Origin of the sequence: Virgibacillus salexigens (assembly GCF_014905415.1) — a bacterium.
Lineage (GTDB): Bacteria > Bacillota > Bacilli > Bacillales > Amphibacillaceae > Virgibacillus > Virgibacillus salexigens.
The window spans coordinates 922,740-980,410 of sequence record NZ_BNEO01000001.1 but is presented as its reverse complement, the minus strand read 5'-3'; the positions used below and the strand labels follow the sequence as shown (position 1 = coordinate 980,410).

At 36.1% G+C, this 57,671-nt stretch carries 44 protein-coding genes and 2 pseudogenes (2 of these 46 cut by a window edge); 32 read left to right on the top strand and 14 right to left on the bottom strand.

The window, feature by feature from the left end:
- The 6 genes and pseudogenes from JKP73_RS04390 to JKP73_RS23715 all read left to right on the top strand — a co-directional run.
- Nucleotides 1–249, top strand: partial view of a bifunctional glycosyltransferase/CDP-glycerol:glycerophosphate glycerophosphotransferase gene (locus JKP73_RS04390; RefSeq protein WP_160806808.1) — the 3' portion only. Its footprint begins 1,881 nt before the window's first position; only the last 249 of its 2,130 coding nucleotides appear in the window; the start codon falls outside the window, past its left edge; its stop codon occupies nucleotides 247–249.
- 174 nt (nucleotides 250–423) lie between these two features.
- Nucleotides 424–1,932: a glycosyltransferase gene (locus tag JKP73_RS04385; RefSeq protein WP_021289744.1), complete on the top strand. Its 1,509-nt coding sequence runs from the start codon at nucleotides 424–426 to the stop codon at nucleotides 1,930–1,932.
- A gap of 202 nt (nucleotides 1,933–2,134) precedes the next feature.
- Nucleotides 2,135–4,243, top strand: coding sequence for a CDP-glycerol glycerophosphotransferase family protein (locus JKP73_RS23480; RefSeq protein ID WP_308436479.1), 2,109 nt, complete (start codon nucleotides 2,135–2,137; stop codon nucleotides 4,241–4,243).
- Between the two features lie 119 nt (nucleotides 4,244–4,362).
- On the top strand, nucleotides 4,363–5,190 hold the full coding sequence (locus JKP73_RS04375) for an ABC transporter permease (protein ID WP_021289742.1): 828 nt from the start codon (nucleotides 4,363–4,365) through the stop codon (nucleotides 5,188–5,190).
- Between the two features lie 16 nt (nucleotides 5,191–5,206).
- A pseudogene (gene tagH, locus JKP73_RS23720) lies at nucleotides 5,207–5,965 on the top strand (teichoic acids export ABC transporter ATP-binding subunit TagH); the annotation flags it as partial.
- Between the two features lie 9 nt (nucleotides 5,966–5,974).
- A complete protein-coding gene (locus tag JKP73_RS23715) occupies nucleotides 5,975–6,535 on the top strand; it encodes a GW dipeptide domain-containing protein (protein ID WP_234447072.1) in 561 nt (186 codons plus the stop codon).
- A 91-nt stretch (nucleotides 6,536–6,626) separates the two neighbouring features.
- Here the strand turns inward: JKP73_RS23715 and JKP73_RS04365 are convergent, their stop codons facing one another.
- The 5 genes from JKP73_RS04365 to JKP73_RS04345 are packed head-to-tail and all read right to left on the bottom strand — an operon-like array spanning nucleotide 6,627 to nucleotide 12,284.
- On the bottom strand, nucleotides 6,627–7,352 hold the full coding sequence (locus JKP73_RS04365; RefSeq protein WP_021289740.1) for a glycerophosphodiester phosphodiesterase: 726 nt from the start codon (nucleotides 7,350–7,352) through the stop codon (nucleotides 6,627–6,629).
- A gap of 44 nt (nucleotides 7,353–7,396) precedes the next feature.
- On the bottom strand, nucleotides 7,397–8,812 hold the full coding sequence (locus JKP73_RS04360; RefSeq protein ID WP_160806805.1) for a lipopolysaccharide biosynthesis protein: 1,416 nt from the start codon (nucleotides 8,810–8,812) through the stop codon (nucleotides 7,397–7,399).
- Between the two features lie 13 nt (nucleotides 8,813–8,825).
- Nucleotides 8,826–9,920 (bottom strand): polysaccharide pyruvyl transferase family protein, encoded by a 1,095-nt coding sequence (locus JKP73_RS04355; RefSeq protein WP_021289738.1) that lies wholly within the window; start codon nucleotides 9,918–9,920, stop codon nucleotides 8,826–8,828.
- A 53-nt stretch (nucleotides 9,921–9,973) separates the two neighbouring features.
- On the bottom strand, nucleotides 9,974–11,035 hold the full coding sequence (locus JKP73_RS04350) for a glycosyltransferase family 2 protein (protein WP_051739005.1): 1,062 nt from the start codon (nucleotides 11,033–11,035) through the stop codon (nucleotides 9,974–9,976).
- Nucleotides 10,992–12,284: an O-antigen ligase family protein gene (locus JKP73_RS04345; RefSeq protein ID WP_160806804.1), complete on the bottom strand. Its 1,293-nt coding sequence runs from the start codon at nucleotides 12,282–12,284 to the stop codon at nucleotides 10,992–10,994. The genes JKP73_RS04350 and JKP73_RS04345 overlap by 44 nt, the downstream gene beginning before the upstream one ends.
- A 133-nt stretch (nucleotides 12,285–12,417) precedes the next feature.
- Between JKP73_RS04345 and JKP73_RS04340 the strand changes: the two genes are divergently transcribed.
- Nucleotides 12,418–13,527, top strand: a complete 1,110-nt coding sequence (locus tag JKP73_RS04340; RefSeq protein WP_021289735.1) for a glycosyltransferase family 4 protein — start codon at nucleotides 12,418–12,420, stop codon at nucleotides 13,525–13,527.
- A 41-nt stretch (nucleotides 13,528–13,568) separates the two neighbouring features.
- Nucleotides 13,569–14,624, top strand: coding sequence for a glycosyltransferase family 4 protein (locus JKP73_RS04335; protein ID WP_038242314.1), 1,056 nt, complete (start codon nucleotides 13,569–13,571; stop codon nucleotides 14,622–14,624).
- A 41-nt stretch (nucleotides 14,625–14,665) separates the two neighbouring features.
- Here JKP73_RS04335 and JKP73_RS04330 read toward each other — a convergent pair whose 3' ends face one another.
- On the bottom strand, nucleotides 14,666–15,736 hold the full coding sequence (locus JKP73_RS04330; protein WP_038242316.1) for an LCP family protein: 1,071 nt from the start codon (nucleotides 15,734–15,736) through the stop codon (nucleotides 14,666–14,668).
- Between the two features lie 204 nt (nucleotides 15,737–15,940).
- Between JKP73_RS04330 and JKP73_RS04325 the strand changes: the two genes are divergently transcribed.
- Nucleotides 15,941–16,675, top strand: coding sequence for a WecB/TagA/CpsF family glycosyltransferase (locus JKP73_RS04325; RefSeq protein ID WP_200410950.1), 735 nt, complete (start codon nucleotides 15,941–15,943; stop codon nucleotides 16,673–16,675).
- A 36-nt stretch (nucleotides 16,676–16,711) separates the two neighbouring features.
- Here the strand turns inward: JKP73_RS04325 and JKP73_RS04320 are convergent, their stop codons facing one another.
- Entirely contained in the window at nucleotides 16,712–17,773 is a 1,062-nt protein-coding gene (locus tag JKP73_RS04320) for an LCP family protein (protein ID WP_021289731.1), read from the bottom strand.
- A 135-nt stretch (nucleotides 17,774–17,908) separates the two neighbouring features.
- Here JKP73_RS04320 and JKP73_RS04315 point away from each other — a divergent pair, with 135 nt between their 5' ends.
- The 16 genes and pseudogenes from JKP73_RS04315 (at nucleotide 17,909) to JKP73_RS04240 (ending at nucleotide 39,407) form a co-directional block, all read left to right on the top strand.
- On the top strand, nucleotides 17,909–18,133 hold the full coding sequence (locus tag JKP73_RS04315) for a DUF1659 domain-containing protein (RefSeq protein WP_038242320.1): 225 nt from the start codon (nucleotides 17,909–17,911) through the stop codon (nucleotides 18,131–18,133).
- A gap of 32 nt (nucleotides 18,134–18,165) precedes the next feature.
- Nucleotides 18,166–18,384 carry a DUF2922 domain-containing protein gene (locus JKP73_RS04310; RefSeq protein WP_021289729.1) on the top strand — a complete coding sequence of 73 codons (219 nt, stop codon included), beginning with the start codon at nucleotides 18,166–18,168 and terminating at the stop codon, nucleotides 18,382–18,384.
- Nucleotides 18,385–18,455: 71 nt separating this feature from the next.
- Entirely contained in the window at nucleotides 18,456–18,590 is a 135-nt protein-coding gene (locus tag JKP73_RS04305; RefSeq protein WP_021289728.1) for a YvrJ family protein, read from the top strand.
- Between the two features lie 246 nt (nucleotides 18,591–18,836).
- Nucleotides 18,837–21,917, top strand: a complete 3,081-nt coding sequence (locus tag JKP73_RS04300; RefSeq protein WP_038242325.1) for a beta-galactosidase — start codon at nucleotides 18,837–18,839, stop codon at nucleotides 21,915–21,917.
- Nucleotides 21,918–22,089: 172 nt separating this feature from the next.
- Nucleotides 22,090–22,710 carry a YesL family protein gene (locus JKP73_RS04295; RefSeq protein WP_160806801.1) on the top strand — a complete coding sequence of 207 codons (621 nt, stop codon included), beginning with the start codon at nucleotides 22,090–22,092 and terminating at the stop codon, nucleotides 22,708–22,710.
- A 15-nt stretch (nucleotides 22,711–22,725) separates the two neighbouring features.
- On the top strand, nucleotides 22,726–24,984 hold the full coding sequence (locus tag JKP73_RS04290; RefSeq protein ID WP_200410949.1) for a helix-turn-helix domain-containing protein: 2,259 nt from the start codon (nucleotides 22,726–22,728) through the stop codon (nucleotides 24,982–24,984).
- A gap of 372 nt (nucleotides 24,985–25,356) precedes the next feature.
- A pseudogene (locus tag JKP73_RS04285) lies at nucleotides 25,357–26,725 on the top strand (alpha-L-fucosidase).
- 348 nt (nucleotides 26,726–27,073) lie between these two features.
- Nucleotides 27,074–28,078: an ABC transporter permease gene (locus JKP73_RS04280; RefSeq protein ID WP_160806799.1), complete on the top strand. Its 1,005-nt coding sequence runs from the start codon at nucleotides 27,074–27,076 to the stop codon at nucleotides 28,076–28,078.
- Nucleotides 28,079–28,092: 14 nt separating this feature from the next.
- Entirely contained in the window at nucleotides 28,093–28,998 is a 906-nt protein-coding gene (locus JKP73_RS04275) for a carbohydrate ABC transporter permease (RefSeq protein ID WP_160806798.1), read from the top strand.
- Nucleotides 28,999–29,076: 78 nt separating this feature from the next.
- Nucleotides 29,077–30,678, top strand: coding sequence for a type 2 periplasmic-binding domain-containing protein (locus JKP73_RS04270; RefSeq protein WP_200410948.1), 1,602 nt, complete (start codon nucleotides 29,077–29,079; stop codon nucleotides 30,676–30,678).
- Nucleotides 30,679–30,843: 165 nt separating this feature from the next.
- Nucleotides 30,844–33,585 carry an alpha-mannosidase gene (locus JKP73_RS04265; protein WP_160806796.1) on the top strand — a complete coding sequence of 914 codons (2,742 nt, stop codon included), beginning with the start codon at nucleotides 30,844–30,846 and terminating at the stop codon, nucleotides 33,583–33,585.
- Between the two features lie 38 nt (nucleotides 33,586–33,623).
- On the top strand, nucleotides 33,624–34,925 hold the full coding sequence (locus JKP73_RS04260; protein WP_160806795.1) for a glycoside hydrolase family 125 protein: 1,302 nt from the start codon (nucleotides 33,624–33,626) through the stop codon (nucleotides 34,923–34,925).
- Nucleotides 34,926–35,177: 252 nt separating this feature from the next.
- Complete coding sequence (locus JKP73_RS04255) at nucleotides 35,178–36,239, top strand: Gfo/Idh/MocA family protein (RefSeq protein ID WP_021289717.1); 1,062 nt, start codon at nucleotides 35,178–35,180, stop codon at nucleotides 36,237–36,239.
- 30 nt (nucleotides 36,240–36,269) lie between these two features.
- Entirely contained in the window at nucleotides 36,270–37,580 is a 1,311-nt protein-coding gene (locus tag JKP73_RS04250) for an alpha-L-fucosidase (RefSeq protein ID WP_021289716.1), read from the top strand.
- A 25-nt stretch (nucleotides 37,581–37,605) separates the two neighbouring features.
- Nucleotides 37,606–38,478, top strand: coding sequence for a sugar phosphate isomerase/epimerase family protein (locus JKP73_RS04245; protein WP_200410947.1), 873 nt, complete (start codon nucleotides 37,606–37,608; stop codon nucleotides 38,476–38,478).
- Nucleotides 38,479–38,783: 305 nt separating this feature from the next.
- Complete coding sequence (locus JKP73_RS04240; RefSeq protein WP_038242334.1) at nucleotides 38,784–39,407, top strand: NUDIX hydrolase; 624 nt, start codon at nucleotides 38,784–38,786, stop codon at nucleotides 39,405–39,407.
- A gap of 47 nt (nucleotides 39,408–39,454) precedes the next feature.
- Here JKP73_RS04240 and JKP73_RS04235 read toward each other — a convergent pair whose 3' ends face one another.
- From JKP73_RS04235 to JKP73_RS04205, 7 genes are all read right to left on the bottom strand, one after another.
- On the bottom strand, nucleotides 39,455–40,426 hold the full coding sequence (locus tag JKP73_RS04235; protein WP_021289713.1) for a formylglycine-generating enzyme family protein: 972 nt from the start codon (nucleotides 40,424–40,426) through the stop codon (nucleotides 39,455–39,457).
- 20 nt (nucleotides 40,427–40,446) lie between these two features.
- Nucleotides 40,447–41,838: a sulfatase family protein gene (locus JKP73_RS04230; RefSeq protein ID WP_160806793.1), complete on the bottom strand. Its 1,392-nt coding sequence runs from the start codon at nucleotides 41,836–41,838 to the stop codon at nucleotides 40,447–40,449.
- Nucleotides 41,839–41,884: 46 nt separating this feature from the next.
- A complete protein-coding gene (locus JKP73_RS04225) occupies nucleotides 41,885–42,880 on the bottom strand; it encodes a LacI family DNA-binding transcriptional regulator (RefSeq protein ID WP_021289711.1) in 996 nt (331 codons plus the stop codon).
- A gap of 79 nt (nucleotides 42,881–42,959) precedes the next feature.
- On the bottom strand, nucleotides 42,960–43,739 hold the full coding sequence (locus tag JKP73_RS04220; RefSeq protein ID WP_021289710.1) for an alpha/beta hydrolase: 780 nt from the start codon (nucleotides 43,737–43,739) through the stop codon (nucleotides 42,960–42,962).
- 17 nt (nucleotides 43,740–43,756) lie between these two features.
- Nucleotides 43,757–44,578, bottom strand: coding sequence for a carbohydrate ABC transporter permease (locus JKP73_RS04215; protein ID WP_021289709.1), 822 nt, complete (start codon nucleotides 44,576–44,578; stop codon nucleotides 43,757–43,759).
- A gap of 12 nt (nucleotides 44,579–44,590) precedes the next feature.
- Complete coding sequence (locus JKP73_RS04210; protein ID WP_160806792.1) at nucleotides 44,591–45,475, bottom strand: carbohydrate ABC transporter permease; 885 nt, start codon at nucleotides 45,473–45,475, stop codon at nucleotides 44,591–44,593.
- Nucleotides 45,476–45,565: 90 nt separating this feature from the next.
- Complete coding sequence (locus JKP73_RS04205; protein ID WP_200410946.1) at nucleotides 45,566–46,801, bottom strand: extracellular solute-binding protein; 1,236 nt, start codon at nucleotides 46,799–46,801, stop codon at nucleotides 45,566–45,568.
- Nucleotides 46,802–47,110: 309 nt separating this feature from the next.
- On the opposite strand from JKP73_RS04205, the gene bglX reads away from it, so the two are divergent.
- From bglX to arfA, 7 genes are all read left to right on the top strand, one after another.
- Nucleotides 47,111–49,276: a beta-glucosidase BglX gene (gene bglX, locus JKP73_RS04200; protein ID WP_234447053.1), complete on the top strand. Its 2,166-nt coding sequence runs from the start codon at nucleotides 47,111–47,113 to the stop codon at nucleotides 49,274–49,276.
- 273 nt (nucleotides 49,277–49,549) lie between these two features.
- Nucleotides 49,550–51,592 (top strand): beta-galactosidase, encoded by a 2,043-nt coding sequence (locus tag JKP73_RS04195; protein WP_021289705.1) that lies wholly within the window; start codon nucleotides 49,550–49,552, stop codon nucleotides 51,590–51,592.
- A 110-nt stretch (nucleotides 51,593–51,702) separates the two neighbouring features.
- Nucleotides 51,703–52,344: an SGNH/GDSL hydrolase family protein gene (locus JKP73_RS04190; RefSeq protein WP_021289704.1), complete on the top strand. Its 642-nt coding sequence runs from the start codon at nucleotides 51,703–51,705 to the stop codon at nucleotides 52,342–52,344.
- Between the two features lie 339 nt (nucleotides 52,345–52,683).
- Nucleotides 52,684–53,811: a GntR family transcriptional regulator gene (locus JKP73_RS04185; RefSeq protein WP_200410945.1), complete on the top strand. Its 1,128-nt coding sequence runs from the start codon at nucleotides 52,684–52,686 to the stop codon at nucleotides 53,809–53,811.
- Between the two features lie 82 nt (nucleotides 53,812–53,893).
- Complete coding sequence (locus JKP73_RS04180; protein WP_200410944.1) at nucleotides 53,894–55,051, top strand: family 43 glycosylhydrolase; 1,158 nt, start codon at nucleotides 53,894–53,896, stop codon at nucleotides 55,049–55,051.
- A gap of 338 nt (nucleotides 55,052–55,389) precedes the next feature.
- Nucleotides 55,390–56,721, top strand: a complete 1,332-nt coding sequence (locus JKP73_RS04175) for an ABC transporter substrate-binding protein (protein WP_021289701.1) — start codon at nucleotides 55,390–55,392, stop codon at nucleotides 56,719–56,721.
- 198 nt (nucleotides 56,722–56,919) lie between these two features.
- Nucleotides 56,920–57,671, top strand: partial view of an arabinosylfuranosidase ArfA gene (gene arfA, locus JKP73_RS04170; RefSeq protein ID WP_021289700.1) — the beginning only. 766 nt of this gene lie beyond the right edge of the window; 752 of the gene's 1,518 nt are visible here — the first part of the coding sequence; it begins with the start codon at nucleotides 56,920–56,922; its stop codon lies beyond the right edge, outside the window.

Here is a 57,671-nt window from a genome sequence, read left to right as displayed (position 1 = left end):
TTGTTTTACACCTATGATATTGAAAAGTATCGTGATCAGCTAAGAGGTTTTTATTTTGACATGGAAGAAGAAGTTCCAGGTCCGCTGCTATTAACTACCGATGAAGTGATAAATGCAATTAATCAGATTAAACAGGTCCATGCGAATTATCAAGATAAATATGAAGCATTTTATAATAAGTATTGTGTTTGGGATAATGGGAGCGCGGCAGAAAATACAGTTAAAACGATTTTTGTGGACAATGAATAAATAGTTAATAATTTCCTAGTTTTGTTTTATTTATATTATGGGTAATAGTTTATTAAAAATAATATATATAGTAAAATGAATATTTCACAAGTGAATAACTAGCTAGAGTAAAAAAGCAGTATAAATTCCTTCGTTTAAAGCTTTGTTATTTAAATGGGAAAAGGGGAACTTAAATTGAAAAAAATTACACCAGTTATTATTGTTAGTTCTTTAGATGTTCAACGAGGTGGCGTAACGAAAGCTTCCATAAAACGTGCTAATCTTCTTGCTGAACATCACAAAGAAGTTATTATAATAACTTTTCTTTATCAACAAAATCATAACCAAATTATTCAGCAGCTCTATAAACAAAAGATTTTAAATAAAAAAGTTACGGTATATAACTTCTTTGAAGACTTAAAACCTAATAAAAGTACTAGAAAAAAGAAAAGGCAAGATCAAAAAGTAGAAGAAAAGGGGTTTTTACATTTTCCGGTTGAGGATAAAAAGACAGAGCCATCATACCGGTATTATAAAGATGGTTTATATGTTAAATATAAAAGGTTTAATCCAAATGGTTCCTTGAAGTTTATTGATTATATGGATGAAAGCGGGAAAAGAAAACGGCGGGAAGAATTCAATGGAGATGGTCTCTTAGTAAGAACGAGATATATGGATAATGTTAACAATAAACCTCGATATGACCAGTACTTTGATAATAAAGAGGAATGCTTTTTAAGTGTACATGTAAATCCGAAAACTCAAAAAGAGGGAAGGGTAGTAACTTTTTTTGATAATCCAAGAGAATATTCTTCCATCTACGATTGTCATTTAGGATGGTTGAATACTATCTTAAATAATTATGAATATCCTGTAGTATCTAGTGAACTGAGAAGGTTTACGAAATTATTAGTGAATGTTGAACATGAGAATATAAAGAAAATAGAAGTATTGCACACAAGTCATTTGAGTAAGCCTTACAGTAATATAAATAACATCAAACCAGGCAGTCATTTTCTTTTTGAAAATGCCAAATATCTTGATAAAGTAGTATTTTTAACAAATGAGCAAAAACAAGACGTAGAATCTGTATATGGTAAACAGGAAAACTTTACAGTTATTCCTCATTCAACATATATAAAAGATGAAAATATATTAAAAAGTACAGTTCCACAAGACGCAAAGCTTGCAGTAACCTTAGCCAGATATCATGAGGATAAACGCCTTGATGAAGCTATCCATGCTTTTAAGTATGTGATAGAAAAGGTACCTGAAGCCAAATACTATATCTATGGATATGGTGAAATGAAAGATCAATTACAAACGTTAATTAACAAGCTTGGATTACAGAATAATGTCTATTTAAAACCTTTTACAAGCAGCCCACAACAAGCATACAAAGAAGCAGCCTGTTCCATTTTAACTTCAAGGCAAGAAGGATTTGCGATGGTGATAACAGAAAGTATGGCAGTTGGAACTCCGGTAATTGCATATAAGATTAAATATGGACCAAGCGATATAATTACAAACGGGACGAACGGGTCTCTAGTTGAAGAAGGTAATAGAGAAGAACTTGCACAAAAAATAATTAAAGTAATGCAAGATGAGGATTTTCGTAGTGAATTGTCTTCAAATGCATTGGATGTAAATGAAAGATTTAGTGAGGAAAAATATAGAAGGAATTGGCTTGAATTATATCAATAATTAAATTAAGAACCTACTAATTTATTGTAATCCAGTTACGTTGCAGCTAAGTAGTCCGCATCCTTATGTGGGCTACTTAGCTTTGTAGTATACATTGTACATACTAGAACAAAAAGATATTTGCTAATAAAAAATTTTCCCCATATAATATTGTTAGTCAGCCACAGAGAGGAGCCTTACTTGTAACATGGTTTTGGATAATATGAAAAATAACCAAATTATTAACTTTACGCTTCATGATAATATCTATAATTTCACAATAGCGATTAAAGATCGTCTGCTACAAGAGGTAGAAGAATATTACTTTATACTAGAAGAACGTTATAATAATAAACAATTACGATTGAATTTTTCTAAATTGGAAGCGGTGCAAGAATTTGTCATATTTGAATGTACCATCCCTTTTAATGACTATCGACAAACCTTTTTTGAGAATAGTATTTGGGATCTATACTTTGTTCGCAAAAACGATGAAGAAGATATCAAGCAAACTAGAGTAAAGAGTAATTATGAAAATATTCGTTTTTTAACTACAGTACTAGAAGAAGAAAAGAAAATGTTCTATCCTTACACTACTCGAAATGGGAAAATATCATTTAGGATAAATGATTTTATTTTATATTCAAAGTTTGAAACAGTTAATTTAGTCAATGATACATTTTCTTTTTCAGGATACTTTAATTTTCCGCCGTATTATAAAACAAATGAAGTTCAAATTACGAACCTTAAGTTAGTAATGACAAGTAATCTGGATGAAGAAGACATCGAATTACCTATAGAGCGGTTTAAAAGAGAAGATTTAGTCGAAAAATACGAAGGCAATTCAAATATATCGAATACTGGTATCAAAGGCCAATGTAATTTAAAGGATTTTATAAATGAAATAGACAATAAACTATATTTAAAATTTTATTTGGTAATGGACTATAAATATAAAGGTCAGAATTATGAAGTGAAAAGTACTAGAATACGGGTTAATCATCTTGAAAATAGAGCTACGAGGCAAATTATTAATTTGCAAAACCAAAAAGTCAAAATTGTTGTAAAGCCTACAAAGAAGTCAAAATATTTATCAGTTCAGGTATCAAAGTATAATTTGAAGAATGAAGTGATTCGAAATATGAAAAAGAAATGGGTCAAAATAAGAAGAAGTAGAAAACTACGGGTAATATATAAAAAGGCTTTTTCATTGATCTCAAAATTGCCAAGAAAGAAAAACACAATTATCTTTGAAAGCTTCCATGGCAAACAATTTAGTGATAGCCCAAGAGCAATATATGAATATATGGCAGCAAATAATATGAATTATGATATGTACTGGAGCATGGATAGGCGACATGAACAGGTCTTTAATGACAGGGATGTACAAGCAGTCAGAAGATTTTCGATAAAGTGGCTATTATTAATGGCAAGAGCGGAATATTGGGTTTCTAATAGTCGTTTGCCTTTATGGATTCCAAAACCAAAACATACGAAATATTTACAAACGTGGCATGGAACCCCTTTAAAACGGTTAGCTGCGGATATGGATGAAGTTCATATGCCTGGTACGAACACAACAAAATATAAGGAAAATTTCATCAAAGAAGCAAGCAAATGGGATTTTTTAGTTTCTCCAAATGCTTACTCAACGGTAATTTTTAAACGAGCATTTCAGTTTGAAAAAAATGTTATTGAATCGGGATACCCGAGAAACGATTTTTTAATCAATTCGAATAACCAAGAGAGTGTAAATAACATAAAAAAAGTAGCAAACTTACCTTTAGATAAAAAAATAATATTGTACGCCCCTACATGGAGAGATAACCAGTTCTACTCAAAAGGGAAGTATAAGTTTGATTTACAAATGGACTTAGACCGAATGAATGAACAACTTGGTGATGAATATATTATTGTATTAAGGCTTCATTATTTGGTAGCTGAAAATTTAGATTTGACAGGGTATGAAGGTTTTGTCTATGATTTTTCCCATCATGAAGATATTAGAGAACTTTATTTAATTGCTGATTTATTAATTACAGACTATTCTTCTGTGTTTTTTGACTATGCTAATTTGAAGAGGCCAATGCTTTTTTATGTGTACGATATAGAAGATTATCGGGATAATTTAAGAGGTTTTTACTTTGATTTCGAACAAAAAGCACCGGGACCTTTAGTGAAAACTACAGAAGAAATTATTAACGAAGTATTAGCAATAAAGGAAAATGGTTTTATCCCTTCAACAATCACAGAGGAATTTTATAACAGGTTCTGTTATCTAGAGGATGGCCAAGCGAGTAAAAGAGTGGTAGAAGATGTCTTTCAACAATAGCTCAAAAATCAGGCCTTTATTGCAGGCCTGATTTTTCATTGTGTTTTATAATTATTACTTGTATAATTTAATAACGTAAAAAGTAGACAGTATATTTTATACTCTGAAAGGATATACGTATGAAATCTGCATTGAAGGTTATGAAGGAGCAAATAGAAAACTTCTATCTGATTAGAAGGCTTTCTATATATGAATTAAAAAATAAAAACAAAAATAATTATTTAGGCATACTATGGGAAATATTTAACCCAGCAATACAAATCGCTATTTACTGGTTTGTATTTACAACACTTAGAAGTAGAGAAGGCATCGTATTGGCTGATGGCCGGGAAATTGATTTCTTCCCTTGGCTGTTAGCGGGTTTCTTTCTTTGGATATTCTTCTACCAAGGAACCATCCAAGGATCGAAATCCATTTACTCGCGTCTCAAGATGCTGTCCAAAATGAATTTCCCGATGAGTATTATTCCAGGGTATGTTATTTTTTCCCAATTTTATGTCCATCTTATCATGTTAGGGATTTCAATTATCCTGTTAAATAGTATGGGAGAATATGTTTCCATCTACTATCTACAATTGATTTATTATATCTTTGCAGCAATCGCTTTAATCTTTGCTTTATCTTTAATAACTTCAACATTATCGACGATTGTTAGGGATGTTCATATGTTACTTAATTCTGTACTTCGAATGTTCCTTTATGTATCAGGTGTCTTGTGGCCATTAAGTATAGTTGGCGATGAGTTTCCAGAGATATTAACGATTTTAAAATTAAATCCACTCTATTATCTAATTGAGGGGTACCGAGCTGCTTTATTTGGTACGGAATGGCATTTTATTACTAATTGGGAATACAGTTTAATTTTCTGGGTATTCGTAATTGTACTATTCATGTTTGGCTCTATGTTACATGTTAAATTTCGTAAACATTTTATTGATTATTTATAAAGGCTTGTGATCTCGTATGGAAAAGGCAATAGTTGCAAAAGGCATTAAAAAAAAATACAAGTTATATAATGGTTCTCGAGAACGGTTGTTGGATCTGTTAACTCCTAAAAGCTATGGGGAAGATTTTTATGCGCTTAATGGAGTAGATTTTGAAGCTGAAAAAGGAGACATTATTGGCTTTGTCGGTGTAAACGGATCTGGTAAGTCAACATTATCCAATATTTTAGCGGGTATCGTTCCAGAAACTGATGGTAACGTCGATATTTCAGGAGAAGTTGCGTTAATAGCTGTTTCTGCTGGTTTGAAAAATGATCTTACGGGCAGGGATAATATTGAGCTAAAGTTATTAATGCTTGGGTTCAGTAAAAATGATATTAAAAAGCTTGAACCAGAAATTATTGAATTTGCAGAATTAGAAAATTTTATTGATCAGCCTGTGAAATCCTATTCAAGCGGAATGAAATCAAGACTAGGTTTTGCAATTTCTGTTACCGTTGATCCTGATATTCTAATTATTGATGAAGCCTTATCCGTTGGTGATAAAGCTTTCGCAGAGAAAAGTTTAAATAAAATGAAAGAATTTAAAAAACAAGGAAAAACCATGATTTTTGTAAGTCATTCTATTGGTCAGATGAAGCAGTTTTGTGAAAAAATACTTTGGCTAGAATATGGAAAAGTGAAAGATTTTGGTCCAGTAAAAGAAGTAATACCAAAGTATGAAGCGTTCCTAAATAAATGGAAAAAAATGTCCAAAAAGGAAAAAGAAGAATATAAACTTTATCGAATAGACCCCTTAGCGGAAGATACTAACGATTCTGATGAAAATCAAGCAATTATTGACGAACATCATCCTTTTGAGAATAGAGGAAAATTTATTATCCAACCTATATCAAAGATAGGGCATATAAATGCTAATCGTTCATTTATTTATTCTCATCTGTCTACGAATAAACAAGATAGAGTTCCCTCTGAGGACTATAAGAATTGCGTATACTATATAAAAAGAGAAGCGAAATTTAGCAATAGCGTTTTTTATTTACTAAGTAACGAGCCGAGTGGTGAAAAAGGAATAGTAGGTTGGATGAAAGCAAATGATGTCAATAGTAAAGATGAAGTATTAATAGATTCTGATAAAAAGCGGTACTCTATAATGGGGGCTGGCCAGGCTTTTGAACGCCCATGGGGTGGTAAAAGGAACTTAGTCTATGATGATCTTGGAGCGTTTAGAGGAAAAGAATTTGTTGTAAATCGAACGATTAAAATAGGGAAAAACCTTTGGTATAATGGTATCCTAGAAGGAAATAGCGTCTGGATACATCAGCGTTTTTTAGAAGATATAAAATAAGGGATAATCTATGAGAGCGTTGTTCTCTTTGATTTGCCCGCTATAAAACCCAAGCAGCTAACTTTATCCAAAGTCAGCTGCTTGGGTTTTGTTATGCTTTCGTTTGTGAGAATATTTCCGGGTTATTAGAAAACACACCATCTACACCATAAGAGACTAATTCATGATACCTTTCTTTTTTGTTCACAGTAAATGGATATACCTGATAACCATTGGCATGGCATTGTTCGATAAAGTGCTGATCCGTATAGACATGATTTGGGTGAATACTTGTAATGTTTAATCCACTTTGCTTCGCATATTCCCAAGGGTTGAGGATTCGATAGTAAAACAACATTCCTAAAGGTACACTTGGAACGACTGTTTGTATGTTTTTTAAAGCGACATGATCAAACGAGGAGATCACTATATTATTAAAACGATTATGTTCCGATAAGCAATGGATGAGTCGTTCTTCAATCTTGTTGTAAATAACAGGAATGTTCTTGATTTCAATATTTAAGAAGATATCATTTGGGCAATCCTCTAATACTTCATCAAGAGTTGGTATGGTAACCGCGCTGAAATTGTCCCCGAACGAAGCACTAACATCTATTTGCTTTAATTCTTCTAACGTGACATCAATGATTCGCTGATTGGCTGATGGGTTGAACCGTGATAATTTATGGTCATGGCAAACAACAAGATAGTTATCCTTCGTAAGTTGAACATCTAGTTCAATCGCCTTTGCGCCATGTACTAATGCCTGTTGAAAAGCAGGTAATGTATTTTCAGGTGCCTCTGTTAACGAACCTCTATGTGCAAAATTTAATGTCATTTGTCCATCTCCCTAACTTTTTCGTAGTGAAAGTATAACATAGATCATGTGTCTCTCGAATCTTTAAACCGATGAACAAGCAGCTTTGTTACTCCGATGATAATAGGCTTATTATAAGCCAAAAACAGGATGATGGACAATCCAGTAAGCAAGCCTAACTCTCCTGTTCCTACAAAGTAAGGTGCTAGGATTGCGACGAACAACAGTGGGAATAGAATCAGCATATCTTTTCGATTTAAGCGAATTGTAAAATACGGCCGACAAGTATGTACACGAATAATCCAGGTGATAAAAAATGCAATTACCGTGGACCAAGCAGCTGCGTATAAACCGATAAAATGAATAAATAAAATATGGATGAGAATATTTACGATTGCACCGATGATGGAAGTAATAAATATAACGTTGGTCTTTTTGGCACCATGAAAGCCAGCGCTCCAAAACAACGAGAAAGCGCTAAACATCGTTCCTACTAATAACAAGCCTGTGTATTGCCATGATTCAATGAACTTTTCTGAGATAAAGATCGAAAAGATTGGCTTGGTGAGAAGGGTTATACAAATAACCGATGTAGCAAGTAAGCGGAAGAAATGCTGAAATACATTCGTATAATAATTATCTTTATCGGATTCATTAAAATAAACAATGGCACTGTCCTTCCAAGCTAAGTTAAATACCGTACTGATCATAATAAGAATTGCAGGGATTTGGTTTGCGACCGCATATAGACCATTGAAATCAATGCCTAAGAAACGTACAATAATAAACCGATCAGAGGCATTCATCACCCACCAACTTATTGCTCCAGGAATAATTGGAATAGCGTAGGCTAAAAAGGATTTAATTAACGATTTCGAGTAGGTTTGAAGAGATAAAAACCGATGAAAACGCATCAATATCCAGGCGAGAAGGATTGCTGCCATATTAGCAAGAATATAAGCATAGAAGAACGCTTCGATACGCATCTGAAATCCAAATAAGAATAGGAGAATAAGCAGGATATGTATCGTTGTTTGTAACAATCCAAGTGAAGCAAATAAGATATTGAAACCTAGTCCTCTAGCACATTGCTGCATATAGCTATTGATAATAACAACATTAATTAATAGTAAGGTTAGCATTCCATAGGGAATGGAAATAAATGCAAGGCATATGAAAGCTAGGATTGTGAAGCAAAGCAGGTTTCGTACTAAAGCAATGGTACCACTCGTAATAATCTTTATTTGTTGTTGTTTATCTCTTTCAACAATTAACCAACGATAGACAGCTGAAACCAATTCAAAGCTAATAAATGGAGCTAGCAAACTGGAAGTAGTAAGGACTATGTCCCATGTTCCGTATTCTTCCGTGGTGAAATAATGTGTATAAACTGGCAGCATGAAAAAAACAAGTACTTTCGAACCAAACGTAGCAATACCATATAACATTGTATCTTTTGCTAGTTTTTCTCCTTTGGCCATGATAACCAGTCCTTTACGTCTTGGTTTTTAAATACGAATCTAGTTGGAAAAATTGTTTACCTGCCTTAGAAATTTGATTCGAGATATCAACTGTATTCGTGTTTACACTCTCATAAACATTCTCCGCTTTTAAATTCTTTAAGCCATCGAAGGTAGTATAGCTCCCTTGAAAATTTATGTCGTTTAAAATATTCGTCATTTTACTGCTATAAACGATTGGAAATACAGGTTTTTGAAATAACCAGCCTAATATCATGGAGTGAAACCTTGTAGCCACAATAAAAGCCGATGATGAAAGGAGCGTTAAAGCTTCTTCCAATTTATATTGATAATAGAAGGTGCGAATCTGATTTTTCTCATCATCTGATAACAAATGGATAATGCTGTTGATTGCTTCATGGTCTCGTTCATAACCACAGAAGGACATCAACGTTACAGTATATCCTTGAATCATAAAATAACGCGCAATTTCACTTACCTTGTTATAGTAAATAGCATCGTATCCACGCAATGATGATCTAATCGATGGCTTTATTACGGAAATAATAACCGACATCATTGACGCTGTTTTTGTATCCGTTGTTTCTAACTGAAAAGCCATATCTGTAGCAACTCTAACATTAGGTAGATCATTAAATAATGTATACGAATACTGATCGCGAAAGCAGATATCGGTGAATTGTTGAAATAATTGATGATACTCCATTAGGAAAGCCTGATCTGAATGCGGACCAAAGTTCGCCCCTAATAAAAAGAAAGGCTTCTCCTTTATATACATTGCTTTTACTTGTTTCATTTGCCTTTTCCAGTCAGCATGTTGAATAAACAATGAACCACCTGCATAAACGACTGCATCACATTCCCTTGATAGGAAAGCAGAGAGTAGTTGTTGCTGATTCATCTTTGTTGCTAGCCAATTTCCCCCACGAAAAAAAAGCGAATCACGTGGGATAATGTTCAAATTCTTTAATTTTAAAAATGTCTTGTCATAGTCACGAGGGGCAAGTAAATGGAAGGTTGTATTTGGGTAGCGATCACAAAGGATTTTGATGAATAAATCATCTCCTAAATTATGTTGGGTGTAAGCATAAAGCATGATATTGTTCATAAACAACCTCCTCAGTAACTGGTGTTTCCTAAATTATTTGCTGGACATGGTAGTTACTCATGTTTTACCTTCTTTACAATAGTAGATAGTACCCGTTGCTGATGTTGGAGAAATGGCTTAACTCGAAAAAAAGCATAGAGCCCATAGGTAGCTCGAAGGCGAATTAACATACTTACTAACCGTTTTTGAGATGTTCCTCGAAAATACTTCATGTCGACATTTCGTTTGGCGGTAAGAAGTATGTCATCCATTTGTTCTTTTTTTCTATTGCGAGGCATCGAGTTATCTGGATGAAACAGATTGGTCAACGCATTAATAATACTATTCGCATAAATTTCGCCTATGACTTGCTGATTTTTTGTCGTTAACGCCCTTTTCTCTCTTAGAAACCGAGTGACTTCTTCTAGTAGGCGCTGTTGTTCTTGAAGATAGTCTTTACGGTATCTTCGAGATAGGGAATAGGAATCTTTCATTAGATATTTATAAAGCGTATCACCAATGATATGAATATGCTTGCAATGACGCAAGTAGTCTAAGTTAAATAGCAAATCTTCTCCATTTGATAGTTTATCCGTAAAAGATAGCTGATGTTCGCGTATGATATCGGTACGGTATAATTTGTTGCAGGGAGATGGTAGGATAATTTGTTTATATAACTCACCAATATGAGTAAGATACCTATTATTTTTTAACATGCCTTCGATACATGGTGTATATTTTTTTCGGCTTGTTTTTGTTGTGATTGCTTCATAACCACAAATGACAAGTTCGCATTTCTTGTTTGACTTCATCGCTTGCACGAGTTTTTTAGTCATCATGGAATCGATATAATCATCTGCATCAACAAATTGTATATACTCTCCATTAGCTTCTCGGATACCTCTATTTCTCGCTTGAGATACACCTGTATTTTCTTGATGAATGACATGAATGGATGCATACACTTCCGCCAATTTATTACATAAATCTTTACTGTGATCTGTTGAGCCATCATTAATTAGAATGATTTCAATAGGATGATACATTTGTCCTAAGATACTCTGGACACAAGGGAACAAGGAATGTTCTGCATTATAAACAGGAATTATGAAGCTTACTAGTTTCGGTGTAATCATATTCATCGACTCCTAAAAGCAAAAGTGGAATAGCAAGATAAGATATCACAGATGGTGCAAAAAGGACGTGACCTGCTAAAAAAGCTATTCCAAGACTTAGACCAATGATGACGAATAGAAAGAGATGTTCTACGGTTAGAGCGAAGGAAAGGAGTAATTGTTTCCCTAAGATGATGATAGGCAAGAGAATAAAACTACTTGCTACCACTCCAAAACTAAAGAATAGATCAAAGAAGTCCATCTCAACTAATTTTGGCTCCTTCTGATAATCACCCGCGTATCCAAGCCCAAATAGTTTTCGGAAGGTATTTGCTTCCATATAATCCGCTTTTATTTCTACAAAAAAGATATCCCTGGAACTGAGCACTTTATGAAAAAAAAGTGCCGTTTTGGAAGAAGTTGCCTTTTCTTCAGTGGTATCTATTTCTAGTTGATCTTCTGGAAGTCCGTATCCAGGCTGCGTATTTGTCCCCATTGGGGTATACGGAATGAGACAAAAAAATAGGATGAGAATAACGAATAAGGCAGAAGCATGTATATCTTTCCAGATTTGTAATTTTAATCTCCATAGATGATAGATAATGAGCATACTAATTAGGATCAAACCACCTAAGAAGGCAGTTTTTGTGCCAATCATTGGTATCATGCTTAATAGAAGTAGATAAGCAATCCATGAAGATAATTGTTTATTGTACATGAGGTTGATACTCAATATTCCGAATAAAATAAGGATAATGACACTTAGTTCATTTGCTGAAAAAAACCATCCAGAATGACCAGAAGTATAATATCGATAGCTGTCCATACTTGTATCGGTTATAATGGCCAACCAATAGGAAAGTCCAACAATAAAGCTAGCAATGGTTGTAGCTTTGTATAAGTCATGTTTATATAGCGACTTTTTTTGATTGACATAGATGATGGCAAAAACAATTACGATGAAGTAACTTGCCTTTAAGTAGAAATTAAATTCGGAGAACCATATAAAATTTGGTTTCGTAAAAGCATTTAGAAAAAAACTAATTCCTATTCCTAAGAAAGCAGCAGATAAAAAGAAAAGTAATTTTTTATCTGTGCGATAAAAAATAACGAACAATGAAATGAATAATACCATCATAGTGAATGCTCGAAAGAAAGCACCGATGGATATTGGGAATTGTGATGTGAATGATGTTAACAAATCGATAATCGGTTGTATGATAATTAGCACAAAAATGAGTTTATTTCGCGTATAAGCATCTATTTTCATATGATTTCCCCTGAATTTTAATTCCTTCGTATACAATTATTGACACGATTTCTGTTTATATTCACTTCTGATTATAATTTCCACCACACTTGGTTATATTGAGTTACTAGTAAACATCGAGGGTGGATAATTCATGAAAATATTACATTTAAACGCTGGAAATGAGACAGGCGGTGGAATGTACCATATCTTAAATTTAATGAAGGAATTTAATAACGAGCAGTTTGTACTTGGGGTAATGGAAGACGGAGAATTATTAAAGCGTGCCAATGAATCAGGTATTCAAACTGTTCATTTTTCTTGCAATTCCCGATTCAGCATTCCATTAATACACAAAATGAAATCGTATATCCAACAAGAACACATTCATTGTATACACACACATGGCCCAAGAGCCAACGTTTACGCAAATATATTAAGGAAGATTGTACCATTTCAATGGGTGGTTACCATACATAGTAATCCATTTTTGGATTTTATGGGAAAGGGAATGTATGGAAAGTTACTTAGCAAATTAAATGTTAATGCGATGAGACAAGCTGATAAATTAGTTGCTATTTCTCATCCTTTTAAAGATTTCTTAATTGATGCTGGCATTGATGAAGCAAAAATTGTTATTGCACTAAATGGAATTGATTTTACGCATCATGTCGAATGCAATTATCGCAAACAAGATTTTGGGATAGCAGAGGATGATTTTGTCTTCTTAATGGTAGCAAGACTAGAGGAAGTAAAAGGGCATCATTTTGCCTTGGAAGCATTTTCCGAAGTGTTGAAGTCAGCTGGTAACTGTCATCTCATGCTAGCTGGAGAGGGTGCTCTGCAACAGCAGCTAGAAAAGATGGTTACTGAACTTGGGATCACAGATCACGTTCATTTTTTAGGTTATCGTAATGATATTGAACATCTTTATCAGTTGGCAGATGTAACGTTGCTTACTTCTTTAAGTGAAAGTTTTCCACTTGTATTATTAGAATCAGCAAAAGTAAAAACACCAGTTATTTCGACAGATGTTGGAGGTGTTAGTGAGTTAGTTGTAGATAAGTCTGTTGGCTGGAGAATTAAGCCTGGGAATACAAGGGAGTTAATTGCGGCAATGAATGATGCATTATTTTTTTATAAACGGGGTATGTTACGATTAATGGGAGAAAAGTTATACAATCATGCTTCCGCCAAATTTACATTGGAGATTTTTGCCGAAAACATTTATAATGTATATCGAAGCATGAAAAAAAGTAACTAATTATCGTGACGTATAAATTTGTTTTAAATGAGGTGGGCTACATGCTTGAAATAGCATTGCTAGCCTGTCTGACCCTGTTATTTTCACTCATAATAACTCCAATTATTATTAAATTCTCAAAGAAATTAAATGCAACCGATAAGCCAAATGTTCGAAAAGTTCATAAAGCACCTATCCCGACATTGGGTGGTTTAGCAATTTTTCTTAGTTTTTTACTGGGGTTACTTATATTACAGCCAACAAGCACTTATCATTTCGCTATTATTATTGGGGCTTTTCTTATTATTGTATTAGGATTTTTTGACGATATTACTGATTTATCGGCAAAATTCAAATTTATTATACAAATTGGGATCGCCTGTATTGTCGTTTTTGGTGGGGGGTTACATATTGAGTTTGTAAATCTCCCGTTTGGAGGCCAAATTGAATTTGGTTTTATGAGTTCATTGATAACAGTATTTTGGATTGTTGGGGTGACTAACGCTATCAATCTGATCGATGGTCTAGATGGGCTGGCAGCTGGTGTATCAGCAATTGCATTATTTACTATTGCAGGAATGGCAGTATCCATGGGTGATGTGTACGTAGCAACGATGGCGCTGATATTGTTTTTTAGTATCGTTGGATTTCTTCGTTACAATTTTTATCCCGCAAAGATTTTTATGGGGGATACAGGTGCCTTATTTTTAGGCTATATGATAGCTGTACTCGCGCTGTTAGGGTTTAAAAATGTGACGATAATTTCATTTATTATACCAATATTTATCCTAGCAGTTCCGATTTCGGATACGCTTATTGCGATTATTAGAAGATATGTAAACAAACAGCCGTTATCTAGTCCAGATAGTTCGCATTTACATCATCGATTATTACACATGGGGTTCTCGCATAAACATACAGTACTGTTTATTTATGCTTTAAGTACGATGTTTAGTTTAGCGGCAATACTATTTTCCATGACTACGGTATGGGGGTCAGTAGCTATTTTTGCAGTTGCTATGCTGGCACTACAAGCATTGATTGAGAATTTAGAGTTGATTAATAGCAAATATAAACCATTAACGAATTTTTTCAAAGCGCTTAAACATAAACCATAAAATTAACCCTTCTGGTAAATTACCAGAAGGGTTTTTGATATTTATTGTGTTCCATCATTGGAAACAGAAGATTCTGTTTCTGAACTTTGTTCATTCGATTGATTATTTGAATCCGTTAAGGAACTGTTTGTTGAGATATCCAAATGCCGCTTCAGTGTTTCTTGAGTTTCTTCTAAGGCTATGTCATCTAATTGCCAGTAATAGGTACCGTTTGGTTGGTAATCATGCCCTTCTAAGGTCATGGTTTCAAAATCAAGATTCTTCCCTTTGGTACCATAGGAGATAAAGCTTTTCATCTCACTAAACGTCATATTCGTAGTCATATTGCTGCCAACTGCTTCCAGTACATCATCATATTTCATTACAGAATCAAGCGATATTGCCTTATTTATTACTGCTTTAATAATTTCTTGCTGTCTTTTTCCGCGTTCGATATCGCTATCTAATTTCCTTGTACGCGCTAATGCAAGGGCTTCTTCCCCATTAAGCTGTTGTTCTCCTGGTTGTAAATGGATAGCTCCAGCTTCGTCCTTTGAATTCTGTTCGTGTAATTCATATGGAACATCGACAGTAACCCCTTCAACAGCATTAACCACATCAATGAATGCTTCAAAATTAACCTTGACATAATAATCAATTGGAATATCTAATAATTCTTCCACTGTTTTTGTTGTTGCTTGGGTTCCACCGTATGCATGAGCATGATTAATCTTTGTTTTATAACCAACTTCTGGAATATATACATAGGAGTCACGTGGAATACTTAGTAATTTAACACTTTTGTCATCTTTATTTAATGTAGCTACCATTAATGTGTCTGACCGAGCATTATCTGCATTATTACGCAGATCACTTGCATCCACCCCCATTATTAGTACAGAGACATTGTCTACATTGGGGTCGACTTTGCTTTCTCTTAGATCGGATTTTTCTCTACCATCATCTTCATAGGAGTCAGATAGAACGCTATCCGCTTTTATATATAAATAAGATGCATAACTAGCTACTCCTAGAAAGACGAGGATAAGCGGCAATAGTATAAAGTATGCTCTTTTTCTTAATTTTCTTTTCTTTCTTCTAACAACTCTTGTGCGCGTTGTTTTATTAGACATTTTCATATTCACCCTTAAATAATTAATAGAAAATCGAAATATATAATGGTAATATTAAACAATAATAAATGATAATTTTCTTGCTTTTTTTTAAAACTAAGTTTAATTTTACTACGAATATGTGTATTCGTAAATAACATGTATATTACAATTCTGTAAGCTCTATTGAATAGACGTTTATCGCACATGAAAGGTTGCATAGGAATGAAGCATTTTGAGAGTACCGTTACAATTATGGATATTCCCTTTATTAGTACAACGAGGGATGAATTTGTAACCCATCACTTAATCCCTCATTTAAATCGCCAACAGAAGTGTTTTGTAGTAACTGCAAATCCAGAAATTGTTATGAAGGCAAGAGAAAACGATTCGTATCGACAAATTATACAGGCTGCCAATTATATCGTTCCGGATGGTGTAGGCATATTAAAGGCAGCTCAATATCAGCGGCAGCCGTTGCAAGAACGGGTTACTGGATATGAATTAACGCTTGACTTATTAAATTATGCGAATGAACAAGGGCTAAGCTGCTATTTTTTAGGAGCGAAGGAAGAAATTAATTATAAGGCTGTATCTGAAGTAAAAAAAACTTACCCCAATATTACAATTGCAGGACACCATCATGGCTATATCGATATTGAGGATGAAACATTTGCTCAATCTATTAAGGAAAGTCAACCTGATATGATCTTTGTAGCATTAGGTTCACCAAAACAAGAGCAATGGATCGTAAAACATAAAGATAAATTTGATAAAGGATTATTTATGGGAATTGGTGGTGTCTTTGACGTATTAGCGGGAGAGGTGAAGCGTGCTCCTCAAATGTGGGTCGATCTTAACTTGGAATGGTTGTATCGATTGTTAAAGCAACCATTTCGCTTTAAACGAATTCTAACAGTACTGGAATTTATGTTGCGAATTTACTCGAGAAGGTATTAACTAAGCGTGGCTTTTCACTAGCCACGCTTATTTTTATTAATTGTTCGTAGTTGAATTAGACATTGCCTCATCCGTTGTACTATTGTATTCTGATTGTTCAGCATTTGAAGTGGACAGGTCTAAATGTGTCCGTAATTCATTCTCGATCGCTGTTCTACTCGTTTGATCTACTTGATAATACCAGAGACCATCGTCTAATTTTCCACCGGTTCCTTCAAAGTTAACAGTATTCATTACTAGATCCGTATTCATCCCGTAACTCATAAAACTTTTCATTTCATCAAAGGAGAGATTGGTCTTTAAATTACTTCCAACTGCTTGAATAAGATCGTCTAGTTTAAAAATAGAAGATGCAGAAGCGGCTTCTTTTACAATGGTTTTAATAATTTCTTGTTGTCTTTTACCACGTTCAACATCACTATCATATTTACGGCTTCTTGCAAGTGCTAGTGTTTCTTCCCCATTTAATTGTTGGAGGCCAGGGCTTAACTGAATGGCATTTTGATTATCATTCGAATCCATTTCCCTCATTTGAAAGGGCACATCATATTCAATTCCACCTAAGGAATCGACTACTTCTATAAACGCTTCAAAATTTACTCGAAGATAATAATCAACAGGTATATTCATGAATTTTTCCACAGTCTCCATCGTTTTCTTCGGGCCACCAATAAAATGGGCATGATTAATCTTGGTATAACCGTATTCTGGAACATTAACATAGGAGTCTCGGGGGATACTAAGTAATTTCACGCTGTTTTCTTCTTTATTAAATGTTGCTAATAATAATGCATCCGATCTGCTTTTTTCATTGTATCCTCTGTTTTCACTGTCATCTACCCCGATAATAAGCACGGATACATTATCTTCAATTGGATTTACAGCTGTATGACGCAATTGGGATTGTTCATTTTCTCGACCGACTTTTTGATAGGAGTCATCTGCAGTATCTTGTGCAGTAGAATAAATATGATATCCATAGGAAAGAACAGCTATTATAATTAGTGTGAGGGGGATTCCCGCATATATGAGCAGTTTTCTTCGTTTGCGTCTCTTCTCCTGTTTTCGCTTCCCCATTCGTTGATTTTCGACAAACACTATGTTTACACCTCATCTATTATACTAATCATTATTTTACTATTAAAAATTCTATTCGTAAATGCAAAAGTATTTTGAGAATTTGCCACTTTACGTTAACTTCTTTCGATTGTAAGGCTAGAGGGAGGTGATTACATGGCGAGTTCTCAATTAACCAATTCTTCATTGTGGTTGGTCTTTGACAATGGTATCAATGAAAGCACAGGAAAAATGGTTACCAAAACAAAGAGCTTTAATAATGTCAAAACTGCTGCAACTGCGGAACAACTTTATATCATCGCTGAGGCTTTTACTAACCTGCAACAGTTACCACTTGAGGTGGTTGAACGTAAAGACACATCGGAAATTTTGGCAGAATAACGGAAAAAACCAAAAGGGAAGGGGGAGTCAAGTTGAAAAAGCTCGAATTGAAGTTTGAAAATGTGGAAGGTAAAACAGTCACGTATAGCATTGATCATCCAGTTGAGCCAGCTAATTCCGTTGATGTGAATACAGCAATGGAACAGGTCATTGCTCAAAATGCGTTCACTTCAAGTGGGGGAGATCTTGTTGCAAAGAAGAGTGCAAGAATTGTTGAGCGTGTTGTAGAAGAAATTGATCTTGACGTATAAATGAATGCATAACAGGTAGACCGGTGGCTTGGCTTCCGGTCTATTTTATTAAAAAGGAGGAGAATAAGGGCATGGAGACATGGGTCCCATTTATGACGGAAGTGGGTTTTCCAATTGCGGTAACTTTCTATCTGTTGCATCGTATTGAGGGGAAATTAAATGTTCTAATTGAATCCATTCATGCATTGCCAGATCGTTTGAAATAATAAAAGGAAAGCATTCTCACTAATGTACCCTCTATTTTCTTCAAATGGGGGTACATAGTGTTATTATTGGGGTTTTAAAAGATAAACAAACGTTTGAACAACTATTATTTGTACTAGTAAAATAACATGTTAATTATCATTTAGGTGTATAGGTAAAGAATGACATAGAGATAAAAAATGACATATTTACGGCTTTATTTAAACAAAGTAAGCTAGCTACATAATACATTAAGGTAGGGGGATATTATGTCGGAAACGCTAATTTTTTATGATCCTTTTTTTCCTTTTGATGGGGAACGGCCAAGCTCATATTTCTTATATCAACTAAAGAAAACGAGTACAGTCGTAAACGCATGTTGTTTAAAGGAAGCTTTTGATAATAATAAAGTTACTTGTTTTATTAACTTACATGGTTCCTATTTTCCAAAACAAGCTTGGAAATCAATTTATACCTATTTTAAGTCTGGAAATGGATTCATTCACTTGGGAGGGATCCCCTTTCGAATTCCTTGTATTATCAAAAATGGAGAGTGGCAGAAGGAAGCAGAGCAGACTGCTTATCATCAGCAACTGAATATTCATGAAGCCTTAAGCGTTCGTTCGGAAAATGTGAAAAAATTAGCATATAACCAAAATATTCCGATATTTAAGGGTAAAGATACATTATTTTCAATTCAGGATACATACAATTTTATCTTACATGTTACCAAGACAAGCTCCATTTCTGCAGAAATGGGTTCAGCCGGACCAATGGATGCAGGTATTTACCCATTGGTTCAAGGAGTTACGAGCAATGGTAGAAATGTTACTGCTCCTAGTGTATTAATTGAAAACACAAATGGAAGTTTTGCAGGCGGTCGATGGATATTTATCAATCAAAAAATACAAAAACAATTTTGGACTGAATTAGGCTTCGAATTATTGGAAGATTTAATTTCCTATTCGAATAGGAAGGTAACCGAATTTCATTTAAAAACGAACTACGCTTCTTATGAGAATGGGGAGCGTCCGATTGTTTATTTACAATCGCAATCATTTATCGAGGGTGCGATAGCATGGACCACGTCATTTAAGATCTATAAAAATAATGAACTTCTATATTCTAAGTTTATGAGAATTAATGTTACGGAGCTGCAAAGAAATCATTCATTTATACTCCCCATCGATATAGAACCTGGTTTGTATGAGCTAACCTGTATTACTGAGTCAGAAAAAGGGGAGACAAGAGTTCTTCAACAAGGTTTTTGGGGAATGGACAAGCGACTCTTAGCAGAAGGGGAACCATTAACTTGTGAGCGTGACTATTTTATAAAAGATGGACGACCAATGCCAATTGTAGGAATGACATATATGACATCTGATGTTGCTCGTTATTACTTATTTTTACCGAACCCACATATGTGGGATCAGGATATGGCCCATATGAAGCGTGCTGGTATCAACTATATTCGGACAGGATTATGGACGGGATGGCGCCATATGATGTTTATCGATGGGCACATGGATGAAGGAATTTTACGTGCTATAGATGCATTCATCTTATGCGCAAAGAAACATGAATTAGAAGTAACATTCACGTTCTTCACTTTCACTCCAGAAGCATGGGAGGGTGATAATCCATATTTAGACCCTAGAAGCATTCATGCGCAAAAGCGATTTATTACCTCTATTGTATCCAGACATATTGAAACGACGAATATTAATTGGGATTTGATTAATGAACCGTCTTTGTTTGATCCGAAAAGGCCATTTGCAGGACCTAAGTCGCTGCATGATTCATTTGATCGGAAGAATTATCAAGCATGGCTAAAAAATCGTCATCGGTCCATTAGTAAGCTTCGGGAAAGGTGGAATGTAACCGAAGAAGATTTGCCTTCTTTTCAAGCAATCGATCCTCCCGAATCGTCAGAAATCAATTTCAGTATTCGAGATATGATAACTGGAAAAAGGGGGATGAAGTGGTTAGATTATACGTTGTATACCATGGATATGCATAATAATTGGGTACGGGAATTAACATATTCGATTAAACAACTAGCAACCAATCAACTTATTACGGTAGGTCAAGATGAAGCACTAGGGGGACTTAGGCCTTCTCCTCTATTTTATAGTGATTCTGTTAATTATACGACGAATCATACATGGTGGCTTTTGGATGACCTGATTTGGGATGGGATTTTCTCAAAAACACTTACGAAACCTAACCTTATTCAGGAAACTGGAATTATGTATGTTGAAACCCCTGATAATCGTGCTAAAAGAAGTGAAGAAGAACTAAGAAATATCTTAGAGAGAAAATATGCATATGCTTTTTCGACTGGTGGCGCAGGTGCAGTTCAATGGCTGTGGAATACGAATTATTATATGAATAATATTAATGAGTCAAATATTGGGGCAATACGAGCTGATGGTACTGAAAAACCAGAAGTAAATGTATCCTATGATTTTGGCGAATTCATAAATAATATCAGAGATCTTTTTAAAAAAAGAAAATTAGAAGATATTGTAGTTGTATATCCATATTCCAACGATTTTTCCAATCGTAGATTTTCTGTACAGTCAACGACAAAATTAACGCGAACATTAGCTTATGAAATGAATATTCCATTTCGAGCTATTAGTGAATATCATTTATCGGAATTAACGACGGCTATTCCTAAATTAATTATCGTACCAAGTCCACATAATTTTAGTACAACGGCACTTAATCAAATCGTAGAGATTGTTAAAAATAATGAAGTCAACTTGCTATTTACAGGGCCAATTAATATAAATGCTTATTGGAAGAATACCGAACGAATGATGGCTACAGTAGGAGAAACAACAATAACCAATCTTGTCCGGGAAGAAGTCTTTCAACTAGAAGGAAAGCAGTATTTTGCTGCCTTTGGAAAAGACAGAATTGCTGAATCCATGAAAGAGGTGAATACAGAGAAATACACCAATGATGTAAATACGTATCAAATGGGAAAAGGGAGATTATTTTGGTGTGGATTACCAATGGAATTAAATGAACGCAGCGAACCATTAGCTGCATTGTACTCCTATGTTATTGAACAAATTGGGATTTCTCCTGAATTCTATTGGAAAGAAGGTGATTTCCCAGGGATTTATGGAAGAAAGTTATCGTTTGAAACCGGAAATTTATTTATATTTGTCTCTGAATTCTCTAGGGATGTGAAAGTTGCCATTACGGACCAATTAACAAAACAAAACTATTCATTCCTATTGCAATCAGAACGTATCGTGATGTTTTCTACAGACAAAAACGGTCAGATAATATCGGTATATCGGCCGAAAGAAGTGGCTGTATCAACGGGAATCTAAAGGAAATGATGGAATAAGACTTAATTTCTGATAATTAAGTCTTATTTTTAAATATGTTAATAAATGAGAAATTTTGTATGATATAATAATGGAGAAAACCTACTAATTTACCTTTAGCAAAGTATTTTTCTAAACATAAAAGAAAGCGTTTTCAAAAAGGGGGGATAAACTGATGCTCTTACATGGTTTTATAAAGCTACTTTATGATTTTGGTAACTGGTTGTATAAAGTTGCTTACTTACATTTTCTATGGCTTCTATTTACAGCGTTAGGTTTCGTTATATTCGGTATTACACCAGCTACTACTGCTCTGTTTGCAATACTACATAGTTGGTCTGAAAGGGATATTGATAAGCCAACCATGAAACATTTTTTTAGCATTTATAAAGAAAAATTTAAAGTAAGTAATGGTTTGGGGGTCGTCTTATTATTAATAGGAGGATTTCTATACTTTGATATCTCCATTTCTCATGATTACATTCAATCCTTTTATTTACATAGTCTATTATTAATTATTAGTTCTTTTTATATTATTATACTTCTATACATTTTCCCTATCCTTTCACGCTATAACCTAAAGTTTCACCAATACGTCAAACAAGCCTTTCTAATAGCTTTGGCACAGCCGTTAGAAACAATAGCAATGATTATTAGTTTAATATTACTCTTCTATTTTTTTAGTTATCTACCAATCATGTTATTTTTTGCGGGTTCATCAATAATTGCTACTCCTCTGATGTGGTTAGCCAAACGGGCATGTGTACTAGTAGAGAAGAAGCAGACGAATGAATAGGCAGGGGGGGAAACGATGTGGAGAAAAAGGAATAAATCCCGTTTGTTGTATAAATATATTATATCCTATCTGCTAGTATTTCTAGTGCCTTTTCTAATTATGAGTATGATCATTTATTATAATTCAGTTGCAAACTTACGGGAAGAAATAGAACAAGCTAATATTAATAAATTAGAGCAAGTAGAAAATATAACAAATGAACGCATGAAAGAATTAGAGACATTAGCAGCTAGAATCTCTTATGACCCAAGGCTAACCCCTTATATGTTTAGCCATGATTATTATAGCGGGGAAGCAATTGATGAATTGAGGAAATACAAAGCCAACAGTTCTATTATAGAGGAGTTATTTATTTACTATCATAATAATGAACGAATTTATTCTACTAGTGGTTCTTATTCATTTGATGCTTTACTAAATAATAAATATCATTTTAATAAGTGGGAAAAGAAAGATTTCATGAAGGATTTACATACACCATTGCCCTTCATAAAGCCAATAAAACATGTAGTTATCAATGATGATGAACATAAGAATATGATTGCCTATTTGTTTCCAATAGCCCCTGGAAACCCTAGTCCATATGGAACGGTCATGTATTTAATTAAAGAAAGTAACATGACAGATCTAATAGAAAATATTTTAGGTGATTTTAAAGGGAATGCTTATATTGTTAATGAAGATAACCAAGTAATTGCTTCTAGTATTAATGATGACTTCATTCAAGAGAATGAAGTTGACTTCGATTCCGTAAGAAAGCATGGCATAAGCAGTTTAGATGTAAATGGGAAAGATTATTCTATTGTATCGGTAGAATCAGAAATAAGTAATTGGAAATTCATTACGCTTATGGATACCAATCAATTTTTTAAACGTCTGGATAATACGACCCTACTAATCTTAGGGATGCTTATCATTCTACTAATAATAGGTTTTATACTGGCTGTTTTAATCGGGAAGAATCAATACAAACCAATTCGAAATATTGTTGAAATTACGAGGAAGGGAAAAAACGGGAATAGAGAGTTCGAAGGTAGGAATGAACTAGAAACCATTAGAAAAACTATTACCAGTGCATTTGAAGATCATCAAACATTGAACGAAACGATGTATATGCAAAAACCATTTGCAAGGGATCAGGTTTTTGTAAAGTTATTAAAAGGAAGTATTTCAAATAATGGTGAAATTGATGTCATATTAGATGCACTGCATATACACATGGAGCAAGGCTACTATTTTGTCGGTATCGTATATTTCGATAAGGGGTTGTTTAAAGAAGGAAATATAAAAGAAAGAGAAAAACTTTTTGGGAAATTATCCAATTTATCATTTGATAAAGCCAGTGCTCATGGTATTGATTTACTTTATAACGATGCCATGGCAATGATTATTAGTATGGATAGAAACATAAAAGACCCTAGTGAGCAGCAAAAGAAACTTATTTTAGAAATGCAGCAATATATGAAGAATTTCACTATAAAGGAACCTACGATAGGAGTAGGGACTGTATATACAAAGAAGTCTCAGATTAACCGCTCCTATATAGAAGCTTTGGCAACGATAGAGTATAAATTTATAAATCCGCCAGGTAGTGTAATTTACTTTGCAGACATCAGTGTGGAGACTGAACAGTCGCTTGGCTATCCAAAGGAAGAACAAATAAAGCTGATTCAAAGTATTAAACAAGGAGATAAAATAGTCGCAATTGAAACGTTGCATCAAATTTTTTCGAAACTAGCTCATAATGACTGCTCTATACAGGTGCTAAAATGTATTTGTTTTGATGTAATTAATACGACCGTTAAGACAATCTCTGAAATTGGTTTAAGTCATTTAATAAAAGATTTTAACCGTATTGTCGACTTTCATTCGATGGAACAGCTGCATCAAAAGCTTGAAAGTTTAGTTGTTGAAATTTGTCATGAAGTAGAGAGGAAGAAAAAAAGTCATAATGACCAATTAAGAAATGATATTTTAAACTATATAAATGAAAATTATCAATTATATGAGCTGTCATTGGAGAATGTAGCACTTGAATTTAAACTATCTGTATCTTATCTTAGTAGGTTTATAAAAGAACAAACTGGAGCTACATTCACACAGTATGTACAAGAATTACGGATGGAGAACGTAAAAAAACAGTTAAAGGAAACACAACATCCAATAAAGGATATTGTGGTAGCAGTAGGGTATAAAGATGTAGCTAATTTCACACGGAAATTTAAGAAGTTAATAGGTGTTACTCCCGGCGAGTATCGAAGATTAAATCAGTAATAAATGAATTCTTATAAGGTTATTTAATTGCAGTAACTTTTCTCTTGTGGGGATTGGAAGTGGTGTAGAGATATCGAGAGGTCAATGATTTTAGCTCAAAAGAGGATAATAGCTCTATGCACTGGGAGTATACCCAGTTGGGTAGGAAGTAAGCTGCCCTTTGATTAGTTTCCTTTTGTGATTGTTGACGTTATTCTATCAACAACCACATAGAAATAGAACTTTCACATAGTAATAATAGAGAGGCTCCTTGTTAGTATCGTTTTAGTGAAAAGGAAGTACAAGTAGAGATGAACCACATATTGATTAGGTGCGAGGAAGAAAGCAAGCTGGAAGTGGTAGAGTCTATTCTAGTTAAAGGAGCTAATAGTCATGAAAGATGAAACAACAAATCATGTTGTGGAAGAAGGAAAGCATCACTATAGTGCTGAGGAGAGTTGGATAGAGCCTAGAGACCCTAAGGTGTTAGAACGATTAGAATGGTTTAAAGATCAGAAATTGGCATTAATGATGCACTGGGGGCCATATTCACAATTAGGGATTGTGGAATCGTGGGCATTAAGTGATGACGATGCAGAGTGGTCAAGAGAAGGTATTGACTGGGTAGCAGATGGAGAGGAGTTTAAGCGTCAATATGTTAATTTGAATAAAACATTTAATCCAATTCGCTTTCAACCGCAGATATGGGCTGATTTAGCAAAACGAGCAGGCTTTAAATACGTGATATTTACGACGAAGCATCACGATGGCTTTTGTATGTGGGATACCAAAGAAACAAATTATCGAATTACAGCTAAAGATTGTCCATTCCATATGCATAAATATGCTGACATCTGTAAGCATGTATGTATTCCATGCGTTTCGCGAAAGGGGCCTTGGAATCGCAGCATATTATTCTAAAGCAGATTGGCATACTCCTTATTATTGGTCCTCAGGGGCGGAGTTTGGTAAGAAAACGTGGAGGGGGCCTTCCTATGATCCCAAACAATACCCTCGGTTATGGGAAAAATATGTCCAATTTAATCACAATCAAATAATGGAATTAATGATGTATTATGGTGACATTGATATACTTTGGCTGGATGCTGGATGGGTTGGAAATGATCAACAAGATATTTGCTTAGGTGAAGTAGTTGAAAAAGCTAGAAGTGTCCAACCTGGATTATTAACTGCTGATCGAATGATGGGAGGAGAATTTGAAAATTATATTACCCCTGAACAAACAATTCCAGATCATCCAATACAGGTACCTTGGGAAAGCTGTATTACAATGGGAACCTCCTTCTCATTTAAATATGAAGATACCTACAAATCAACTACAGAAATCATTCATACATTAATAGAAGTTGTCGCAAAAGGTGGCAATTTGGCTTTAAATGTAGCTCCTCAACCAGATGGCCGTCTACCTGAAGGAGCTATCAAACGAATGGAAGAACTCGGGCAATGGTTAGCCATTTATGGGGAAGCTATTTATGGAACAAGAATATGTGCCCCTTATTATACGAATGATTTTGCTTTTACCAGAAAGGACGACATAACCTATTGTTTTCGATTATCCAAACAGGTTGGTTTGGATGAAAATGAGGTGCTTATTCCATACGAACATCTTGCACAACAAGTTACGCTAGTAGGCTATGAGTGGAACCTAGATTTTAAACAAATAAATAAAGGGTTAAAGGTGACAATACCAGATCAACTTAATGACGAAAAGACAATTGTTGAGGTTTTTCGAATTAGATAACAAAGGTGGAAGAGCGGCCCGGTAATTGTATTTAGGTATTAACTGTACGGAAACGTAGAGGGGGGAAAATATCCCCCCACTATTTTCTTTTTAGTAACCCTGCAATATATGTATGATACATGCATATATTGCAGGGTTTGTTTTTTGGATTGACATTAAAGCTACCGTCTTTGCTTATGTAAAGTGAAACATAGTCAGTTAAATATGACATAGTACAAGCTGCAAAGCTATTGATGTGCATATAGAAAGATGTTTTTTGACAAGCGATGACGAAAACGACATATTGATTGTATTTTCTGAAAAATGTAACATGTAAGCAGTTTCTTAAATAGGAAAGGGGGAGATTCGATGAGCCCTGCTAATTCACCACTACCTAAAGAAGACAGTTATGTTCAGCATACTCAGCCTATCAGAAATCAAGATTCGGTGAAAAAGAAAAAAACGAGGAAAAAAGGAAAAAATAGAAAGATCCTACAAAATTGGCAATTATACATCTTTGTATTGCCAGCCTTCTTATATTTTATAATTTTCCATTATGTGCCTATGTATGGCGTTCAAATTGCGTTTAAGGATTTCATTCCTACGCTTGGAATATGGGGAAGTGAGTGGGTAGGCTTAGAACACTTTACTAGATTTTTTGAATCCTATTATTTTTGGGATCTAATTAAAAATACGTTAGGAATAAGTATTTATGAATTAATCGTAGGATTCCCACTACCTATTATACTAGCATTAGCATTAAATGAAGCAAAGGATGGCCTATATAAGCGTACAGTGCAAACAGTAACCTATGCACCGCATTTTATATCCGTAGTAGTTATGGCGGGTATGGTAATAGCATTTTTATCACCTGCAACTGGTATTATAAATCACGGAATGCAGCTCTTAGGGCTAGAACCAGTGGCTTTCTTGAGTGAACCAGAATGGTTTAAAACCGTATATGTTTTCTCTGGCGTTTGGCAAAGTACAGGTTGGGGAACCATCATTTACCTTGCTGCACTGTCAGGCGTGGACCCGCAGCATCATGAGGCAGCTATTGTGGATGGGGCTTCCCGGCTACAGCGGATATGGCATATTAATATTCCAGCGATTGTTCCAACGATGATTATCCTTTTAATCATGAATATGGGGAACATAATGGCAATGGGCTTTGAAAAGATATTACTTTTACAAAATCCATTAAACCTTGAATCTTCAAATGTTATCGCTACATTTGTCTATCAGGCTGGTTTATTAGATGCACAATATAGTTTTGCCGCTGCAGTTGGACTATTTAATGCAGTGATCAATGCGATTTTACTTGTTACAGTAAATCACATTGCTAGGAAAACAAGTGAGACAAGTCTTTGGTAGGAGGTTATCAGCTTATGAGTACTTCAATTCAAGAAACAAAAAAAGATAAGTTGTTTAAGGTTTTGGTGTTCTTATTATTAACAGCTGCTCTTGTTATTGTTTTATATCCACTTATATATATCATAAGTGCCTCGATCAGTAATCCGTCGGCTGTCAATTCCGGCGAAATGTGGCTGCTTCCAAAAGATATAACACTAGAAGGATATAGATTAATCTTTCAAAACAATGATATTTGGAGAGGTTATTTCAACACGATTTTTTATACCATTCTTGGGACATTGATTAATTTAGCGGTTACGATTCCTGCAGCATATGCATTATCTCGAAAAGATTTTGCAGGAAGAAATTTATTGATGGGGATGTTTGTATTAACCATGTTTTTTAGTGGTGGATTAATTCCAACCTATCTCGTCGTAAAAAGCTTAGGATTAATTGATACGATATGGGCAATGGTTTTACCGAATGCTGCAGCTGTATGGAATATTGTAATTGCCCGTGTATTCTTCCAAACTTCTATTCCAAAAGGGTTAGAAGAGGCAGCGATCATTGATGGGGCTTCAAACTTTAAATTATTCACCAAAATCATTTTACCTTTATCAGCACCAATTATTGCTGTGATGGCTCTATTTTATGGAGTTGGACACTGGAATGGCTACTTCAACGCTTTAATTTATTTATCTGATAAAGATATGTACCCACTACAATTGGTTTTAAGAGAAATACTCGTATTACAAGAAATGGCCTCACAAAATACAAATATTTCTGGAAGTATGGCGGAAGCAATGCATAGTAAACAGCAGCTTGCTGCGATTGTTAAGTATGGGGTTATGATTGTTTCTTCATTACCAGTAATAATCGTCTACCCATTCCTCCAGCGGTATTTTGTGAAGGGCGTTTTGATTGGTTCTTTAAAAGGCTAGTTAATAGGTAATTGGAAGAAGGGTGGAATGTTGGACGATTTGTTAGGAAAAAAACATTAAAGGAAGGGGAATTGTAGTATGAAGAAAGTATGGATACTATTTACGCTTGTTGCATTCATTTTATTTGGGTTAGCCGCATGTAAGTCTGAAAATGCAAGTGAAGAAACTACTGCAAAAGAGAATATAAAAGTAAATGACGAAGGATTTCCTATTGTTAAGGATCCAATCGAGCTATCAATGATGGCTCCTGGAACAGGTCTTGCTGAGTGGAATGAAATGCCTACATTACAAAAATATGCAGAGATGACCAATATGAACTTTGAATACATTACACCACCTCTCAATGACTTCCAAACAAAATTGAATCTAGCATTTGCTAGTGGGGATATAGCAGATGTTATCTATGGTGCAGGTACTAGTAATTTAACCCCTGCAATGGAAGTCGATTATGGACAACAAGATGTGCTCTTACCTTTAGAAGATCTAATTGCCGAGCATGCACCGAATTTGCAAAAGCTTCTTGATGAGAGACCAGATGTCAAAAAGTCAATTACAACGATTGATGGACATATTTATTCACTACCTACTGTAGCGGATGGTCCTACATCGAGCTGGTACAAAGGACCTTTATGGTATAACGGAAAATGGCTGAAAGAATTAGGTGTTGAAGAGTTACCTAAAACAGTAGACGCGTTCTATAAATTACTGCAAAGATTCAAGACTGAGGATCCAAATGGTAATGGAAAAGCTGATGAAATACCATTACTTGACGTAAAAATGAATAGTTCAAGGCCATGGTTATTAGGCGCTTTTGGAATGAAAGAATGGGGGATAGAGGAAGTTAATGGCAACGTGCGATATACCCCAATTACAGAGAACTATAAAGAATACTTAACGTTTATGAATAAATTATATAAAGAAGAATTGTTAGACCCGGAAACATTCTCGCAATCGGATGAACAAAAGAAAGCCAAGGGACAGGAAAATCGAATTGGTGTATTTCCTGATTATTATTCCTTTTTTACTACTGGCGAAACAGAAGAAGAAGCAACAAATAACCCAATGTTTCAGCCGTTAACAAGTTCAGTATCGAAAGAAGCAATTATACCTCGAAGCCCCGCAATTCAAAGAGGTACATTCTCAATTACAAGTAATAACCCTAGTCCTGAGGCGTCGATCAGATGGGTGGATTATTTTTATACGAATGAAGGGTATGAATTTTTGAATCGCGGTCCTGAAGGCTACATGTGGGAATGGAAGGATAAAGAAGGAGGAGAAAAGGTCGACCGTGAGATACCTGAAGGGTTTAATTCAGAGGAAGATTATCGGGGAACGATTACACCCGATTATGGTATTTCAACTCCTACTATAAGTGGGCCTATTGAGGGAAGACCGTTATCAGAATTCGACAAGTTTATTGCCTCAGAAACGGAAGAAAAGATTGAACCATACGCTGAAGTGCCCTACCCATTAGTTTATTTAACATCAGATGAACAAAAGAAGGCAAATACAATTGAGGTTGATTTGCAATCGTATGTTGAACAGATGGAAGCTAAATTTATTACGGGAGTTGAACCTCTGTCAAATTGGGAAACATATGTGGAGACGATCGAAAAGATGAATATCAAGGAATATATTCAAATCTATCAAGATGCCTATGACCGCTGGTCTGATAGTTAACTGTAGTTCAGTCAGGGTCAAATAGTTGTAAGTGGATGGTATGCTTGTTTTTTAAGAAAAGCATACTAGCCATGTTTGTATAGAACTAAGGTTCTGTAAATTTGATAAGGCAAATTAGCAGATACTTTACAATTATCGAATATCCTAATAGGAGGAGGGAGAAGATTGGAAGATAATCAGACAGTGCATATTATTTCCCATACTCATTGGGACAGAGAATGGTATTTACCATATGAAAGACATCATATTCTTCTGGTTGAGTTGATGGATCGACTCTTAGAAGCACTGGAAAATAATCAGGGTTACAAAAGCTTTCACTTAGATGGCCAAACGATTATGCTGGATGATTATGTACAAGTTCGACCTGAAATGAAGGAAAAGTTGAAAACATATATTAAAGAAGGAAGGATTCATGTTGGTCCTTGGTATATTTTGCAGGACGCTTTTTTAACGAGCAGTGAATCAAATGTTAGGAATTTATTATATGGTATAAAGGATTCAAATGATTGGGGCGGCGTGACTAAGATTGGCTATTTTCCAGATACATTCGGTAATATTGGGCAAGCTCCTCAGCTATTACGTCAGGCCGGCATTCATCATGCTGTCTTTGGGAGAGGGGTAAAGCCAACAGGATTTAATAACATGATTCAAGAGGCATCCAGTTATGAATCGCCTTATTCGGAAATGTGCTGGCGCTCACCAGACGGATCTACGGTAATCGGTATTCTATTTGCTAATTGGTACTGTAATGGAAATGAAATACCCCTGGATGATGAAAGCGCGAAAATCTATTGGCAAAGCCAACTAAAGTCATTAGAAAAATATGCTTCATCATCACAGATGCTAGTAATGAATGGTTGTGATCATCAACCTGTTCAATATAATTTACCAGAGGCTATACAAGTTGCAAAGAAATTGTATCCCAATATAGATTTTAAACATTCGAATTTCAATGATTATTGCAAGGAACTATCTTCAGCGATACCAAACGATGTAAAAATCATTGATGGCGAGTTGAGAAGTCAACATACGGATGGATGGGGAACACTTGTTAATACAGCATCTTCACGTATTTATTTAAAACAATTAAATCAACAGAATCAAGTACTTCTAGAAAAGGTTGCAGAACCACTTGCTTCATTTGCGTGGTTACAGGGGGATGCATATGATCATGACTTATTTGAATATGGATGGAAAACATTAATGCAGAATCATCCGCATGATAGTATCTGTGGCTGTAGCATTGATGACGTCCACCGGGAAATGGTTACGCGGTTTGAAAAGACTCGCCAAGTCGCAAAAGGGATGATTAATAAAAGCCTTACATTTTTGTCAGGAGAAATAGATACGTCCATGTTTAACAAATGGGGAAAATCAACCATTCCATTTGTTGTGTTTAATACTACTGGTCACAATCGTACAGGAGTTATTACGATTAATTTGGATGTTGTAAAACAGTACCTATCTGAGGGAATAAATAAACAAAAGCTGAAAAATTTTTCTATTCAGGATAGGGAAGTGCTAGATAATCACGGGAATATACTAGACTGCCAGATCGAAGATTTAGGTATCGAGTTTGATTTTGATTTACCGAAGGACAAATTCAGACGGCCTTATATGGCAAGAAGATTACGGCTGACTTTTGAAGCTGAAAATATCCCTGCGCTAGGGTATAACTCATTTGCTTTGGTATTAGCTGAGGGATCTGCAAATGATTGTGTGTGGGATTCTTTAATTTGTAATGATCGGGAAATGGAGAATCATTATTTGCATGTAAAAATTAATCCAAATGGATCGTTAACAGTAACAAATAAAATAAATGGTCAACAATATAACGATTTATGTATTTATGAAGATACAGGTGACATTGGTAATGAATACATGTATAAACAACCAAGCGGTGAAAAAACAATCACTACGCGAAATATACAAGCAAAAATATTTGTTGTGAAGGATACTCCCTTTCAGGCTGAATATGAAATCGTTCATGAATGGGAATTACCAATAAGTGCTTCCACATATTTGCATCAAGAACAGAAGGAGCTCGTTTGGTTTACAGAGAGGAAGTCGCAACGAGTATCTGAAACAATTACACATAAAATTACTACAAGAGTGAGGTTGGAGAAAAATAGTAAGGGAGTGTATATCACTACTACCTTTAACAATCAGGCTAAGGATCACCGTATGCGCGTATTATTTCCAACAGATATTCTATCCGATGTTCATTATACAGATTCGGTGTTTGAAGTTGTCAAAAGATTTAATAAGCCTGCAAAAGAATGGAAAAACCCAGATCATTCGCAACATCAGCAAGCATTTGTAAATATAAGTAATGAAAAGAGTGGCTTGACAGTTAGTAATCTTGGTCTAAATGAATATGAAATATTACGTGATGGCAGAAATACAATCGCAATTACATTACTTCGAGCTGTAGGAGAATTGGGAGATTGGGGCTATTTTCCGACACCGGACGCTCAATGTTTAGGTGAACACATCGTTTCGTATTCCATTTTTCCTCATGAAGGAGAACAAAGCAGGCTTGCAAGTTATCAAGCTTCTTACCAATCTCAAGTACCATGGACAGTCAATCAGTTGGGACTTCAAACAGGAGAGCTTCCCCCAACATACGCTTTTATCGAATGGGAGTCTACCAAAGTTAGTTTCACAGCATTAAAGGTTTCGTATACATCAAATGATATCATTTTTCGTGGATTTAATATGGCAGAAACAGAAGCTTGGTTATCAACACGTATGCCAATAGGATCTGTTCAAGTATACAGGAGTAATATTCTTGAAGAAGAATTAGAGACCTTATCCATATCTACTAGTTCTAGCAAATTAGTAATACCAGTAAATCAGAATGAAATCGTTACAGTTGGCTTCAAGAAAGCTGAAACCATTGGTTAGAATTAGTAGCAACTTGCAAAGGATGTGTTACGGGGACTATGTCAAAAAACCTACCTACATCAATGACCGACCTTATTGATCAAGTGAAGGAAAAGTTCAGCGGTGATCCAAAAATACAAACGATGTTCGAAAGTTGTTTCAAGAACACCTATGAAACGACGATTCGACCACAATGGGATGGATCTACCTTTGTCATTACTGGAGACATACCAGCGATGTGGTTAAGAGATTCAACAGCTCAAGTAAGACCCTATTTACTTTTAGCAGAGCATGATAAACATATGGCAGATCTTATTCAAGGCGTAATACAAAAGCAGGTTAATTATATTAATCATGATCCTTATGCAAATGCATTTAATGAAACCGCAAATGGAAATTGCTATAACGAAGATAAAACGGATATGACACCGTGGATATGGGAGCGCAAGTATGAAATAGATTCCCTTTGTTATCCCATACAATTAGCCTACTTGTTTTGGAAATCAACAGGGAGAACATCTCATTTTAACGCAGATTTTATAAAAGCCGTTCATCAGGTTATTCATACATGGCAGATCGAACAATACCATTTTAGAAAGTCTAGTTATCAATTTATAAGAGAAAATTGTCCTCCGCAAGATACGTTAGCAAATGAAGGAAAGGGTCTACCTGTAAATAATACTGGTATGACATGGAGTGGATTTCGTCCTAGCGATGATGCGTGTCAATACGGATATTTAGTACCAGCAAACATGTTTGCTGTGGTAGTGCTAAGCCAAGTTGCTACAATTTCTGATGAAGTTTTTCATGATGCAAATCTTAAGAAAAGAGCTATTCATTTAGCCGATCAAATTAATCAAGGAATACAAACGTTTGGTAAGGTCGAACATCCGCTATACGGCATCATTTATGCCTATGAGACAGACGGACGGGGAAATTATAATTTAATGGATGATGCAAATGTACCTAGCTTACTATCCATGCCGTACTTAGGCTATTGTGATGTGATGGATCCTATTTATCAAAATACACGTAGGTTCATTACTAGCGTAAATAACCCATATTATTATGAGGGTAAAATAGCTAATGGAATAGGAAGTCCACATACGCCTAAAGGCTATGTTTGGCCTATTGCATTGGCAATGCAAGGGATGACCGCGAAGGAAGGCATAGAAAAGGATCAGATTCTTGATCTTCTCAAAGAAACGGATGCAAATACAAATTTCATGCATGAAGGGTTTCATATTGATAACCCTGAAAGGTTTACGAGACCATGGTTCTCCTGGGCTAATTCGATGTTTAGTGAATTTGTATTAAGTAGGCTAGGATATTTTGTGAAGGGGAGTCCACTAGCTAAGTAAAGGTTTAAAATACTAATTTGCAGATAGTTGTAAAAAAGTAAGACATTATTTTCTATTTCCTGGGAAATGTCGACAAAATAAGTAAGAAATCGTTCGTCGTAGGAGGATAAGTGGAGCCAACTACCAGTAAATACCCGATTCTGTTAGGGGATACAAGGATTTAGGTCACAAAGGTGCTGCCACAATTTTCTCTGTTGGGTGAATACATGATTCAAGGTTAGATTTGAATAAAAGTGAAGAGGAGCTAAAACAATGGCAAAAATAAAGGTTGGAATAATTGGGTTAGGCTCTATTTCGGAGATGCATTTGGCATCGTACGAGAATCATCAAGATGTAGAAATTTATGCGGTTTGCGATATAAATGAAGAAAGAGCTAGGGAAAAAGCAGGAAAACACCATGCTAAGAAATTTTATACAAACTATTATGATCTACTGAGAGATTCGGAGATTGAAGCAGTAAGTATTTGCACATGGAATAATACGCATGCTGAAATTTCGATAGCTGCATTGGATGCAGGTAAACATGTACTTATCGAAAAACCTTTATGTAAAACTGTTGAAGAAGCTTTGAACATACAGAAAGCAGTAAAAAGAAGTGAACAAACATTGCAAGTAGGTTTTGTTAGAAGATTTGGGACCAATACACAGGTATTAAAGCGTTTTATCGACTCTGGAGATATTGGTGATATTTATTATGCAAAAGCATCATGTATTCGTGCATTAGGTAATCCGGGTGGATGGTTTGCCGATAAAGAGAGGTCTGGAGGCGGCCCGCTTATTGATCTTGGCGTTCATGTTATTGATATGTGCTGGTACCTTATGGGGAAACCAAAGCTTCAATCGATAAGTGGTAATGCTTATCATAAATTGGGAAACCGTTCGAATATAGAAAATAAATCATATTATAAAGCGGCAGATTATGATCCCTATAAAAATACGGTAGAGGATATGGCTAATGCAGTAATTCGTTTTGAAAATGGTGCGTCATTAATGGTTGATGTCAGTTTTACGCTCCACGCAAGGGAAGATACAATTGCTGTTAGTGTATTTGGAGATAAGGGAGGTGCTGAAATTGAGCCAGAATTACAACTTATCACTGAGAAAAATAATACGATTCTAAACACCACACCTCAAATTGATGCATTGACATTTGATTTTAAAACGGGCTTTCAGCATGAGATTGACCATTTTATTTCTTGTGTTAAAGGAGAACGAGAAACACTTTGCCCTGTTGAAGATGGTATAGAAATGATGAGAATACTAACTGGTATCTATGAATCTAGTGAAAAAAGAGAAGAGGTTCGATTGGATTAAATGACATTATTTTAATGGAGGTATTCTTTGGTGAATGTACCTACTGAGAATTTAAAGTATATTAATTGGCCTAATAATTACGGAGATCCTCAATGGTTTATACACGACCGATTTGGTTTGTTTATTCATTTTGGCCTTTATTCTGCTGGTGCAAGACATGAGTGGTTCATGACGCGCGAAAAAATAGATTTACAAGCGTATAAAAAGTACTTTGATTATTTTAATCCCGATTTACTACATGCAAAGCAGTGGGCACAGTATGCTAAAAAAGCAGGTGTGAAATACGTTGTGATCACCACAAAACACCATGAAGGATTTGCTTTATGGGATTCAAAACTCACGGAATATAAGGTTACAAATACAGTAATAAAGAGAGATTTGCTCTATGAGGTAGTAGAAGCAATGCGTGAGGAAGGTTTAAAGATAGGGTTTTATCATTCACTAATTGATTGGAACCATCCTGACTTTATAATTGACGGGCTTCATCCATTAAGAGACGATGTTTCTAAGCGCTCTTTAGCAAATCGCAACATGGATACGTATATAGAATATTTGAAAGGGCAAATCCGAGAATTATTAACAAATTACGGAGAAATTAATTATCTATGGTTTGACTTTTCTTACTCTCACAGAGACTGGGGCTGGGCAAAGGGAAAAGGAGCTGTTGATTGGCGATCAGAGGAACTAGAAAAGTTAGTTCTAGAATTACAGCCGAATATACTTCTAAATGATCGGTTGGATTTAAATAGAGGTATCATGACTCCTGAACAGTTTCAACCGAATAGGCTTAACAAAGAAAATAATCAACCTGTCATTTGGGAAGCATGTCAAACAATGAATGGATCCTGGGGCTATCATCGAGATAATTTAAATTGGAAGTCTTCAGATACATTATTAAAGATGCTGATTGATACAGTTTCTAAGAACGGTAATTTTCTCCTGAATATAGGACCAAATGGTCGTGGAGAAATTGATGAAAACTCGGTAGTTCGTCTGAAAGCAATAGGAGAATGGATGAGATTACACGCTCGCTCTATCTATGGTTCAAAACAAAGTGAATTTGAAGCGCCTATTGATTGCCGTTATACCCAAAGAGGTAGCCAATTATATCTTCACATATTTTCATGGCCATACAAGCATATCCATGTAAAAGGCTTAGCAGGTAGAGTATCTTATTGCCAATTTCTACATGATGCTTCAGAAGTTAGATTTGCTGAATACGATCCTAAAGAAGTCATTACAAGTACGGAAACAACGATTGACAGAGATTCTGTTGTATTAAATCTACCTGTACAGAAGCCGAATGTAAGTATTCCAGTTATTGAATTGTTTTTAAAATAATAGTAACTATGAGAGGTGATAAAAAATGAAAGTAGGTTTAAGTACGTATAGTTTGTTAGATGCAATTAATTCTGGAGAAATGACTGTACTCGATATAGTTGAGTGGATTAAGGAAAATGGAGGAGAACATATGGAAATCGTTCCGTATGGCTTTACTTTAGTAGACAATCCAAATTTAGCTGATGCTATTAAGGAAAAAGCTGTAAAGGAAGGTATTGAACTATCCAATTATGCGCTTCCAGCTAACTTTGTCCAGCCCACGGATGAGGAATTTCATGCAGAAGTAAATCGTTTGAAAGCACATGTGGATTTAATTCGACGTATGGGGATAAAGCATATGCGTCATGATGTGACTGCCTTCACACTCCCCCCAGAGAAACGGACGATTGAGTACTTTGAAAACAGTTTGCCACAAATTATCGAGGGTTCTAGACAAATTGCTGATTATGCAGCGGCATTTGGTATTACTACGACAATAGAGAATCATGGAATGGCTGTACAACATAGCGATCGAGTACATCGTGTAATACAAATGGTGGACAGACCTAATTTTAAGACGACATTAGATATAGGAAACTTTTTATGTGTAGATGAAGCTCCGATTGTTGGGGTCAAAAAGAACCTCCCTTATGCTTCTCTCATACATTTTAAAGACTTCTATTATCGACCATTTTACCAAAATCCGGGAGAAGGAAAATGGATTAAAACAGCTAATAATAATTATTTGAGAGGTTCCATCTTTGGCCATGGAGATCTTGAATTAAGGGAAATAATAAAACTTATAAAAAACGCAGGTTATGATGGATATATTACGCTTGAATTCGAAGGTATGGAAGAGTGTAAACAAGCATCAAAGATAGGGATGGCTAATATTAAACGGTTATGGGATGAAAACTAAAATAAATTCTGAATATAGAATAAATAAATTTAAATCAAGGATTATTTGGAGGAAAGAGCAATGAAGTATTTATCGTTCCATGTTGAAAACCGTCAATATAAAAATATCGTCGTATCATTTCCCGGGAAATATCGACAGTAAAAGTTGAATGAGCCTATTATAAAATAGGTTGTCGGATCTAGGGAGAAAGAGGTTCTATGATAAAACGGTACAGAGCACCTGTATCGTTTTGTGCTGTTTACTTATTGTTCATTCCATCTATTGGCAGGTATAATTGAAGTAATGGAATACATGGAGGTGAAGAAATGAAAGCACCTGATGTGATAGCTAAACTAAAAGATCGTACACCAACGATACTAGGAAGGGAAAACTTCCATGAATTCGCAATATTAATTCCGCTGGTGGAAATAAATAACGAGACACATCTCCTCTTTGAAGTTCGCTCTATTCACATGCGAAACCAACCAGGAGATATTTGTTTTCCAGGAGGAAGATTAGAACAAGGCGATGTAGATGAAAAACATGGTGCCATTCGAGAGACAGCGGAAGAATTAGGGATAAGTGAAGAACAAGTGGAAAGTGTTATTCCTCTGGATTATATGGTGTCGGACTTCGGGAGAATTATTACTCCATTTGTTGGTACACTACGTCATCCAGAAGAGATTGTTCCGAATCGGGATGAAGTGGAGGAAGTATTTACAGTCCCACTACACTATTTTCTTGAAACCAAACCCGAAGTGTATAAAGTTAATTTTCAAGTAATTCCAGAAGATAATTTCCCATATAACCTGATTCAAGGTGGCAAAAAATACGAATGGCGACTACGTGAATTGGATGAACTATTCTATCAGTATCAAGACAAAGTGATTTGGGGATTAACAGCTAAACTACTGCAGCATTTTGTTCAATTGATTTATTCAGAGGCATAGTTGTTAATATAAGGTCTTCCACAGAGAATATGGAAGACCTGTGTTTATTAGTTGGATGAAAGATCCTTTACACAACGAAATCCGAGATTTCCAGTTGAGCTATCAGGTGTATTTGCTGACCTTGCAGCAACTCGATACCGATTACAATAACTGTGATGACATAAATACGAACCACCACGCATTACTTTACTTGAGCAGCTATTTGGTCCTTTTGGATGAACTGATTCAGCTTGAAGGTTATTGTCTGCCGTAAACCAGTCTGCACACCATTCCCAAACGTTGCCAGAAACATTATATAGGCCGAAGTTATTAGGGGGATATGTTGTTACGGGGGCAGTGCCAAAATAACCATCCTCTTGTGTGTTTTGAGTAGGGAATGTTCCTTGCCAAATGTTACATTGATGGACGCCGTTTGGTGTTAATTCATTTCCCCAAGGGTATATTTTTTGCTCAAGACCTCCACGTGCAGCGAATTCCCATTCGGCTTCAGTAGGTAGTCGTTTTCCAGCCCATTTACAGTAAGTCATTGCATCGTTCCAAGATATATGAATCACAGGATGATCCATTCTTCCATTTATGTTTGAATCAGGCCCTTCTGGATGTCTCCAATCTGCTCCTTCCACTACCCACCACCAAGGGGTCTGTGGAACATGTTGCGTTACCTTTTTTCTGGTCTGTTTACTAATCAATTGATAGAAAACAAATGACCATCCATATTGCTCGGCTTCGGTGCGATAACCTGTAGATGCAATAAATTGTTGAAACGATCCATTTGTTACTGTACAAGGATCAATCAAAAAGGGGGCTACTTCGATGGATCTAATCGGTCCTTCGCCGTCTTCTGGAAATCCAGCTTGATTTTCTGTACCCATTAAAAATGTTCCACCGGGCACAACTACCATATCGGTTGTTGTATTCTCCGATCTCGCAAATACTTGCTGTTTCTTCGTTTGGCTGTCTTGGAATGTACTTCGTGAAGCTGTACAACAATGCTTTGTTTGATGTTGTTTCTGATTCATTTTCTCATCAACCTTCCCCCTTATATGGTTTCATTATACTGTACCCTCAGCTGGGTTAGTTTGTTTTTAAGCTCCGTAATAACAGGAGCGTATGCTGGATTGTGGTATTCATTCTTTAACTCCATAGGGTCCTTTTCTAAATCGAATAGTTCCCATTCTGGTTCCATTGGTTTATTCACAGCCCCAATTACGTCCAATGGATCTCCATAGTAATAAATCAACTTATAACGTTCTGTTCGTACACCATAATGGGCCGTAACTTGATGGATGGTTAAATGCTCCCAATAACGATAATATACAGCATCACGCCATAGCTTAGGTTTATCTCCTTTTGCTATTACTCTGAAGCTTTCTCCTTGCATGCTTTCTTTAGCTGGTACTTGGCAATAATCAAGAAACGTTGGTGCGAAGTCATTATTAATAATAAAATCCGTAGATACACTATTTGCTTTGATCTCTTTAGGGTACCGCATTACATAAGGCATTCGTAGTGATTCTTCATACATAAATCGTTTATCATACCAACCATGCTCTCCTAAGAAAAAGCCCTGATCGGATGTGTAGATAACAATCGTGTCTTCGGCTAGGCCATTCTTATCTAGGTAATCTAGTAACTTACCAACATTGTCATCAATAGATACCACACAACGTAAATAGTCCTTTATATAACGCTGGTATTTCCACTGCTTCATTTCTTGCTTAGAAAGCCCTGCTGGCGGCACCCCTTTAACATCCTCTTCTTTTAAATCTTCAATACGCATGTCTGCAATTTTCGCTGCATTGGCTCGATCAGCATACGTATCATTAAATGTATCAGGGAAATGCACCGCTTTGTCTTCAAATAGCTGCTTATATTTTTCCGGTGGTTGCCAAGGACGGTGGGGCGCTTTATGGTGTACCATCATCATAAAGGGCTGTTTCCTATTTTTGTTTTCAAGCCAATCAATGGATAGATCCGTAACGATATCCGTTGCATAACCCTTTACTTTTTTTTCCTCACCCATTTCAATCATGACAGGATCATAATAATCCCCTTGGTCAGGGAAAATATTCCAATAATTAAATCCAGTTGGATCACTATTTCCACCATGTCCAAGATGCCATTTACCAATAATTGCAGTATCGTATCCGTTTTCCTGAAGTAGTTTAGGGAAGGTTTGCTGCCTTCCGTCAAAATGCTCGGACAACCCTCTCACACCATTTTCATGACTATAATTGCCAGTAAGGATCGTAGCTCTACTCGGTGCACATAATGAATTGGTGCAATAAACGTGATCAAAGCGCATGCCTTCATTTGCAATTCTATCAATATTTGGCGTTTCTACAAGTGGGGTATGATTATATGAACTTATTGCTTGGGCAGCATGGTCATCACTCATAATAAATAAAATATTTGGTTGCTTGGTATCCATATTCATTCCTCCTTTGGATAAGAAATAAATGTGTAAACGCTATCTATTAAGACTTTCTAGGTTGGACAGATGCACGTTCAATTAATTCGGTCGATAGTTTGTAGTGGTGGTCGATTTTTTCACCGTTCAGTATCTGGAATACTAAATGAGCTGCTAATGCACCAACTTCGTATTTTGGTTGCTTAATAGTGGTTAATGGAGGTTGAACATATTCAGACAGTTGAATATCGTCATAACCAATAATGGATAGATCTTCAGGGATTCGAATATTATTTTCTTTGAATGCGTGAAGTCCACCAACAGCCATTTCATCATTTGCGTAGAAGATAGCATGAGGTAGCTTCTTTTGAGCAATTAGCAATTTAGTTGCTCGATAGCCGCCTTCACGTGTAAAGTCCCCTTGAATATGCCATCTGGAATGTAAATGCAAATGATAGTCCATTAAGGCATTTTGATATCCTTGATAGCGTAAGATATTATCATTTGATGCTGCAGGACCGCTAATATACGCTATTTCTGTATGTCCATGGGTAATGAGGTACTCTGTAGCACGATATCCACCTTGAATGTTATCAACCTCTACATGGTACACATGGTTATCATCTAAGTAACGGTCCAGTAAGACAAGGGGGGTTCCGTACGTCGCACTTTCGATTGTTAGTTCATCGGTAATGTTATGAGCCAGTATAATAGCTCCATCTACACGTTTTTCAGTTAAGAATTTGACGGCTGTGGATTGAGCTCCGCCAATTGAGTTGCAGGCAATCAAGTCATAATTATTAGCACTTGTTACATCTTGTACACCTTTGATTAGCTCAGAGTAAAAGGGTCCAGATAAATCGCTTAGAATTAAGGCGATGGTATTTGTTTTTGTTCGCTTTAGATCGGATGCAAACCCATTTTTCTTATAATTTAATGTTTTAGCTGCCGCTTCCACTTTTTGTTTCGTAGCAGCAGAGATACGGTCACTGTTATTAAGCGCATAAGAAGCAGTAGAAATTGCAACTCCAGCTAGTTTTGCTACATCTTTAATTGTTGCCATATTCGTTCCTCCAAAATTTTGGGAATTATAATTGTACCTATCGTATCATAGGTTTATGGTTATCCATCAGCAATTCCTCTCAGTGTCTATTTCTAACTGGAAGCCAATCAAGGATATCGCTTATCTTTTTTCCCCAATATTCCCATGTATGATCTCCTGGCCCGAAATCAGTTGTTAAATCTAGACTAGTCTGCTTACATAATTGATAAAATCGTTGATTTAGATCATAAAGAAAATCACTATACCCACAAGCTTGATAAATTTTAGGGAGTTTTCTTGTTTCAATTGCAAGTTGTTCTACTTTCCACAACAGATCATTTGCTGTTTCGTGTATATTCGATTCCCCGAAGACAAGGGAAAGATAGGTTAGTTTATCTCCTGATGCTTTGCGTATCCGATCAAGATGGGTGACCATGTCTGTTACGCCGGATAAGCTTGCTACTGCACTGAATTGTTCTGGGCAGTTTAATGCCCATTTTAGCGCGCCGAATCCTCCCATGGAGTGACCAGCAACGAAATTAGCTTCCCGATCTGAAGACAGTGGAAAGAATGCATGTGAAATTTTGGGTAACTCTTGTGTAAGAAACGTCCAATATTTACCTCCATAAACCATGTCTGTATAGTAACTATTATCGACACTCGGCATAATGACAGCGAGTTCTTTATCAGAAACAAGTTGCTCAATTGCTGTGTTTCTCGACCAGGTAGTGTGGTTATCACTAAATCCATGCAGCAAATAAAGTGTTGGTAATCGATAACTAGAATCTGCATTTACAAGCGTTTCTTGCGGTAGAATAGCAGTCATAGAAACACTTTTTGAAAGAATCTCAGATGCAAATTCGCACTGGATTAACGCCATATACAAATCTCCTTTCTTTATTTAATTCCTGAAACATTAAAACCTTCGACAATATGTTTTTGAAAGATAATAAAGATAATTAGTACTGGGACAACCATAAAGGTAGACCCAGCCATCTGTAACCCATAATTCGTAACATTTTGATCTTGAAGAAGGGCTAGTCCAACAGAAAGGGTGTATAATGATTCATCATTCGCAATAATTAATGGCCATAGGAAGCTATTCCATGCACCGATAAATGTTAAAATGATTTGTACAGCGAGAATGGGTTTCGCTAATGGAATGATTAATTTAAAAAAGATATAAAATTCTCCAGCACCATCTAAACGGGCTGCTTCAATCAAGTCATCCGGTATCGTAACCATAAATTGTCGTATTAAAAATATGTTAAATGCCGCGATCAATCCTGGTAATACAATCCCCGCCATTGAGTTGGTTAATCCTGCTTCATTCAGAATTAAGTACGTTGGAATCATCGTAACTTGCCCAGGAATCATCATTGTTAATAGAACGGTGGCAAACCATATTTCTTTTCCTCGAAATTGAAATTTGCCAAATCCATAGCCAGCCATGGTATTTAACAATAATCCAACCATTGAAAAAAATACGATAATGAAGGTATTAACTAAATAAATATCAAAGTTCAAATTCTGGAAAAGATTGATATAATGTTCAAATGTCGGCTCATTAGGAAATAATGTAGGAGGTATGCTTAATACCTCACGTTCATTCTTAAATGAGCTAAGGATCATCCAAACAAAAGGGAGGGAGACAAGTAACCCACCCATAAACAATAGTGTATTTACGATGGATCGCTCAAATCGATTCTTCAATTCCATAACTATCCCGCCTTAATTTTCATCCGATTTGCGTAGTATAAATTGCACAACTGTTGCAAGAATAATGATAATAAAAAGAATAAACGATGCTGCAGCGCCATAGCCGAATTCACTGTATTGGAATCCTTCCTGGTAAATAAACAAAGCCATGGAATTGGTTCCATTTAATGGTCCGCCTTCGGTCATAACAAATGGTTCTTCGAAGAATTGTAACCAACCAATAACCGTTGTTACGGTTACAAAGAAGGTGGCAAAACGCATGGAAGGTAAGGTGATTCTGCATAATTTTTGCCAACGATTGGCGCCATCAATATCTGCAGCCTCATAATACATCTTTGGTATGGATTGTAATGCTGCCAAAAAGATAAGCATACTTACACCGTTGCTCTTCCATACAGTTAGTAATATCAACGAAAGCTTTGCTATTAGCGGATCTTCCAACCACGGAATCGCGTTGATTTCAAATAAAGAAAGTAAGTAATTGAATAATCCGTACTCCTGATTGTACAAGAATCCCCATACGACAGCGATTGCAACAATATTTGTAACTGATGGCAGATAATAAACAACACGAAAAGCAGAAGACATCCAATCGCTTACGAACTTTAATAGCAATGCAATCACAAACGAACTAATTACTGCAGCTGGGACACCGATAATGACATAAAAAAAAGTGTTACGCATGGATTTAAGAAAAACTTCATCTTTAAATAATGTAATGAAGTTATCAAAGCCGATAAAATTGATTTGTGACCAATTCGCTAACCCACTTAAATTCATATCGGTAAAGCTAATTGCAAGCGAAACTAAGATTGGTAAAAAAGAAAAGATAAGTAATAGAATGACAGCAGGTCCAATAAATAAGTAAGGTGTTATTTTTGCTTTAAAACGATTCACTTCCATTCACCCCTCATTACTTAAAAAGAAAGGGGAGAAAAGTATAAAGCATAGCTATTAGCTTCATACCTACTCCGCTTTTTGTAATTATTACTCGCCTAATATTCGTGATACTTCATTTCGGTAAGCTTCTAGAGACTTATCGATATCGGCGCCACCACGATTAATTTGTTCTAATGTATTTAACAATTCTTGTCCGAGTCGTTCGTATTCAGGGATTAATGGCAATGGTTGGGTTGCTTCTAGTTGTTCACCGAAAGTACTTACCATCGGGTCGTCAGCTAGAATTGGATCTTCCCAAGCAACAGTATTTGCTGGCAATTCACTATTTGCTTCATACCATTTTACTTGGGTTTCGGGATCTGCCATCCAATTAATAAAATCTAATGCTTGATCGACTTTATCTGAATTATGAAAGACGGTCCAATGAGCGCCTCCCATCATTGATTTATTATTTTCTGCTTTTGGCATGAGGCGAACATCCCATTTTCGTTCAATATCAGGAGCTCTGTCTTTAATCGTTTTGATATCCCATGGACCACTAATGAACATTGGTTTAGAGCCGTCTTCGAAAGCTTGAAAAAATTCCTTACCTTCTCCTGTTTGAGATAACCCCTCATCATAGAATAAGTGATGTAATTTCATCGCTTCTTCAAAGTTTGCATGATCAAAGTTTGCTGCGCCTTCGCCAACCTCATAATTCCACCCGAATTGCCAAGCCAGTACAAAAGGAAATTGTGGATCAGTAGCAGGCAAATCAATTGCATATTGATCATCACCACGATCTGCTAATTGTCTAGAAGCCTCAATCATATCTTCCCATGTTGATGGTCCGTTTGGGTAACCTAAATCACCTAAAATATCTGTACGGTAAAACAATGCTCGGGTATCCACATACCAAGGGATTCCTATCGTTTGTTTTTCAAATTTGGTCGTTTCCACAGCAGATTCATAGAAGTTATCAGCGCTTAGGTTGTCATAATGGGTGATATAGTCACTCAAATCTAAGAACGTTCCCGCCTCAGCAAATTCCGCTACCCAAGTTGTCCCGATTTGCAGCACATCTGGACCCTTTCCAGAAGCAACGGCAGTTAATAATTTATCGTGGGCGTTTTCCCATGGAATTGCTTGGACTTCAACGCTCACTCCAGACTCCTCTTCGAATTCTGTTACAAATTCATCTAAACCTTTTGTCATTGTCCACACAGTAATCGTATTTTCATCGGCTGCACCACTTGATTTACTGCTTGAGGAACAGGCACTTATGAAAACGATAAGAACTAGTAAACAGAATAAGTGAATACTTTTTCTAGTCTTTATCTTCATTTTGCAAACATCCTTTCCTATCGTGGTTTCCAATTTATTATGACATGCTGCTAAGTTTTTTCCTCCCCCCTCACATCTATGAATAAATTATTGAAACGTTTCTACTAAAGTTGAAATCGGTTTCAATAAAACGAGTGAAAAAGGCACTCAATAAAGTGTTATATCTAGTTGTCCAGTAGATTATTTTATGAGATAAATACAAAATTTTATTGAAACGTTTCTACAAATCGATTATAGTTGTCTTTGAAAACGATTGCAAGAATTATTTTTCTTTTCACTATTTTCACTAGACGCGGAGGAGGAACAACCATGGCAATGATAGATGTAGGGGAATTATTGAAACGTATGACAATGGAAGAAAAAGTCGGGCAACTCATGCAGCTGGCTACTCCTTTTTTTAAGGGGGCATCTGATCGTGGGAAAATAACTGGCCCGATGGAGCGAATGAATATTTCCGAACAGATGATAACAAATACTGGATCTGTACTTGGGGCATGGGGAGCAAAGGAAATAAAACAGATACAGCAACAACATTTAGAAGAGAGCCGTCTTGGAATACCACTTTTGTTCATGTCAGATGTTGTACATGGATATCGGACGATATTCCCAGTACCGCTAGCGATAGGATGTTCCTGGGATGTTACATTAGTGGAAAAGAGTGCAGCAATTGCTGCAAAAGAAGCGGCTGTTTCGGGGATTCATGTTACATTTGCCCCGATGGTAGATCTTGTTCGTGATCCAAGATGGGGAAGAGTAATGGAATCAACTGGAGAAGATCCATACTTAAATGGTATTTTTGCTAAAGCACAGGTTAACGGATTTCAAGGAGATGATTTAACTACAAATAAGGAAAGTGTAGCATCGTGTGTTAAACACTTTGCTGCTTATGGAGCGCCAGAGGGTGGTAGAGATTATAATACGGTTAACATGTCGGAAAGGGAATTACGAGAATCGTATTTGCCAGCATATCAAGCAGCTCTGGAGGCAGGCTGTGAAATGGTTATGACAGCATTTAATACGGTGGATGGGATTCCAGCAACAGGAAATAAAAGATTAATGCGAGATTTGTTACGAGATGAATGGGGATTTAATGGAGTACTCATTTCTGATTGGGGAGCTGTTAAAGAACTAATTCCTCATGGAGTTGCCGTCGGTGAACAAGAGGCAGCTAAGTTGGCTCTGGAAGCAGGGGTCGACATTGAAATGATGACTACCACGTTTGTAAATCATATCCAACTATTAATTGAAAATGGGGAAATAGATGCGAGGTTATTGGATGAAGCGGTTATTCGTATCCTAGAATTAAAAGAAAAGCTAGGGTTGTTTGTAGATCCTTACCGAGGTGCAGATGAGAAGCGGGAACAAGAGGTGCTACGTTGTCAAGAACATTTGCAAACTGCCGAAGAACTAGCGGGAAAATCGTGTGTATTACTAAAAAATGAAGCCGTATTACCCTTGAAAAGGGAACAGAAGATAGCACTTATTGGTCCATTTGCAGACAGTAATGATATCTTGGGCCCATGGTCTTTTGTAGGTGATAAAGAAGATGCCATTACAGTGAAGGATGGGATGCTGCAAAAGATCCAACCTGATCAATTGTTAGTTGCCAAGGGGATGGGGGTTGAATCAGGAAAGAAAGCAGATTTAGAAGCAGCGATGGAAAAAGCAAGAGAAGCCGATGTAATCGTGTTAGCTCTAGGAGAAGCTTCCGAGATGAGTGGTGAGGCTGGTTCTCGCTCAAATATCAAATTACCTGCAATACAACTTGAATTAATTGATAGAATCAGGGAGTTAGGTAAGCCAATTGTATCCGTCCTGTTTAATGGACGTCCGTTAGATGTAGCTGGATTGGTTGAAAAATCGGATGCGATCTTAGAGGCTTGGTATCCTGGCTCAGAAGGGGGAGCGGCTATTGCATCATTGTTATACGGGGATACCAATCCTTCTGGAAAATTAACCATGTCCTTTCCATATTCTGTTGGACAAATACCGGTTTATTATAATCATTATCATACAGGTCGTCCGAAAGATGCTCCGGATGCGCAAATCAGATATGTATCGCAGTATTTAGATATTCCAAATGAACCTCGCTATCCGTTTGGTTATGGTCTGAGTTATACCACTTATTCGTATGGAGGGTTACAGTTATCGTCCACACAATTACAAGCAGGAGAAAAATTAGTAATCAATGTTACAGTTACCAATACTGGGCAAGTAGCTGGTGAGGAAATCGTTCAGCTGTATATTCAAGATAAGGTGGGACAGGTGGTGCGACCGAAGAAGGAGCTGAAAAGGTTTGAAAGTGTATACTTAACTCCAGGTGAGTCAAAAACATTGACTTTTTCCATTACCGAAGAAGACTTACGCTACCATCATGCAGACCTATCTTATCGTAGTGATGTAGGTGAGTTTATTGTCTTTGTTGGCCCGAATAGTAAAGAAGGATTGGAAGACACCTTTACATTCGTAAAGTAAGTCGAAATTGTCGTATCGTTAAACGAATAAAATAATTCAAATGAACAGGAGTTATCGTTGTCTACATAGACTTTTATAACTCCTATTTATTTTCAGAATTTATTTATTTAACTGAATTTATGTGTTAGTATACGTGAAGAACAATATAAAGTGTGGTAAAACTTTGGATAGATAACGAGAAATAGAGAGACTGCATGTAATATCATAAAGCTGCAGGAAAGCTAGGAAATCTTTACGAAGTAGTTTCTGAGATGGGAGGATGAAGATATCGATATGGTTCACAACAAATTACAAAAAATTTGGTATGGCGGGGATTACAATCCAGAACAATGGGATGAAGCAACCTGGGATGAAGATATTCGAATGTTTAAGCTTGCAGGAATAGATGTAGCAACAATCAATGTGTTTTCTTGGGCAATCGTTCAGAGAGGTGAAGATACATATGATTTTACGTTTTTAGATGAAATGATGGAGAAGTTATATAAAAATGGGGTCTATGTATGCCTTGCTACTGGCACAGGTGCACATCCTGCATGGATGGCAAAAACATATACGGATATTTTAAGGACAGATTTTGATGGAAGGAAAAGGAAGTTTGGGGGACGTCATAATTCTTGTCCAAACAGCCCAACTTATCGTAAGTACGCAAGTAGAATGGCAGAAAAGCTGGCAAATCGGTACCAAAATCATCCTGCATTGGTACTTTGGCATGTTTCCAATGAATATGGTGGCTATTGTTATTGTGATAACTGCACAACCGCTTTTCGGCAATGGTTAAAAAGGAAGTATGATTCATTACAGGCTGTAAATAAAGCTTGGAATACAAATTTTTGGGGGCATACGTTTTATGATTGGGATGAAATTGTCCTACCGAACGGTTTAAGCGAAGAATGGGGGAGTGGTAGAAATACAAATTTTCAAGGGATCTCACTCGATTATCGAAGATTCCAATCTGATAGTTTATTAACGTGCTATAAGTTGGAAAGAGATGCCATTCGGAAACATGATCAGCAGATACCAATTACGACTAATTTGATGGGATTATATGAAGAGTTGGACTATTTCTCATGGGCAAAGGAAATGGATGTTATATCATGGGATAATTATCCTTCCATAGATACACCGGAGAGTCTGACCGCAATGACACATGATTTGATGCGTGGGTTAAAAAGTGGGCAACCGTTTCTCTTAATGGAACAAACACCAAGTCAGCAAAATTGGCAGCCTTATAATAGTTTGAAGCGGCCAGGAGTTATGCGTCTTTGGAGCTATCAAGCAGTAGCTCACGGAGCAGATTCCGTCTTGTTCTTCCAATTACGTAGGTCTGTTGGCGCTACTGAAAAATTTCACGGGGCAGTAATTGAACATGTTGGTCATGAACATACGCGTGTGTTTAAGGAAACATCTAAGCTTGGAAATGAACTAATGAAGTTAGATAATCGAATTATTGGATCACGAGTAACCGCCAAAGTGGCTATTGTATTTGATTGGGAGAATCGTTGGGGTGTTCACTTATCAAGTGGACCGTCTGTTGCATTAGATTATGTAACAGAAGTGCATAAATATTATGAAGTGTTCTATGACAACAATATTCCTATAGATTTAATTGGCACCGATGAGAATCTAGAAAACTACGATGTCGTCATTGCACCGGTATTGTATATGATTAAAGAGGGATATGCGACAAAAGTGGAAGAATTTGTAGAACACGGTGGAACGTTTATTACGACGTTTTTTAGTGGAATTGTTAATGAGAATGATTTAGTCACTCTGGGGGGGTATCCTGGCCAACTTCGCAATTTACTTGGAATTTGGGTAGAAGAAATTGATGCATTACCGCCAAATCAAAAAAATCAAATTGTAATGAAGAAGTCGTGGGGAAAACTAGAAGGATCCTATACGTGCAATCTATTGTTTGATTTGTTGCATACAGAAGGAGCGGAAGTTCTCGCTAGCTACGGCTCTGATTTTTATCGGGGAATGCCAGTGGTTACTAAAAATCACTATGGTAATGGAGAAGCTTTTTATATTGCTTCTAGTCCGGATAAAGAATTTTTATCAGGATTTCTAAAGAATATATGTGCAGAAAAAGCAATTACCCCATTAGTGAAAACAAAACCTGGGGTTGAAGTGACGAAGCGTGAAATGGGGGAAACGGCTTATTTGTTTGTACTAAATCACCAAAATCATCCTGCCTACTTTGATTTAGGAGAGATCCAGGCAGTTGATTTATTATCTGGAAGTACGTTTACCGGAGAATGTAGCATTGATGCAAAAGACGTCCTGGTTTTGCAGCAAAGTACGAAGGTGAACTGAGGGGATAAGCAATCAATCGGTTAGTGAAAGAAATCATTATAATCATTGAAAAATATCGATGTTAATAAATATGGGATAGGATCCGGTTAGGTATTTGGAGGTGGCAAACAGTGGGTAAAAAACGGCTGTTGTTTATTGGTGATAGTATTACCGAATGGGGAATACAGGATGATCCTGAAAGGATTGGCGTAAATTATGTACGCCTCATACATGATTATTTACGTATAACCTATTCGGATAGAAACTTTGAAATCATAAATAAGGGAATTGGTGGTAATCGTATTGTCGATTTAGCAGCGAGATGGGAGGAAGACGTGCTGCAACTATCTCCAGATCTTATTTCCATTTCGATTGGAATCAATGATGTATGGCGACAATTGGATCAACCGAATATAGAACAGGTTTTTCCTAAGCATTTCGCTGCTATCTATGAACAGCTTATTGAACGGGTAAAGGATGGATGTGGATCAAAGATTGTTTTAATGGAACCTACTATCATTGAAGAAGATGAACAGTCGTCAGGTAATCAAAAGTTAAAAGAATATGTAGAAATCGTTCGTCGTCTTGGTGATAAATATGATGCAAGTATTGTACCGACTCATCAAGTGTTTTTGGATTATATTCAAAAACGAAATGGATATCATCTAACAATTGATGGTGTCCATATGAATGCAAGAGGCAATTTGTTAATGGCTAAAACGTGGTTAGAATCAGCAAAATCTACATGTTCAGCGTTATTTATAGCTAGATGATAAATAGATATGTTAAGTAATTGGGCATGGAGTATTGTAAGCCATGCTTTTTTTGTGAGTAAAAATTGGAAATAATATAACTAACATGTTATTCGAGAAGAAGAAATTCTAAAAACATTCATTGATCATACGTACAACTTATAATAAGATAAAGATATAAAAAAGTTTATACGTACCAATTTCAGGGGGTGGTTATCCCTATTAGTTGTAGATTGAGAAAGGATTTATTAAGCATACTGCTACATAATGAACAGATGTTATTCGAACAAAGTTAAGGGAATAGGAAATAAAATTAATCTATGGTATCCTTGGCTTATACGAATAAGCTGAGGTGGTTTCATGGAAACAAAGTACAATAAAGTAAAAAGGGCAATTCAATCAAATATTATGGATGGAACCTATACAGCCCATCAAAAAATCAGCTCCGAAAGTGAACTTATGAAGCAGTTTGGCGTAAGTCGTCACACTGTTAGGCTGGCTATCGGGGATCTAGTAGCGAAAGGGTGGCTTTATAGGGAACAAGGATCTGGTACATTCTGTGCGGATAGAAGTACAGCAGAGGAAGGTAAACAAGCAATGGATTCCAAAAACATTGCAATTGTAACCACTTATATTTCTGATTATATCTTTCCATCTATCATCCGAGGTGCAGAATCACGACTGAGTCAAGAAGGATATCAAGTAAGTATTTTTAGTACGAATAACGACCATCATAAAGAGCGAGATATTTTAGAAAAAATACTTTCCCAATCATTTGATGGAGTAATCGTGGAGCCTACTAGAAGTGCGTATTCAAATCCAAATATTAATTATTACCTTAATCTTGAGCGTTTGGGCATTCCATATATTATGATTAATGCATATTATGACGAGCTGGAGCCAACCCGTTTAGTTATGGATGATGAAAGGGGCGGCTATTTACAAACGGAACACTTAATCCAATTAGGGCATACAGAAATTGCTGGGTTATTTAAGACAGATGATACGCAAGGTACGAAACGGATGAAGGGATTTTTAAAGGCGCACCGTAAATATGGCATCCCGTTAAACCCTAAAAATATTATTACCTATAATACGGAAGAAAAGCATACGAAGCCTGGTACTGAATTGGAAAATTTGCTAACGGCAACGGCAGATATAACGGGTTTGGTATGTTATAACGATGAATTGGCCATTAATGTGTTGAATGTATTGCGAAGTAAAGGTCTGAAAGTACCTACTAATTTATCCGTGGTTGGTTATGATGACTCCTTCTTAACAGAGGTATCGGAAGTAAAGTTAACTTCTGTCGCTCATCCAAAAAGCGAAATGGGAAAAGCTGCAGCCGACACCATTCTTGAGCTAATTAAAGGGAAAGAAATGGTGAAAGGGAATGCTTCCAGCCAAGTAGAGTCCATTATTTATGAGCCAAAACTTATATTAAGAGGGTCCACAAAAGAATTACAATCCATTGAAATAACATCTTAATACTTGGCCGTCTTGTTTTTAATAAGATGGCTTTTTTAAAATAATTAGAAAGCGGTATCATGATGAATAGGAGGTAGAATAAATGATAGTAAAAGATATTCATCCCGTACGTCTATCCTCGACTGTAGGTAATAAACCTGAACTACCACCAAAAGTGAATGTCAGCTTAGACGAGGGACAAGTGGTAGAAATAAAGGTAGATTGGGAACATGTAGATACATGGAAATATCAACAGAAAGGCGAATTTGAAGTAAAAGGAAAACTAAGCTATAAGCAATATCCAAGACCACTTATCGAGCAACGTGCAGATCCCTATATTTATTTAAACCATGATGGATATTATTATTTTACTGGATCACATCCTTTGTATGACCGTATCGTCCTACGCAGGGCGAAGAAAATAGAAGATTTGCCTAAAGTGAAAGAAGCAACCGTCTGGGAAAAGCATCAAAGCGGTATCATGTCAGAGCATATCTGGGCTCCTGAGATTCATTATATCAATGGAAGATGGTATATCTATTTTGCGGCAGGTGATAAAGATGATGTTTGGGCCATACGTCCTTATGTGCTAGAAAATACGTCAACTAACCCGCTAGAAGGAAAATGGGTTGAAAAGGGGCAAATAAATACGGAGTTTCAAAGTTTTTCCTTAGATGCAACCACGTTCGAGCACCAAGGAATTAGATATCTCGTATGGGCACAAAAAGTGAATAACGATACCATATCTAATTTATACATAGCTAAAATGGAGAATCCATGGACAATCACAGGGGAACAAGTTTTACTAGCAACACCGGATTATTCATGGGAACAAGCTGGATTTGAGGTAAACGAAGGGCCAGCTGTGCTAAAAAGAAATGGTCGTATTTTTATTGCATATTCTGCCAGTGCAACCGATGACCGCTATGCGATAGGACTTCTTACCGCTGATGAAACTAGCAATCTATTAGACGAAAAAGCTTGGACCAAAACTGCCAAACCAGTATTTATTTCTAATAAGAAACAAAAACAATATGGCCCAGGTCACAATAGCTTCACCACCGATGAAACAGGTGATGATTTGCTGGTTTATCATGCTAGGCCATATAAACAAATAAGTGGTAATCCCTTATATGATCATAATCGGCATGCTCGCGTTCAACCGTTATTATGGAAGTCAGATGGGACACCATACTTTGGGGTTCCTGGTGATGTTTTAAAAGGAAAGCAAGAAGCCGTAGCTAAAGTGGAGGTAATATAAGGACGAATGTATACTACGGGTTATCAAATGGCGTTGATAACCTATTTTTGTGCAATTGGATAATTCAAAATTTGTATTGTACGTATAAGTTTTTAAGTTTTAATCATTCACTTATTGACTAGTTTTTAGAAAGGTGGTACTATTTTAATAATTATTAAAATAGTACCCAAGTTAATACCGCTATAGCAATATCCAAACATGTTCGTACAATATGTTAAGTGAAATGAATGCGCTGTCAAAATTGACATCTTTATCATTTATAAAGGAGGCTGGATGAAATTGCTAGGCAATATGTTGCTATTATTTGAAAGCGCTTTAAAACAAAAGGGGGAATATTTGTGAAAAAGCTATTTTATTTGTTAATTTTTGCAGTGATGGCACTACTCACAGCATGTAGTGGAAGTGGAGAATCCGCTAGTAGCGAAGCAGAAGAAACGGAAATAATTGGGGATGATATTGAAGGGGCTACAGAATTAACTTATTGGACGTTTGTAGGGCAACATGTTGATTTATTTAGAGATGCAGCTAACAGGTGGAACGAAGAAAACCCTGATCGTCCAATTAAGTTGACAGCCGAGACTTACCCATATGACCAAATGCATAATAATTTACTGCTTGCTTTACAGTCAGGGAAAGGTGCTCCCGATATTGCTGATATTGAACTTAGTCGATATGCAAATTATCTTCAAGGAGAGCCACAGTTAGAGCCAATGAATGAATATGTTGAACCAGTCTTAGAAGAGTCTGTAACGTCACGTTTTGAACTATATGCAAAAGATGGAAATTATTATGGGATACCTACCCATGTTGGAGCAACTGTGATGTACTATAATACTGAAATTATGGATCAAGCTGGTGTGGACATTGACGAGATTAAGACCTGGGATGATTTTGTAGAAGCTGGCAAGAAGGTGGTAGAGAATACCGACTCTGTAATGTGGAATGTTGGGACTGGAGATTTTTTAATGGACTTTTGGCCGATGATTTCCCAGCAGAACTCTGATTTTTTTAATGAGGACGGAGAGGTAATACTCGACAATGAAACAAATAGTAAAACACTTCAATTCTTACATGATATTATTTATGAAGAAAATATTGCGGAATTAACTCCAGGTGCTATGAATCAATCGGAAGAATTTTATGGTTATATGAACGATGGAGGCGCTGCTTCCATTCTTGCTCCATTATGGTATATGGGTAGATTTATCGATAATATGCCTGATCTAGAAGGTAAGATTGCAATTAGACCAATGCCTGCATGGGAAGATGGAGGAAATCGATCTGCTGGTATGGGAGGTACTGGGACAGTTGTAACAAACCAAACAGAAGAAGCGGAATTGGCTAAAGAGTTTCTCGCTTTTACAAAGCTATCTGAAGAAGGAAATAAGAATCTTTGGACTGTTTTAGGTTTTGATCCTCCTCGATGGAATGTATGGGAAAGTGAAGCAGTAAGACAAGATAACAAGTATTACCACTATTTTGGAACAGGAATCTTTGATACACTCCTTGATTTGAAAGATGAAATTAATGAGTTAAACATTACAGAATATACACCAGATGTTTCTACAGAATATAATACGACTATAGCTGAAAACGTACTTAGACAACAAGCCCAATCGCCTGAAGAAGCATTGAAGCAAGCAGCTGATAAAATTCGAGATATGAAATAACCGTTAAAAAGGAGAGTAAGGAGGAGCTTGCTTTCCTTTTTTTGCAAAATTTATTTTAATAATATAAATTATTGTAATATTATATCAAATCAGCTATACTCGACATATACGTACCAATTATTATTTTTGATATATATGTACGTATATGATGTTTTGCAAGCGGATTAACCTTAAAAATGATGGGTGGAGGGATAAAGCATGTCGAATGTTCGGAAGGCAAAGATGGTCTTGGATAAAAGCTACATAATAGCGCAAGTAGATAATCGTATTTATGGTTCCTTTATTGAGCATCTGGGGAGGGCAGTATATGGAGGAATTTATGAACCTAATCACCCCGAGGCAGATAAGCATGGGTTTCGTAAAGATGTGATGGAGCTTGTAAAAGGGCTTCAAGTTCCTATTATCCGCTACCCTGGGGGGAATATGGTTTCTGGGTATAATTGGGAAGACGGAGTTGGTCCGAAAGAAGATCGCCCCCGAAGACTTGAGCTTGCATGGCAAACCATTGAAACAAATCAATTCGGTTTGAATGAATTTGTAGAATGGTCTAAAAAAGTCAATGCTGAAGTAATGATGGCAGTTAATCTAGGAACTAGAGGTATGGATGCAGCACGGAATCTAATTGAGTATACGAATCACCCTGGTGGTACCTATTGGAGTGAACAAAGAAAATCACATGGCTACAAAAATCCTCATGCTATCAAGACGTGGTGTCTTGGCAATGAAATGGATGGTCCATGGCAAATTGGTCAGAAGACGCCGTATGAATACGGGAGAATTGCTAAGGAGACGGGAAAAGTGATGAAGCTAGTTGATCCAGATATTGAATTAGTAGCTTGTGGGAGCTCAAATACAAGCATGCCTAGCTTTCCTGAATATGAAGCAACAACATTAGACATTGCCTATGAAGAAATTGATTATATATCCTTACACCAATATTATGGCAATAA

Coding starts and splice junctions, on each gene's coding strand:
- JKP73_RS23480 (WP_308436479.1), top strand. CDS start 2,135: ATGAAAAATAACCAAATTATTAACTTTACGCTTCATGATAATATCTAT.
- JKP73_RS04375 (WP_021289742.1), top strand. CDS start 4,363: ATGAAATCTGCATTGAAGGTTATGAAGGAGCAAATAGAAAACTTCTAT.
- JKP73_RS04365 (WP_021289740.1), bottom strand. CDS start 7,352: ATGACATTAAATTTTGCACATAGAGGTTCGTTAACAGAGGCACCTGAA.
- JKP73_RS04360 (WP_160806805.1), bottom strand. CDS start 8,812: ATGGCCAAAGGAGAAAAACTAGCAAAAGATACAATGTTATATGGTATT.
- JKP73_RS04355 (WP_021289738.1), bottom strand. CDS start 9,920: ATGAACAATATCATGCTTTATGCTTACACCCAACATAATTTAGGAGAT.
- JKP73_RS04350 (WP_051739005.1), bottom strand. CDS start 11,035: ATGATTACACCGAAACTAGTAAGCTTCATAATTCCTGTTTATAATGCA.
- JKP73_RS04345 (WP_160806804.1), bottom strand. CDS start 12,284: ATGAAAATAGATGCTTATACGCGAAATAAACTCATTTTTGTGCTAATT.
- JKP73_RS04340 (WP_021289735.1), top strand. CDS start 12,418: ATGAAAATATTACATTTAAACGCTGGAAATGAGACAGGCGGTGGAATG.
- JKP73_RS04335 (WP_038242314.1), top strand. CDS start 13,569: ATGCTTGAAATAGCATTGCTAGCCTGTCTGACCCTGTTATTTTCACTC.
- JKP73_RS04330 (WP_038242316.1), bottom strand. CDS start 15,736: ATGTCTAATAAAACAACGCGCACAAGAGTTGTTAGAAGAAAGAAAAGA.
- JKP73_RS04325 (WP_200410950.1), top strand. CDS start 15,941: ATGAAGCATTTTGAGAGTACCGTTACAATTATGGATATTCCCTTTATT.
- JKP73_RS04315 (WP_038242320.1), top strand. CDS start 17,909: ATGGCGAGTTCTCAATTAACCAATTCTTCATTGTGGTTGGTCTTTGAC.
- JKP73_RS04305 (WP_021289728.1), top strand. CDS start 18,456: ATGGAGACATGGGTCCCATTTATGACGGAAGTGGGTTTTCCAATTGCG.
- JKP73_RS04300 (WP_038242325.1), top strand. CDS start 18,837: ATGTCGGAAACGCTAATTTTTTATGATCCTTTTTTTCCTTTTGATGGG.
- JKP73_RS04295 (WP_160806801.1), top strand. CDS start 22,090: ATGCTCTTACATGGTTTTATAAAGCTACTTTATGATTTTGGTAACTGG.
- JKP73_RS04290 (WP_200410949.1), top strand. CDS start 22,726: ATGTGGAGAAAAAGGAATAAATCCCGTTTGTTGTATAAATATATTATA.
- JKP73_RS04280 (WP_160806799.1), top strand. CDS start 27,074: ATGAGCCCTGCTAATTCACCACTACCTAAAGAAGACAGTTATGTTCAG.
- JKP73_RS04275 (WP_160806798.1), top strand. CDS start 28,093: ATGAGTACTTCAATTCAAGAAACAAAAAAAGATAAGTTGTTTAAGGTT.
- JKP73_RS04270 (WP_200410948.1), top strand. CDS start 29,077: ATGAAGAAAGTATGGATACTATTTACGCTTGTTGCATTCATTTTATTT.
- JKP73_RS04260 (WP_160806795.1), top strand. CDS start 33,624: ATGTCAAAAAACCTACCTACATCAATGACCGACCTTATTGATCAAGTG.
- JKP73_RS04255 (WP_021289717.1), top strand. CDS start 35,178: ATGGCAAAAATAAAGGTTGGAATAATTGGGTTAGGCTCTATTTCGGAG.
- JKP73_RS04245 (WP_200410947.1), top strand. CDS start 37,606: ATGAAAGTAGGTTTAAGTACGTATAGTTTGTTAGATGCAATTAATTCT.
- JKP73_RS04240 (WP_038242334.1), top strand. CDS start 38,784: ATGAAAGCACCTGATGTGATAGCTAAACTAAAAGATCGTACACCAACG.
- JKP73_RS04235 (WP_021289713.1), bottom strand. CDS start 40,426: ATGAATCAGAAACAACATCAAACAAAGCATTGTTGTACAGCTTCACGA.
- JKP73_RS04230 (WP_160806793.1), bottom strand. CDS start 41,838: ATGGATACCAAGCAACCAAATATTTTATTTATTATGAGTGATGACCAT.
- JKP73_RS04225 (WP_021289711.1), bottom strand. CDS start 42,880: ATGGCAACAATTAAAGATGTAGCAAAACTAGCTGGAGTTGCAATTTCT.
- JKP73_RS04220 (WP_021289710.1), bottom strand. CDS start 43,739: ATGGCGTTAATCCAGTGCGAATTTGCATCTGAGATTCTTTCAAAAAGT.
- JKP73_RS04215 (WP_021289709.1), bottom strand. CDS start 44,578: ATGGAATTGAAGAATCGATTTGAGCGATCCATCGTAAATACACTATTG.
- JKP73_RS04205 (WP_200410946.1), bottom strand. CDS start 46,801: ATGAAGATAAAGACTAGAAAAAGTATTCACTTATTCTGTTTACTAGTT.
- bglX (WP_234447053.1), top strand. CDS start 47,111: ATGGCAATGATAGATGTAGGGGAATTATTGAAACGTATGACAATGGAA.
- JKP73_RS04195 (WP_021289705.1), top strand. CDS start 49,550: ATGGTTCACAACAAATTACAAAAAATTTGGTATGGCGGGGATTACAAT.
- JKP73_RS04185 (WP_200410945.1), top strand. CDS start 52,684: ATGGAAACAAAGTACAATAAAGTAAAAAGGGCAATTCAATCAAATATT.
- JKP73_RS04180 (WP_200410944.1), top strand. CDS start 53,894: ATGATAGTAAAAGATATTCATCCCGTACGTCTATCCTCGACTGTAGGT.